The sequence below is a fragment of the Azospirillum rugosum genome (assembly GCF_017876155.1).
GTDB lineage: Bacteria > Pseudomonadota > Alphaproteobacteria > Azospirillales > Azospirillaceae > Azospirillum > Azospirillum rugosum.
Genome location: NZ_JAGINP010000007.1, coordinates 114,943 through 170,207 on the forward strand (window position 1 = coordinate 114,943; position 55,265 = coordinate 170,207).

The 55,265-nt window shown below is 69.8% G+C and carries 55 protein-coding genes (2 of these 55 only partly in view); 32 read left to right on the forward strand and 23 right to left on the reverse strand.

Annotated features, from left to right (window positions below):
• The 5 genes from J2851_RS11665 to argH all read right to left on the reverse strand — a co-directional run.
• On the reverse strand, positions 1–2,404 hold the 5' portion of the coding sequence (locus tag J2851_RS11665) for a TIGR02302 family protein (protein WP_209766445.1). The gene continues 224 nt to the left of window position 1, outside the view; 2,404 of the gene's 2,628 nt are visible here — the first part of the coding sequence; it begins with the start codon at positions 2,402–2,404; its stop codon lies beyond the left edge, outside the window.
• A gap of 73 nt (positions 2,405–2,477) precedes the next feature.
• Entirely contained in the window at positions 2,478–2,897 is a 420-nt protein-coding gene (locus J2851_RS11670) for a bacteriohemerythrin (protein WP_209766446.1), read from the reverse strand.
• Positions 2,898–3,022: 125 nt separating this feature from the next.
• Entirely contained in the window at positions 3,023–4,288 is a 1,266-nt protein-coding gene (lysA, locus tag J2851_RS11675) for a diaminopimelate decarboxylase (RefSeq protein ID WP_209766447.1), read from the reverse strand.
• The gene (locus J2851_RS11680; RefSeq protein WP_209766448.1) at positions 4,285–4,470 is read right to left on the reverse strand and encodes a hypothetical protein; all 186 of its coding nucleotides are present in this window, start codon (positions 4,468–4,470) and stop codon (positions 4,285–4,287) included. Before J2851_RS11680 ends, lysA begins: the two co-directional genes overlap by 4 nt.
• Positions 4,467–5,903 (reverse strand): argininosuccinate lyase, encoded by a 1,437-nt coding sequence (gene argH / locus J2851_RS11685; protein WP_209766449.1) that lies wholly within the window; start codon positions 5,901–5,903, stop codon positions 4,467–4,469. Before argH ends, J2851_RS11680 begins: the two co-directional genes overlap by 4 nt.
• A gap of 72 nt (positions 5,904–5,975) precedes the next feature.
• On the opposite strand from argH, the gene J2851_RS11690 reads away from it, so the two are divergent.
• Positions 5,976–6,590: a TlpA family protein disulfide reductase gene (locus tag J2851_RS11690; RefSeq protein ID WP_307419498.1), complete on the forward strand. Its 615-nt coding sequence runs from the start codon at positions 5,976–5,978 to the stop codon at positions 6,588–6,590.
• 97 nt (positions 6,591–6,687) lie between these two features.
• Here the strand turns inward: J2851_RS11690 and J2851_RS11695 are convergent, their stop codons facing one another.
• The 6 genes from J2851_RS11695 to J2851_RS11720 form a co-directional block, all read right to left on the reverse strand.
• Positions 6,688–7,248: a DUF4142 domain-containing protein gene (locus J2851_RS11695; RefSeq protein WP_209766451.1), complete on the reverse strand. Its 561-nt coding sequence runs from the start codon at positions 7,246–7,248 to the stop codon at positions 6,688–6,690.
• Positions 7,249–7,378: 130 nt separating this feature from the next.
• A complete protein-coding gene (locus J2851_RS11700; RefSeq protein WP_209766452.1) occupies positions 7,379–8,257 on the reverse strand; it encodes a 3-hydroxybutyryl-CoA dehydrogenase in 879 nt (292 codons plus the stop codon).
• Positions 8,258–8,298: 41 nt separating this feature from the next.
• Positions 8,299–9,234, reverse strand: a complete 936-nt coding sequence (locus tag J2851_RS11705) for an electron transfer flavoprotein subunit alpha/FixB family protein (RefSeq protein WP_209766453.1) — start codon at positions 9,232–9,234, stop codon at positions 8,299–8,301.
• Position 9,235: 1 nt separating this feature from the next.
• The gene (locus J2851_RS11710) at positions 9,236–9,985 is read right to left on the reverse strand and encodes an electron transfer flavoprotein subunit beta/FixA family protein (RefSeq protein ID WP_209766454.1); all 750 of its coding nucleotides are present in this window, start codon (positions 9,983–9,985) and stop codon (positions 9,236–9,238) included.
• A 157-nt stretch (positions 9,986–10,142) separates the two neighbouring features.
• The gene (locus J2851_RS11715; protein WP_209766455.1) at positions 10,143–10,712 is read right to left on the reverse strand and encodes a cob(I)yrinic acid a,c-diamide adenosyltransferase; all 570 of its coding nucleotides are present in this window, start codon (positions 10,710–10,712) and stop codon (positions 10,143–10,145) included.
• A 20-nt stretch (positions 10,713–10,732) separates the two neighbouring features.
• The gene (locus J2851_RS11720; RefSeq protein WP_209766456.1) at positions 10,733–10,927 is read right to left on the reverse strand and encodes a twin transmembrane helix small protein; all 195 of its coding nucleotides are present in this window, start codon (positions 10,925–10,927) and stop codon (positions 10,733–10,735) included.
• Between the two features lie 159 nt (positions 10,928–11,086).
• On the opposite strand from J2851_RS11720, the gene J2851_RS11725 reads away from it, so the two are divergent.
• Together J2851_RS11725 and J2851_RS11730 are read left to right on the forward strand one after the other, a co-directional pair.
• Positions 11,087–12,520: a GH1 family beta-glucosidase gene (locus J2851_RS11725; protein WP_209766457.1), complete on the forward strand. Its 1,434-nt coding sequence runs from the start codon at positions 11,087–11,089 to the stop codon at positions 12,518–12,520.
• A gap of 7 nt (positions 12,521–12,527) precedes the next feature.
• Positions 12,528–12,938, forward strand: coding sequence for a hypothetical protein (locus J2851_RS11730; protein WP_209766458.1), 411 nt, complete (start codon positions 12,528–12,530; stop codon positions 12,936–12,938).
• A 4-nt stretch (positions 12,939–12,942) separates the two neighbouring features.
• Here the strand turns inward: J2851_RS11730 and J2851_RS11735 are convergent, their stop codons facing one another.
• Positions 12,943–13,203 carry a hypothetical protein gene (locus J2851_RS11735; protein ID WP_209766459.1) on the reverse strand — a complete coding sequence of 87 codons (261 nt, stop codon included), beginning with the start codon at positions 13,201–13,203 and terminating at the stop codon, positions 12,943–12,945.
• A gap of 294 nt (positions 13,204–13,497) precedes the next feature.
• Here J2851_RS11735 and J2851_RS11740 point away from each other — a divergent pair, with 294 nt between their 5' ends.
• On the forward strand, positions 13,498–14,367 hold the full coding sequence (locus J2851_RS11740) for a peptidoglycan-binding domain-containing protein (protein ID WP_307419493.1): 870 nt from the start codon (positions 13,498–13,500) through the stop codon (positions 14,365–14,367).
• Positions 14,368–14,377: 10 nt separating this feature from the next.
• Here J2851_RS11740 and J2851_RS11745 read toward each other — a convergent pair whose 3' ends face one another.
• Complete coding sequence (locus J2851_RS11745) at positions 14,378–14,620, reverse strand: DUF1178 family protein (RefSeq protein ID WP_209766461.1); 243 nt, start codon at positions 14,618–14,620, stop codon at positions 14,378–14,380.
• A 91-nt stretch (positions 14,621–14,711) separates the two neighbouring features.
• Positions 14,712–15,434 (reverse strand): endonuclease III domain-containing protein, encoded by a 723-nt coding sequence (locus J2851_RS11750; RefSeq protein ID WP_209766462.1) that lies wholly within the window; start codon positions 15,432–15,434, stop codon positions 14,712–14,714.
• Positions 15,435–15,563: 129 nt separating this feature from the next.
• On the opposite strand from J2851_RS11750, the gene J2851_RS11755 reads away from it, so the two are divergent.
• Positions 15,564–15,917: a carboxymuconolactone decarboxylase family protein gene (locus tag J2851_RS11755; protein WP_209766463.1), complete on the forward strand. Its 354-nt coding sequence runs from the start codon at positions 15,564–15,566 to the stop codon at positions 15,915–15,917.
• Positions 15,918–15,920: 3 nt separating this feature from the next.
• On the opposite strand, the gene J2851_RS11760 is transcribed toward J2851_RS11755, so the two are convergent.
• Positions 15,921–17,327, reverse strand: a complete 1,407-nt coding sequence (locus J2851_RS11760; protein ID WP_209766464.1) for a galactosyltransferase-related protein — start codon at positions 17,325–17,327, stop codon at positions 15,921–15,923.
• A 123-nt stretch (positions 17,328–17,450) separates the two neighbouring features.
• On the opposite strand from J2851_RS11760, the gene J2851_RS11765 reads away from it, so the two are divergent.
• Entirely contained in the window at positions 17,451–18,713 is a 1,263-nt protein-coding gene (locus tag J2851_RS11765) for an ABC transporter substrate-binding protein (protein ID WP_209766465.1), read from the forward strand.
• Positions 18,714–18,831: 118 nt separating this feature from the next.
• On the opposite strand, the gene J2851_RS11770 is transcribed toward J2851_RS11765, so the two are convergent.
• Complete coding sequence (locus tag J2851_RS11770) at positions 18,832–20,625, reverse strand: tetratricopeptide repeat protein (protein ID WP_209766466.1); 1,794 nt, start codon at positions 20,623–20,625, stop codon at positions 18,832–18,834.
• Between the two features lie 173 nt (positions 20,626–20,798).
• Between J2851_RS11770 and J2851_RS11775 the strand changes: the two genes are divergently transcribed.
• From J2851_RS11775 to J2851_RS11800, 6 genes are all read left to right on the forward strand, one after another.
• On the forward strand, positions 20,799–21,749 hold the full coding sequence (locus tag J2851_RS11775; RefSeq protein WP_246500590.1) for a L,D-transpeptidase: 951 nt from the start codon (positions 20,799–20,801) through the stop codon (positions 21,747–21,749).
• Between the two features lie 73 nt (positions 21,750–21,822).
• A complete protein-coding gene (locus tag J2851_RS11780; protein ID WP_209766468.1) occupies positions 21,823–22,692 on the forward strand; it encodes a branched-chain amino acid ABC transporter permease in 870 nt (289 codons plus the stop codon).
• Positions 22,689–23,678 carry a branched-chain amino acid ABC transporter permease gene (locus tag J2851_RS11785; RefSeq protein ID WP_307419489.1) on the forward strand — a complete coding sequence of 330 codons (990 nt, stop codon included), beginning with the start codon at positions 22,689–22,691 and terminating at the stop codon, positions 23,676–23,678. Before J2851_RS11780 ends, J2851_RS11785 begins: the two co-directional genes overlap by 4 nt.
• Positions 23,678–24,403 (forward strand): ABC transporter ATP-binding protein, encoded by a 726-nt coding sequence (locus tag J2851_RS11790; RefSeq protein WP_209766469.1) that lies wholly within the window; start codon positions 23,678–23,680, stop codon positions 24,401–24,403. Before J2851_RS11785 ends, J2851_RS11790 begins: the two co-directional genes overlap by 1 nt.
• 133 nt (positions 24,404–24,536) lie before the next feature.
• Complete coding sequence (locus tag J2851_RS11795; RefSeq protein ID WP_209766470.1) at positions 24,537–26,267, forward strand: methyl-accepting chemotaxis protein; 1,731 nt, start codon at positions 24,537–24,539, stop codon at positions 26,265–26,267.
• Positions 26,268–26,577: 310 nt separating this feature from the next.
• Positions 26,578–26,901, forward strand: coding sequence for a hypothetical protein (locus tag J2851_RS11800; protein WP_209766471.1), 324 nt, complete (start codon positions 26,578–26,580; stop codon positions 26,899–26,901).
• Between the two features lie 36 nt (positions 26,902–26,937).
• On the opposite strand, the gene J2851_RS11805 is transcribed toward J2851_RS11800, so the two are convergent.
• On the reverse strand, positions 26,938–27,462 hold the full coding sequence (locus tag J2851_RS11805; RefSeq protein ID WP_209766472.1) for an RT0821/Lpp0805 family surface protein: 525 nt from the start codon (positions 27,460–27,462) through the stop codon (positions 26,938–26,940).
• 176 nt (positions 27,463–27,638) lie between these two features.
• Between J2851_RS11805 and J2851_RS11810 the strand changes: the two genes are divergently transcribed.
• Together J2851_RS11810 and J2851_RS11815 are read left to right on the forward strand one after the other, a co-directional pair.
• Positions 27,639–29,267, forward strand: a complete 1,629-nt coding sequence (locus J2851_RS11810) for an acyl-CoA synthetase (RefSeq protein WP_209766473.1) — start codon at positions 27,639–27,641, stop codon at positions 29,265–29,267.
• A gap of 72 nt (positions 29,268–29,339) precedes the next feature.
• Positions 29,340–30,044: an ABC transporter ATP-binding protein gene (locus J2851_RS11815; protein WP_209766474.1), complete on the forward strand. Its 705-nt coding sequence runs from the start codon at positions 29,340–29,342 to the stop codon at positions 30,042–30,044.
• A 100-nt stretch (positions 30,045–30,144) separates the two neighbouring features.
• Here J2851_RS11815 and J2851_RS11820 read toward each other — a convergent pair whose 3' ends face one another.
• Both J2851_RS11820 and J2851_RS11825 read right to left on the reverse strand, forming a co-directional pair.
• Positions 30,145–30,423, reverse strand: a complete 279-nt coding sequence (locus J2851_RS11820; protein WP_209766475.1) for a GNAT family N-acetyltransferase — start codon at positions 30,421–30,423, stop codon at positions 30,145–30,147.
• 32 nt (positions 30,424–30,455) lie between these two features.
• Complete coding sequence (locus J2851_RS11825) at positions 30,456–31,076, reverse strand: trimeric intracellular cation channel family protein (RefSeq protein ID WP_246500591.1); 621 nt, start codon at positions 31,074–31,076, stop codon at positions 30,456–30,458.
• Positions 31,077–31,246: 170 nt separating this feature from the next.
• Here J2851_RS11825 and J2851_RS11830 point away from each other — a divergent pair, with 170 nt between their 5' ends.
• The gene (locus J2851_RS11830; protein WP_209766476.1) at positions 31,247–31,945 is read left to right on the forward strand and encodes a pirin family protein; all 699 of its coding nucleotides are present in this window, start codon (positions 31,247–31,249) and stop codon (positions 31,943–31,945) included.
• A gap of 88 nt (positions 31,946–32,033) precedes the next feature.
• Here the strand turns inward: J2851_RS11830 and J2851_RS11835 are convergent, their stop codons facing one another.
• On the reverse strand, positions 32,034–32,585 hold the full coding sequence (locus tag J2851_RS11835; RefSeq protein WP_209766477.1) for a hypothetical protein: 552 nt from the start codon (positions 32,583–32,585) through the stop codon (positions 32,034–32,036).
• Positions 32,586–32,737: 152 nt separating this feature from the next.
• Here J2851_RS11835 and J2851_RS11840 point away from each other — a divergent pair, with 152 nt between their 5' ends.
• The 5 genes from J2851_RS11840 (at position 32,738) to J2851_RS11860 (ending at position 38,793) form a co-directional block, all read left to right on the forward strand.
• Positions 32,738–32,944, forward strand: coding sequence for a heavy-metal-associated domain-containing protein (locus J2851_RS11840; protein WP_209766478.1), 207 nt, complete (start codon positions 32,738–32,740; stop codon positions 32,942–32,944).
• A gap of 44 nt (positions 32,945–32,988) precedes the next feature.
• The gene (locus J2851_RS11845; protein ID WP_209766479.1) at positions 32,989–35,439 is read left to right on the forward strand and encodes a heavy metal translocating P-type ATPase; all 2,451 of its coding nucleotides are present in this window, start codon (positions 32,989–32,991) and stop codon (positions 35,437–35,439) included.
• Positions 35,436–35,879, forward strand: a complete 444-nt coding sequence (cueR, locus tag J2851_RS11850) for a Cu(I)-responsive transcriptional regulator (protein WP_209766480.1) — start codon at positions 35,436–35,438, stop codon at positions 35,877–35,879. Before J2851_RS11845 ends, cueR begins: the two co-directional genes overlap by 4 nt.
• 138 nt (positions 35,880–36,017) lie before the next feature.
• Entirely contained in the window at positions 36,018–37,949 is a 1,932-nt protein-coding gene (gene shc, locus J2851_RS11855) for a squalene--hopene cyclase (RefSeq protein ID WP_209766481.1), read from the forward strand.
• Positions 37,950–38,136: 187 nt separating this feature from the next.
• Positions 38,137–38,793, forward strand: coding sequence for a phosphorylase family protein (locus tag J2851_RS11860; RefSeq protein ID WP_209766482.1), 657 nt, complete (start codon positions 38,137–38,139; stop codon positions 38,791–38,793).
• Here J2851_RS11860 and hpnH read toward each other — a convergent pair.
• Positions 38,716–39,861, reverse strand: a complete 1,146-nt coding sequence (gene hpnH, locus J2851_RS11865) for an adenosyl-hopene transferase HpnH (protein WP_209766483.1) — start codon at positions 39,859–39,861, stop codon at positions 38,716–38,718. The two genes, J2851_RS11860 and hpnH, sit on opposite strands and share 78 nt — an antisense overlap.
• Positions 39,862–39,865: 4 nt before the next feature.
• Positions 39,866–40,840, reverse strand: coding sequence for a 4-hydroxy-3-methylbut-2-enyl diphosphate reductase (gene ispH / locus J2851_RS11870; RefSeq protein WP_209766484.1), 975 nt, complete (start codon positions 40,838–40,840; stop codon positions 39,866–39,868).
• Positions 40,841–41,338: 498 nt separating this feature from the next.
• Here ispH and J2851_RS11875 point away from each other — a divergent pair, with 498 nt between their 5' ends.
• Both J2851_RS11875 and J2851_RS11880 read left to right on the forward strand, forming a co-directional pair.
• Positions 41,339–43,159, forward strand: a complete 1,821-nt coding sequence (locus J2851_RS11875) for an ABC transporter ATP-binding protein (RefSeq protein WP_209766485.1) — start codon at positions 41,339–41,341, stop codon at positions 43,157–43,159.
• A gap of 101 nt (positions 43,160–43,260) precedes the next feature.
• A complete protein-coding gene (locus J2851_RS11880; RefSeq protein ID WP_209766486.1) occupies positions 43,261–44,520 on the forward strand; it encodes a M16 family metallopeptidase in 1,260 nt (419 codons plus the stop codon).
• Between the two features lie 164 nt (positions 44,521–44,684).
• Here the strand turns inward: J2851_RS11880 and J2851_RS11885 are convergent, their stop codons facing one another.
• Positions 44,685–45,038 carry a hypothetical protein gene (locus J2851_RS11885; protein WP_209766487.1) on the reverse strand — a complete coding sequence of 118 codons (354 nt, stop codon included), beginning with the start codon at positions 45,036–45,038 and terminating at the stop codon, positions 44,685–44,687.
• A 161-nt stretch (positions 45,039–45,199) separates the two neighbouring features.
• Between J2851_RS11885 and J2851_RS11890 the strand changes: the two genes are divergently transcribed.
• The 10 genes in view from J2851_RS11890 to J2851_RS11935 are tightly spaced (at most 6 nt apart) and all read left to right on the forward strand, a layout consistent with a single transcriptional unit that may run on beyond the window.
• Positions 45,200–45,853, forward strand: coding sequence for a cytochrome c3 family protein (locus J2851_RS11890; protein WP_209766488.1), 654 nt, complete (start codon positions 45,200–45,202; stop codon positions 45,851–45,853).
• A complete protein-coding gene (locus J2851_RS11895; protein ID WP_246500593.1) occupies positions 45,850–48,840 on the forward strand; it encodes a TAT-variant-translocated molybdopterin oxidoreductase in 2,991 nt (996 codons plus the stop codon). The genes J2851_RS11890 and J2851_RS11895 overlap by 4 nt, the downstream gene beginning before the upstream one ends.
• A gap of 5 nt (positions 48,841–48,845) precedes the next feature.
• Positions 48,846–50,216, forward strand: a complete 1,371-nt coding sequence (nrfD, locus tag J2851_RS11900) for an NrfD/PsrC family molybdoenzyme membrane anchor subunit (protein WP_307419480.1) — start codon at positions 48,846–48,848, stop codon at positions 50,214–50,216.
• The gene (locus J2851_RS11905; protein WP_209766489.1) at positions 50,213–50,734 is read left to right on the forward strand and encodes a DUF3341 domain-containing protein; all 522 of its coding nucleotides are present in this window, start codon (positions 50,213–50,215) and stop codon (positions 50,732–50,734) included. Before nrfD ends, J2851_RS11905 begins: the two co-directional genes overlap by 4 nt.
• The gene (locus tag J2851_RS11910) at positions 50,731–51,246 is read left to right on the forward strand and encodes a c-type cytochrome (RefSeq protein WP_209766490.1); all 516 of its coding nucleotides are present in this window, start codon (positions 50,731–50,733) and stop codon (positions 51,244–51,246) included. Before J2851_RS11905 ends, J2851_RS11910 begins: the two co-directional genes overlap by 4 nt.
• Positions 51,243–52,319 (forward strand): hypothetical protein, encoded by a 1,077-nt coding sequence (locus J2851_RS11915; protein ID WP_209766491.1) that lies wholly within the window; start codon positions 51,243–51,245, stop codon positions 52,317–52,319. Before J2851_RS11910 ends, J2851_RS11915 begins: the two co-directional genes overlap by 4 nt.
• Positions 52,312–52,755 carry a hypothetical protein gene (locus J2851_RS11920; protein ID WP_209766492.1) on the forward strand — a complete coding sequence of 148 codons (444 nt, stop codon included), beginning with the start codon at positions 52,312–52,314 and terminating at the stop codon, positions 52,753–52,755. Before J2851_RS11915 ends, J2851_RS11920 begins: the two co-directional genes overlap by 8 nt.
• Entirely contained in the window at positions 52,752–53,546 is a 795-nt protein-coding gene (locus J2851_RS11925; RefSeq protein WP_209766493.1) for an SCO family protein, read from the forward strand. The genes J2851_RS11920 and J2851_RS11925 overlap by 4 nt, the downstream gene beginning before the upstream one ends.
• Positions 53,547–53,552: 6 nt before the next feature.
• Positions 53,553–54,500, forward strand: a complete 948-nt coding sequence (gene coxB, locus J2851_RS11930) for a cytochrome c oxidase subunit II (protein WP_209766494.1) — start codon at positions 53,553–53,555, stop codon at positions 54,498–54,500.
• Positions 54,497–55,265, forward strand: partial view of a cytochrome c oxidase subunit I gene (locus J2851_RS11935; protein WP_209766495.1) — the 5' end (the start) only. Its footprint extends 878 nt past the window's final position; 769 of the gene's 1,647 nt are visible here — the first part of the coding sequence; the start codon lies at positions 54,497–54,499; the stop codon falls past the right edge of the window. The genes coxB and J2851_RS11935 overlap by 4 nt, the downstream gene beginning before the upstream one ends.

Sequence of the window (55,265 nt, forward strand, 5' to 3'; positions counted from 1 at the left end):
CCATCATGGCCGTGCCGCCCTGCTGGCCCATCATCTGCTGCATCAACTGCTCGGCGTAGGCCTGCATGCCCTGCTGAAGCTCGTCCATGGCCTGGGTCTGGGAGGGCACGGCGGAGCCCGGCTGACCTTGCTGGAGCGACTGGCCGGCGTCGCGCATGGCGCGCTCGGCGCGGCCCAGCGGGCGGGGGATGTCGCCCTGCTGCTCGCCCATGCGGCGCATCAGCTCGCCCAGCTGGCGGCGCAGGGCCTCCTGCCGCTCGGCCTGCTGCTGCGACAGGGGGCTGCCGTTCCCTTGCTGGTTCTGGCCCTGCTGCCCCTGCTGGCCGGGCTGCTGGCGCTGCTGGCGGCCGCGCGGGCCCTGCTGGCCCATCTGGGGCTGGCCCTGCTGCTGCCCCATCTGGTCCTGCGACTGGCGGAAGGTCTGGTCGAGCAGTTGCTGCTGCTGCTGGGCCAGGTCCTGAAGCTCTTTCATCATCTGCCAGGCTTCGTTCTGGCCGTTTTGCTGCTGCTGCATCTGGGCCATGGCGCCGGAGCGCATGTTCTCCAGCATCTGCTGAAGCTGCGACAGCATCTGGCGCGCGGCGTCGCGCGACCCGGTCTCCGCCATCTGCCGCATCTGGTCCATCATCTGCTGAAGGTCCTGGCGGTCCATCATGCGGTCGGCCATCTCCGGCGGCACCATGGGGATTTGCTCGCCGCGGGCCAGCGCCTCGCGCATCTGCTGCTCCATGGCCTCCATGAACTTGTCCATGGCCTGCTGAAGCTCGTCCATCAGCTGCTTCAGCTCCTGGTCGGTGGCGCCCTTCTCCAGCGCCTCGGCCAGCTTGCGCTCGGCGTCGCGCAGGTCGCGCTCGGCCAGCGACAGGCCGCCGTCCTCGATGCGCAGCGCGGTCTCCCACAAGACCTGCTGGACCGCCTGGACTTGGCCTCCCTCCTCGTCCAGCAGCAGCCGGCCGACCGAGGTGCGCAGCGCCAGGAAGGCGACGATGTCGCCGCTGAACTGGCCGGGGCGCGACGACAGCTCCGCCAGGGCGCGGGCAACCTCCACGCGCGACTCCTTGGGGCGCAGGGTCAGCTTCTTGCGCTGTTCGATGATCGCGCGGGCGACGGGGTGGTTGAACACCCGCTCCGGCAGGACCATCGCCACGTCTTCCGTGCTGCCGGTCTGGCCGGCGCCGTCCACGGCGGTCATCCGGACGGTGACGTTCAGGCCCGCCCAGGGGTGCGCCGTCAGGTCGTGGAAGCCGGCGTTGTGCGCGTCCTTCGGCCGGACGCCGGGCAGGGCCAGCGGCAGCTCGATGGGCGTGCGGTCGAGGGTCGGGGCTTCGCCCTCCTGCAAGGCCAGCTTGATGATGCCCTTGACCTCGGCGAGGCCATAGTCGTCGTGCGCGGTGTAGTCGAGGCGCAGCGCGCCGCGCTCGCCCTTCGTCGGCGGGCTGTTGTAGGCGATGATCGGCGGCTGGTCCGGGATGACCTGCACCGCCCAGGAGCCCAGCGTGCGGGAGCCCTGGCTGACGGCGATCTTCGTGCCGGCCTGGATCGGCTGCTGGATTTGGAAGGTCGAGGAGTCCACCGTCTCGAAGCTGGCGGACTTGTCGCCGGCCTCCAGCGTCGGGGCGCCGCTGCCGCCGGTGACGCGGGCGAGCACGAGGCTGCCCTTCGGCACCGGGACGGGGTTGGGCAGGGTCGGGGTGTGGGCCGCGTTGGCCGATTTCAGGAAGATCGGCGGCAGGCCCGTGTATTCCGGCGGCGTCACCCAGAGGTCCAACGCCGCGGTGGCCGTCCCGGACTCGCCCGTCAGGCGCGGGCTGACGGCGGCGACCAGCCGCGGGGTCCAGTCGCCCCAGGTGGCGCCCCCCGCCACGATCAGCACCAGGACCACCAGGGCGCGCAGCGCGTAGCGGTCGTGGGAGGCGATGTCGGACATCGGCCAGGCGACGCGCAGCCGCCGCATGGCGGCGCGCACCCGCTCCTGGTGCAGGCGCCACAGCTCCGCCGCGACGGGGTCGTTGCCGGCGGGCTGGTCGCGCAGGGTCTGAAGGGGGCGGTGGGGCAGGCCGCTGTCACGCTCCAGCCGCCGCCGCGCCGCCGGTTCGTCGGGCGCGCGGAAGCGGCGCAGGCCGCGCCACAGGCTCCAGCCGAAGGCGGCGGCGAACAGCAGCAGCGCCAGCAGGTGCAGCCAGCCCGGCAGCAGCGGGAGGAGGTTCAGGAGGGCCAGCGCCAGGAAGGTCCCGGCGATGGCCGCGGGGATCCAGACGGCCGGCCAGAGGGATTCCCACAGCAGGGCCGCTCGCGCCTGCCACAGGCGGAAACGCGGTTCCGGCCCACTGGAATCCGGCGGCTGCGGCTTCCGCAGGGGGAACCGGAAACCCTCGTTATGGGGCCGCTCTTCGCTGTCGCTCATCCCGCACTCCCGTTCCGCCGCCGTCCCGTGGCCCTTGCACCGGCCGTAAGGGAGAGCGGCGGCCGGGGCGTCGTCAGGATATAGGCTCGGCCGCGGCGTTTTTCCCGGCCCGACCGTCAAGCCATTCACCGAACCACTTGTCCATGACCAAAATATGGCCGCACAGCCACATCTCGACATAGTTCTGGAGGAATTGCACCTCCTCCAGGTCGTGGTCTCCGGTGGTGGACTGCTTGCGCACGAAGGAAGCGAAGCCGGCGTGCATGGAGGCGTGCCGGGCCGCGTCGGGATAGCCCGTCGCGCGCATCAGGCCTTCCTCGCGGCGGAAATGGTATTCGGAGTAGTCGGCGAGTTCGCGCAGGAAGCGGTTCGCCGACTCCCGGGTTTCCCCGGCGGCGATCGCCGCGGTGAACTGGTTGAAGAGTTGGAACAGCCGCTGGTGGTCGGCGTCGATCGCCTCCGGGCCGATGGCGTAGGCCGGGTTCCAGTCCATGGCAGTCCCCGTTCGGGTTGTGAACGGGGCATTATACGCCGGAATTCCGGGAAAAGGCAGATGCCAATGCGCGTCACGGTGCCATCCCCCGTCCTCCGCCGCGGGGCGGAAGACGGGGGTTTCGCTTACGCCTTCAGCCAGTCCGGCACGCGCTCGGCGGCCAGCATTTCCTCGACCGTCGGGCGGGGGCGGATGACGGCGAAGTCGCTGCCGTTCACCAGAACCTCCGGGATTAGCGGCCGGGTGTTGTAGGTGGAGGACATCACCGCGCCGTAGGCGCCAGCCGACAGGAAGGCGACGAGATCGTCCGCGCCCAGCGGCGGCAGCAGGCGCTGGAGCGCGAAGGTGTCGCCGCTCTCGCAGACCGGCCCGACCACGTCGAAGGGCTCCTTCAGGGCGGCCGGGTCCGGCTCCGTCACCGGGACGATGCCGTGGTAGGCCTCGTAGAGGGCCGGGCGGATCAGGTCGTTCATCGCCGCGTCGACGATGACGAAGCGGCGGTGCAGGCCGGGCTTCACGAAGATGACGCTCGACACCAGGATGCCGGCGTTGCCGACCAGCGAGCGGCCGGGCTCCAGCGTGATGCGGCAGCCGAGGTTGCCGGTGATCGACCGCACCATGGCGGCGTAGTCGGCCAGATCCGGCGGAGTCTCGTTCTTGTAGGTGATGCCCAGCCCGCCGCCGAGGTCGAGGCGCTGGATGTCGTGCCCGTCCTCGCGCAGGACGTGGAGCAGAGCCGCCACCCGCTCGTAGGCGGCGCGGAAGGGGGCGAGGTCGGTCAGCTGCGACCCGATGTGCACGGCGATGGCCACCGGCTTGATGCCCGGCAGCTTGGCGGCCTGGGCGTAGACCTCCCGCGCGTGGTCGTAGTCGATGCCGAACTTGTTCTCCTTCTTGCCGGTCGCGATCTTGGCGTGGGTCTTGGCGTCCACGTCCGGGTTGACGCGGAAGGCGATGGGGGCGACCACGCCCAGGCTGCTCGCCACCTCCGACAGGGCCTCCACCTCGGGGATGGACTCCACGTTGATCTGGTGGATGCCGGCCTGGAGTGCCGCGCGCATCTCCTCGCGCGTCTTGCCGACGCCGGAGAAGACGATGCGGTCGGCCGGGATGCCGCCGGCCAGCGCGCGCTGCATCTCGCCGCCCGACACCACGTCGGCCCCGGCGCCCAGCCGCGCGAAGGTGCGGATGACCGCCAGGTTGGAGTTGGCCTTCACCGCGTAGCAGACGCCGGCGTCCTGGCCCGCGAAGGCTCCGGCGTAGGCGCTGTAGTGCGCCTCCAGCGCCGCGGTGGAGTAGCAGTAGAAGGGCGTGCCGACGGCCGCCGCGATCGCCGGCAGCGGCACGGATTCGGCGTGCAGCACACCGTTGCGGTAGGCGAAGGCGCTCATGGGAAACGGACTCCGGGGGACGGCTGGCCAGGTTTCGGATCGGTCTTCGGATTCGGGTAGGTCTGCGGGAAGCGGTCGTTCTCGCGGCCCTGGGGCGCGTCGACGAAGCCCGGCTTCTTGCCGCAGCCGGCGAGCGTCAGCGCGACCGCGGCGGTGGCGAGCACCAGCAGGGCGCGCCTCACAGGAAACGCTCCCGCGCGGCCTTCACGGCCTCCCGCACGCGGACGGGGGAGGCGCCGCCGAAGCTGCGCCGGCTGTCCAGCGAGGCCTCGATGCTCAGCGCCGGGAAGACGGCCTCGGTGATGCGCGGCTCGACGGACCGAAGCTCCTCCAACGTCAGGCCGGTCAGGCCGACGCGCTTGTCCTCCGCCAGCTTGACGGCCCGGCCGGTGACGTGATGCGCCTCGCGGAAGGGCATGTCCAGCTCCCGCACCAGCCAGTCGGCGAGGTCGGTGGCGTTCAGGAAGCCGCGGTCGGTCGCCTCCTTCAGGGCCGGCACGTTGGGCTCCATGTCGCGGACCATGCCTTCCATGGCGGCGATGCAGAGCGCCAGCGTGTCGTCGGCCTCGAACACCGGCTCCTTGTCCTCCTGCATGTCCTTGGAATAGGCCAGCGGCAGGCCCTTCATGGCCACCAGAAGGCTGTTCAGGCTGCCGATCACCCGGCCGGCCTTGGCGCGCACCAGCTCCGCCGCGTCCGGGTTCTTCTTCTGCGGCATGATGGAGGAGCCGGTGGTGAAGGCGTCCGTCAGCCGGATGAAGCGGAACTGGGCGGAGCACCACAGCACGATCTCCTCCGCGAAGCGGGAGAGGTGCATGCCGCAGATGCTGGCGGCGGCCAGATACTCCAGCGCGAAGTCGCGGTCCGACACGGCGTCCAGCGAGTTCGCCGTCGGCCGGTCGAAGCCGAGCGCCTCCGCCGTCATGAAGCGGTCGATGGGGTAGGGCGTGCCGGCCAGCGCGGCGGAGCCCAGCGGGCATTCGTTCAGCCGGGCGCGGGCGTCGCGCAGCCGGCCGCGGTCGCGCCCGAACATCTCCACATAGGCCAGCAGATGGTGGCCGAAGCTGACCGGCTGCGCGGCCTGCAGGTGGGTGAAGCCGGGCATCACCGTGTCGGTGTGCTTCTCCGCAAGGTCGATCAGCGCGGCCTGGAGCGCCTTCAGCCCCTGGTCGGCGCGGTCGAGCGCGTCGCGGACCCACAGCTTGAAGTCGGTCGCCACCTGGTCGTTGCGCGAGCGGCCGGTGTGCAGGCGCTTGGCCGGCTCGCCGATCAGCTCGGCCAGCCGCGCCTCCACATTCATGTGGATGTCCTCCAGCTCCACCTTGAAGGTGAAGGCCCCGGAGTCGATCTCTTCCTTCACGCGGTCGAGCCCGGCGCGGATCGCGTCGGCGTCGGCCTGGGTGATGATGCCCTGCTTCGCCAGCATGGCGGCGTGCGCCTTGGAGCCGGCGATGTCCTGGTCGGCAAGACGCTTGTCGAAACCGATGGAGGCGTTGATCTTCTCCATGATGGCGGCGGGGCCGCGCGCGAAGCGGCCACCCCACATCTGGCTGGCGGCAGGGTGCGCGGCAGTGGCTGCGGAATGGGCTGGCGGCTTTGGCTGTTCGGCGCTCATGATGGACAAGATCACGGTGGGAGGGCTTGGAGCGTGAGTATGCGGACTTTGGCGGCCACCGCAATCCTTTGTGTGAGTCTGGCGGGCGGCGGCCTGTGGGCAGCACTTGCCGGACCCTCGGCGCCGCCGGTCACGGTGCTCGGCAAGCCCGGCGGTGCGGAGCCTGGGGTCGCCATGGTCGGGCTGGACAAGTACCGCTCCGCCGAAGCGCCGAAGCCGATGCCGCCGCTGTCCTTCCTGGACGGGGAGGGGCGCCGGGTGGATGTGTCGGAGTTCAAGGACAAGCTGGTCCTGCTGAACCTGTGGGCGACCTGGTGCGCGCCCTGCGTCAAGGAAATGCCGGCACTCGACCGCCTCCAGGCGCAATTGGGCGGCGAGGGCTTCCAGGTGGTCGCCCTGTCGGTGGACCGCGGCGGCAAGGACCAGGTGCAGCCCTTCTACCAGAAGATCGGCGTGAGCAACCTGGGGCTCTACCTCGACCCGTCGAGCAGCAGCATGCAGGCGCTGTCCCTGCGCGGCCTGCCGACCACCCTGCTGGTCGATCAGGAGGGCCGCGAACTCGGCCGCATCGAAGGCGCGGTGGAATGGGACTCGCCGGAGGTCGTCGCCTTCCTGCGCAAGCACATGGGCCGCGGCAGTGGTCCGGCGCGGGACACGCGGGGCGGAGTGCTGAAGACGGGGGGATGAGGATTCACCACCAAGACACCAAGGCACCAAGAGTCCACGCCGTGCCGGGTGCGAGGATCCTTGGTGCCTTGGTGTCTTGGTGGTGAAAATTCATGGATCACTCCGACGACCCCGACACCCCCGGCGGTGCTTGGCTCTGCGGTGGGGCCGGGCGGCGGGACAGGTCGCGGGCGATGGCGCGGGCGTCCTCGAAATGGGCGTGCAGCATGGGCAGGGTCTCGCGGGCGAAGGCGGCGGTTTCGCCGTCGCGCTCGGCCTGGGCTTCGAACAGCTTGATGGCGCGGGCGTGGGTTTCCTCCTCCGCGGCGATGTAGCGGCGGTCGAAGGACTCCTCGGGCGTGTCGCGCAGGCTCGCCAGATGGGCGCGGGCGGCCGGGTTCAGTTCCCGCGGGATCGGGATGTCGTGGCGCTGGGCCATGTCGACGAGACGGTCGGCCACCGGGCCATGCTCATCGACCACGCGGCGGGCGAAGCGGCGGACGGATTCGGTTTCCGCACGGTCCTGCGCCAGCTTGCCGAGCGCCCGCTCCGCCATGCTGTCGGCCAGCGCCTCGCTGATGAAGTTCCGTTCCTGGCGGGAGAGCGGCAGCGGTTGCTGGGCCAGCGCCACAGGACCCAGGGACATCAGAAGCACCGCCGAGATGAGGGCACGCCGCATCGTCCATTCCCCCGCCTGAAGAAAGGTCTTGTCGGGACGAACAGAGCGGGGGCTCGGCGGTTCCGCAAAGAAAAACCCGCCGCGGTGTCCCGGGGCGGGTTTTTCGTTTTCAGCCCTCGCGGACCGACCGTTAGCGGGTCGGAACCGGCGGGTTCTTGGAGTAGTCGTAGAAGCCGCGGCCGACCTTGCGGCCGACCCAGCCGGCCTCGACGTACTTCACCAGCAGCGGGCAGGGGCGGTACTTGCTGTCGGCCAGACCCTCGTAGAGGACCTGCATGACCGCCAGGCAGGTGTCCAGGCCGATGAAGTCGGCCAGCTCCAGCGGGCCCATCGGGTGGTTGGCGCCCAGCTTCAGCGCGGTGTCGATGGCCGACACGCCGCCCACGCCCTCATAAAGGGTGTAGACCGCCTCGTTGATCATCGGCAGCAGGATGCGGTTGACGATGAAGGCCGGGAAGTCCTCGGCCACCGCCGCGGTCTTGCCGATGTTGGCGGTCAGCTCGGCGACGGCGGCGAAGGTCGCCTCGTCGGTCGCGATGCCGCGGATCAGCTCGACCAGCTGCATCACCGGCACCGGGTTCATGAAGTGCATGCCCATGAACTTCGACGGCCGGTCGGTCGAGGCCGCGAGGCGAGTGATCGAGATCGACGAGGTGTTCGTCGCGATCAGCGCCTCGGGCTTCAGGTTGGGGACCAGCTTCTTGAAGATCTCGCGCTTCAGCGCCTCGTTCTCCGTCGCCGCCTCGACGACGAGGTCGGCGTCGCCGAAGACCGACAGGTCGGAGCCGGTGGAAATGCGGGCCAGCGCGGCATCCTTGTCGGCCTCCGTCAGCTTCCCCTTCTGGACCTGACGGTCCATGTTCTTGGAGATGCCGGCGACCGACTTCTGCAGGATCTCCGGGCTGATGTCGGAGATGATGACCTCGTAACCCGCCTGGGCGCAGACGTGGGCAATGCCACTGCCCATCTGGCCGGCACCGATCACGCCAATCTTCTTGATCGTGGACATGTGAGCTTCCCCGCGCGTGGTTGGTGGGACGTGGGACCGACTTACGCCTTGCCGAGCGCGTCGGTCAGCTCCGGCACCGCCTTGAAGAGGTCGGCGACCAGACCGTAGTCCGCCACTTGGAAGATGGGCGCTTCCTCATCCTTGTTGATCGCGACGATGACCTTGCTGTCCTTCATGCCGGCGAGGTGCTGGATGGCACCCGAGATGCCGACGGCGATGTACAGCTCCGGCGCCACGATCTTGCCGGTTTGCCCGACCTGGTAGTCGTTGGGAACGAAGCCCGCGTCGACCGCCGCGCGGCTGGCGCCGACCGCGGCGCCGAGCTTGTCGGCCAGCGCTTCCAGAAGCTTGAAGTTCTCACCCGACTGCATGCCGCGGCCGCCGGACACGACGATCTTGGCCTGGGTCAGCTCCGGACGCTCCGACTTCGTCAGCTCCTGGCCGACGAACTTGGCGCTGCCCGCGTCGCCCGTGCCGGCGACGTTCTCAACCGCCGCGGAGCCGCCGGTGGCGGCGGCCTCAAAGGCGGTGGTGCGCACGGTGATCACCTTGATGGCGTCCGAGGACTGCACCGTGGCGATGGCGTTGCCGGCGTAGATCGGCCGCTCGAAGGTGTCGGCGGAAACGACGCCGGTGATGTCGGAGATCGCCGCGACGTCCAGCAGGGCGGCCACGCGCGGCAGCAGGTTCTTGCCCTCCGACGTCGCCGCGGCCAGCACGTGGCCGTAGCTCTTGGCGAGGCCGACGACCAGCGGGGCGAGGTTCTCCGGCAGGGCGTGGGCATAGGCCGCGTCGTCGGCCAGCAGCACCTTGGACACGCCGGCCACCTTGGACGCGGCGTCGGCGACGGCCTGGGCCCCCTGGCCGGCGACCAGCAGGTGGATGTCGCCCCCGATCTTGGCGGCGGCGGTGACCGCGTTCAGCGTGGCGGGCTTCAGCGCGGCGTTGTCGTGTTCGGCAATGACGAGAATGGCCATGTCAGATCACCCGCGCATCGTTTTTCAGCTTGTCGACCAGGGCGGCGACGTCGGCCACCTTCACGCCGGCCTTGCGCTTGGCCGGCTCGGCGACCTTCAGCGTCTTCAGCCGCGGCGCCACGTCGACGCCCAGGCTGTCGGGCGTGACGGTGTCGATCGGCTTCTTCTTGGCCTTCATGATGTTGGGCAGCGAGGCGTAGCGCGGCTCGTTCAGGCGGAGATCCGCGGTGACCACGGCCGGCAGCTTCAGCTCCACCGTCTCCAGGCCGCCGTCGATCTCGCGGGTGACGGTCACCGCACCCTCGCCGGGCACGACCTTGGAGGCGAAGGTGCCCTGCGGCCAGCCCAGCAGTGCTGCGAGCATCTGGCCGGTCTGGTTGCAGTCGTCGTCGATCGCCTGCTTGCCGAGGATGACCAGCGTCGGGCCTTCCTTCTCGACCAGCGCCTTCAGCACCTTGGCGACGGCCAGCGGCTGGGTCTCCGCGTCGGTCTGCACCAGGATGCCGCGGTCGGCGCCCATGGCGAGCGCGGTGCGCAGCGTCTCCTGCGCGGCGGTCGGGCCGACGGAGACCACGATGACCTCGGTCGCCTTGCCGGCTTCCTTCAGGCGTACCGCCTCTTCGACGGCGATCTCGTCGAAGGGGTTCATGCTCATCTTCACGTTGGCGGTCTCAACGCCCGAGCCGTCCGCCTTGACGCGGATCTTGACGTTGTAATCGACCACCCGCTTGACCGGGACGAGGACCTTCATATCCCACCCTTTTCTTCAATTTTCCTGGCGCGCCTTCAGGCCGAGCGCCGAATCGGGCAGCTGTGACAGCGCTGCGACCATAGGATTTGTGCTATTGGCTGTCAACGCCGCCCGTGCCGCAGGTGCGAAGGCCCCAGGGTAACGCCACCATTTAGGATCAACGGTTTGCGCCCGGCACCCACAGCACGTCGCCGGCCCCGTTGCCGTTGACCGCACGGCTCAGCACGAACAGGTGGTCGGACAGGCGGTTGACGTATTTCACCGCGGCCGGGTTCACCGGCTCCAGCCCCGCCAGCTCCGTGATGTGCCGTTCGGCGCGGCGCACGACCGTGCGGGCCAGATGCAGGTGCGCCGCCGCCGGCGAGCCGCCGGGCAGGATGAAGGAGGTGAGGGGGCTGAGATCTGCGTTCAGCGCGTCGATCTCCGCCTCCAGCCGGTCCACCTGCGACTCCAGGACGCGGAGCGGCGGGTATTTTGGGTCCGGCTCCTCCGGCGTGCAGAGGTCGGCGCCCAGGTCGAACAGGTCGTTCTGGATGCGCGCCAGCATGGCGTCGACGTCCGGCAGATCGGCCGTGTGCAGCCGGGCCAGCCCGACCGCCGCGTTGGCCTCGTCCACCGTGCCGTAGGCGGCGACGCGCAGGTCGTGCTTGGGCACGCGGGAACCGTCGCCCAGCGACGTCTCCCCCTTGTCGCCGCCGCGGGTGTAGATTCGGGTCAGTTTCACCATGGAGCGGTCCGGCGGAATCCCTAGGCTTGGGTCAGGATGGCGATCAGGAACAGGACCAGCGCCACGCCCTGGAGCGCGACGCGAAGCCGCATCGCCTTGTTCGACTTGCGCGAATCGCCCTGGCCGCCCCGCGCCATGAAGAACAGCCCGACGAACAGGGAGGCGACGACGGCGCCGAGCGCGAGGATCAGGAGGATGGCGACGATTCCGTTCATCCCACCAATATAGCGCGGCGGGGGGCTGCCGCCTATCCCGGCAACGCGAGCCCCGGCGACACGAGCGCCTCCATCACATGGTTGCGTCTTCCCGCGTCCTCCTTACATTGACGCGGATTGGGTGACGCCGGCAGGCGTGAGCGAGGAAGGAATCGGCGGATGCGGCGGCGGAGTTTCCTGAAGGCGGCAGCGGCGGCCGGACTGGCGTCCGTCGCCGGCGCGCGGCCGGTGCCGGCGCTGGCCCAGGCGGGGACGGTGACGGAATTCCCGAAGGGGTTCCTGTGGGGCTGCTCCACCTCCTCCTACCAGATCGAGGGGGCGGTGACCGCTGATGGACGCGGCCCCAGCGTGTGGGACACATTCAGCCACGCCTACGGCAAGGTGGCGAACGGCGACACCGGGGACGTCGCCTGCGACCATTACAACCGCTACGCCGAGGATGTGGATCTGATGGCCCGCGCGGGCATGCGGGCCTACCGATTCTCCGTCGCGTGGCCGCGCGTCCAGCCGGCGGGCGCGGGGGCGCCGAACGACAAGGGGCTGGACTTCTACGACCGGCTGACCGACGCGTTGCTGGCCAAGGGGATCGAGCCCTGGCCCTGCCTGTTCCATTGGGACCTGCCGCAGGCGCTCCAGGACAAGGGGGGCTGGACCAACCGCGACATCGCGGGATGGTTCGCCGACTACGCGCAGATCGTCGCCGGGCGCATCGGCGACCGCGCCAAGCACTGGTGCATGCTGAACGAGCCCTCCGTCGTCGCGATCTTCGGGCACGGGCTGGGCGTGCACGCGCCGGGGATGACCGGCAAGGCCAACTACTTCAAGGCGATCCACCACCAGAACCTGGCGCAGGGCACGGCGCTGAAAGCGCTGCGTGCCATGGGTGGCGGTAAGGGCTGGCAACTGGGCACGGTGCTGTCGCTCCAGCCGGTCTGGCCGGTCGGCGGGCTGGACGCCAACTATGAGTCCTCGCTGATGTGGGACGCGGCGTGGAACCGCGCCTGCCTCGACCCGCTGATGCGGGGCGAATACCCGGAACTGCTGCGCGACGGCTTCGCCCCGCTGGTCAAGGCCGGCGATCTGGAGACGATCCACCAGCCCATCGACTTCCTGGGACTCAACTACTACAGCCGCATGCACCAGCAGCCCGATCCCGGCGGGCTGTTCGGCACCGGCTACGGCTCCGCGCCCGAGGGCACCCGCCGCACCGGCATGGAATGGCCGGTGGAGCCCGACGGGCTGGCCGAGATCCTGAGCGAGCTTCAGCAAGAATACGGCAACCCGCCCGTCTATGTGGCGGAAAACGGCGCCGACTATCCCGACAGCGTCGGGCCGCAGGGCAAGGTGGAGGACGGCGACCGCATCCGCTTCATCCGCGACCACCTGCTGTTCGCCCGCAAGGCCATCGACGAGGGGGCGAACCTGAAGGGCTGGTTCGTCTGGACCCTGCTCGACAACTTCGAATGGGCGGAGGGCTACCGGCGGCACTTCGGCCTCGTCCAGGTGGACCGCCAGACCATGACGCGCACGCCCAAGGCCAGCTATCACTGGTACGCCGACGTGATCCGCAAGAACGGCGTGCCGTCGGTGTAGAGGCCGGATGGCGCCGCACCCGCACCCTCAACCCACCCGTTTCGCCATCCAGAAGGCGCGCGGCAGGGGCTGGAAGACGCTGGAAGTTGGCGAGGATCTGGACCACGCCCGCGCCCGCTTCGAGCTGATGGTGCGGGTCAACCCGCGGGCCTATTTCCGCCTGATCCAGCTCGACCACAACGCCGGGGCGGATTTCGAAGGGCTGGAGTTCAACTGGACGCTCATCGAACTGTACGACCCCACCCGGAAAGGCGGGCAAGGCGGCCGGGTCAAGCCGGCGCCGAAGCCGGCGCGCAGCACGGCGAAGCGGGCGGGGGAGAAAGTGCCACTGCCGCTGCGATTCTACGTCACGGTGATCCTGATCGGGTCGCTGATCGGGGTGCTGCTGTACCTGCGCTTCGGGGCACCGGCCCACTGAGCGGTCAATCGTCGGCGGAATAGCCCTTGCGGCGCATGCATTGGGCGAAGATTTCCTTGCGGTACTTGAACTGCGGCGTTTCCGGCAGGGGGCGGTAGGGATAGCCGCGCAGCCGCATGGTGGTGTCCACCTGGTCGGTGCATTCGTCGAAGGCGACGGTCGCCGTGCCCTCCGTCGCCGTCCATTCCCGGTAGGTCGGGGTGCTCCCGCAGGCGGTCAGCGTCAGGGCGCCGCCCAGCAGAACTGCAAACCTCAGCGTCGCCATGGCCCGGCCTCCTGTCCCAACGGCACCAAATTACCACGATTTTGTCCGCGCGAAGGTTAACGGAAGAGGAATATGCGCAATCCCACGGGATGATTCGGATGCGGTATTCTGGAGCGGACGCAACGCAGGCGCACAAAAATCGCGCCCGGAAATCCGCCGCAATCTGGTAACACTAATTCGCATCGGCGATTTGGTTCGGTCTGTCGGACGGAGGAAGGCATGTCGGGTGGTTCGCATCGCGCGCGCCGCGCGTTCTGGAGTCGCGCGCGTCGCGCGGCCGCGCTGGCGGTTGTGGTGCCGGTTCTCGCGGGTGGGGTGCTGGGAGTGGCGCCGGCGCTGGCGCAGTCGGCCGCCGACATCCAGTGGGCGCAGACCATCCTGAAGGAGAAGGGCTACGACATCGGCGGCCGCGCCAACGGCACGATGCACCCGCAGACCAAAGCGGCGCTGTCCAAGTACCAGGCCGCCCACGGGCTGCCGGCGACCGGCCAGCTCGACAAGGCGACCATCGACAAGATGATGGGCGAACGGCAGAACAAGGCGGCGCCGACCGTCGGCAACCTCGCCCAGCAGAAGATCGGCGGCGGCGGGCCGGGCCAAGCCCCGCGGGAGCCGCAGCGCGAGGTCGTGCCGCGCGCCGCCCCGACGCAGCGAATCGACAGCGGCAACGGCGAGTTCGCCGGCGGCGCCCAGTTCAGCGCCGGCCCGCCCGCCACCAGCAGCCATTCCAGCGGCGCCGCGTCCTCCGGCACCCCGTCCAGCGCCACGGCGTCCAACAGCGCGCCGTCCAGCAGCGCATCGTCCGGCAGTGCCTCGCAGGGGCCGGTGCCGCAGGCAGCGCCGCGGGCCAGCGTGTCGGCCACGACTCCGTCCGGCCAGCCGGTCCCGGTGGTCGAGCCGCCGGCCGACAGCGGATCGCTGCTGCCGGCCTGGGCGACCAACAGCCTGCGCTACATCGTGATGGGCGTGCTCGCCCTGACCGTGGGCGGCATCGGCTTCGGCTGGTGGCGCAGCGGCCGGGCCTCCTCGGCCCCGAGGAACGCCCCACGCGACGAGGCGCCGCGGGACGTCCGCCGCGAGCCGAGCTTCGGCGGCAAGCGCCGCGAGGAGCTGACCACCGGATCCCTGCCGCCCCTGACCAGCGGCGGGCGCGGGCGGCGTTAGGCCGCCCCTCTCACGCCATCTGCGACATCGGGCACATGGCGTTGCCGCAGCCGGCCGGGTTGCAGGCCGGCATCGGGGCGGGCACCGACGGGGCCTTGCCGACTCGTGGGGCCATGATGGCCTTCGACACCTCGGCCCCGCCGCAGGACGGGCAGGCGAGGCCGGAGGCCTTCTTGGCGTCATAGTCGGCCATGTTCTCGAACCACTGGTCGAACTCGTGGCCGCAGGAGCAACGCAGGGCGTAGACGATCATCGCGAAGGTTTCCTGACCGGTGAGGACCGTCGGATAAAGACCGCGCCGCGGCCCCCGTTGCGATGATTTGAGTCAAATCACCGGTGCGCCATCATCGGTGTGTGGTCACGCCGACCTGCCGGCACATGGACAGCAGGACGCAGGTCGAGCAGCGCGGGCGTTCGCCCGTGCAGATCCACTTGCCGAAGGGCACCAGCCGCTCGTTGATTTCCACCCAATAGGGATGGGGCAGTGCCTCCATCAGCGCCACCATGGTGCGCTCCGGCGTCGGGGCCGCGACATAGCCCCAGCGGTTGGTGATCCGGTGCACGTGCACGTCCACCGCCACAGCCGGGATGCCGAACCCGACGGCCAGGGTCAGGGCGGCGATCTTCGGGCCGACTCCGCGGAAGGCCATCAGGCGGTCCGGCGTGTCGGGCACCTCCCCGCCATGCTCCACGACGATGCGGCGGGACAGCGCCAGGATGTCGCGCGCCTTCGGCTCCGGAAAGGTGGCGCCGTTCAGCAGGCGCACCAGTTCCGCCTCGCTCAGCACAGCCATATCCTGCGGCGTCCGGGCGACGGCGAACAGGCGTTCGCACACGACGATCGTCGTCTCGTCCCGCGTGCGGGCGGAGATCAGGCTTCCCACCAGCTGCTCGAACGGGCTGCCGTAGCCGCGGTCGCGCAGGGCGAACATCGCCGCCTTCGGCAGGTCGGCGACGGCGAGGCGCAGGCGGCGGAACGCCTCGTCGATGTCGAATGGCTCCTTGTCGGTAGTCACCTTGTCGGCGGTGACGATGATCGGGCGCGGAGGCACGGGGCGCGGGGGCATGGTCGGGCCGGACTGCAATGAAATCCTGACCTTCGAAACACCGCGGCGGGGCTCGTTGCTCCAAGCCTCTTTCCAACGGGCAGCGGGTGCTGTATATTAGAGAAGACTAATTAAGAGGCGGAGGAGTCTATGGTCCAGGATTGGCCGCAGATGACGGTCGACATGTCGGCCGCGGTGCGCACCCTGCGTGGCGGGGCGCCGGACGTGATGAAGGGGTTTTCGGCCATCGCCAAGGCGGCGCTGGAGGCGAAGGCGCTCGACACCAAGACGAAGGAGCTGATCGCGCTCGCCATCGGCGTGGCCGCCCGCTGCGACGCCTGCGTCGCCTTCCACGCCCAGGCGGCGGTGCAGAACGGCGCCACCCGGGAGGAGGTGATGGAGACGCTGGGCATGGCGATCTACATGGGCGCCGGCCCGTCGGTGATGTACGCCGCCATGGCGGCGGAGGCGTTTGACCAGTTCGCCGAGCAGAAGGTGGGGTAGGGGCTACCCGGCGCTGGAGAACAGCGGGCGGCGCAGGCGCCCGGCGGCGATGTCGGCGCGCAGGCTGTCCGCGTCCAGCGCGCGGATGCGCTCCAGCTCCGCCTTGTTGGCCGCGATGAAGGGGTTCTGGTCGGTGGAGTTCTCCGGCCGGGCATGTTCCAGGTGGTAGAGCGGGCCGGGCACCCGCTCCACCCCCAGGCCGAGGCGGCGCAGCCGCTCCACGATCTCGTCGTCTTCAAACCCCCAGGACACGAAATTCTCGTTGTAGCCGCCGGATTCCAGCAGGGTCGCGCGGTCGAAGAAGGCTCCGCCGCCCGGGGAGTTGCGGTGCATCAGGGGAAAGCGCGGGCACAGCGCGTTCAGCGGGGCCGCCGACAGCGTGTGGCCGAAGCGGTGCACCTCCCGCCCCAGCACCCAGAAGAACAGGCCGTTGTAGGGGAAGGCCATGGCGGCCCCGCCCCTCACCGCGTCGCGGGCCAGCGCGTACTGCACCGGGTCGACGACGATGTCCGTGTCGTGCAGGGCGACGATGGGCGTCTGCGCCGCCTCCGCCATGCGGTTGACCAGGTGGGCCTTGTGGGTGAAGGGGGTGTCGTTGCCGGTCAGATGCAGGTGGCGCACGCGCGCGGCGAGGTCCGGCCCCAGCGCGTCGCCCAGGTCGCTCGGCCCCGCCTTGTCCTCGCCCACCAGGATGGTGGTGTCGGCGTGCTTCCGGATGAAGGAGACGATCCAGCGCAGGTTGCGCTTGCGGTCCTCGCTGTCGGCGCGGAAGGGGATCAGGAAGGTCACGTCGCGCAGGTCCAGGCGGCCGTCCATCCCGCGCCCGTCGAGGACTCCGCGGCGCGCGGCGAAGGCCGCGGCCTGCGCGACCTGCCGGTCCCGCGCGGCGCGGTCGTCCGGATCGAGCGCCAGGGCCATCTCGTAGAAATCCACCGCGGCGCCGGGGCGCCCGAGGTCGGCCTCAATGTCGCCCTTTTGCCGCCAGCCGGGGGCGAAATGCGGGTGGCGGGCCAGCAGGGGGCCCAGCACGTCCAGCGCCTCCCCGATGCGGCCGATGGCCTGGAGCGCCTCGCTGAGGTGGTATTCGGCGTCGGGAAAGTCCGCTCTACGCTCCAGCGCGCGGCGGTAGCTGGCGATCGCCTCCTCCGTCCGCAGCTCGACATGCAGCAGCGCGCCGAGGTTGAAGTGTGCGTCGGCGTCGGTGTCGTCCAGGGCGACGGAGCGGGCGATCAGCTCCAGCCCCGTGGCCGCGTCGCCCTCCAGCGCGGTCAGCAGGCCCAGCCGGTGCAGAGCCTCCGCGTTGTCGGGGTCGGCATCCCGGATGCGGCCGTAGAGGATGCGCGCCTCGACCCGCCGGCCGGCCTTGAGATGATCGAGCGCGGCGTCGAGCGCTTCCTGGATGGTCGCCATGCGGTCCGGTCCGTACGCGGGTATGCCCTGAAGGGAGGCAAGAGGGGTGATTCCACTTTGACACGACACCCCCGGAGGGGAAATCATCCGCTCCACGATAACGCCCTAGGGAAACGTCCGACAATGAACGACGACATCAACAGCAAGAATGGTTCCACGGGAGGACTCACCCGCCGCCAGTTCGGCACCGCCGCTGCGGCTGTCGGCGCGCTGGCCGCTTTCGGCCGGGCGCCTGCCTTTGCGCAGGGCACGACTCTGAAGGTCGGCGTTCTGCTGCCGCGCTCCGGCCTGCTGGCGCAAGCCGGCCAAGCCTGCCAGCGCGGCGCGGAGATCGCGCCGGCCATCCTGGGCGAGCTGGGCTACAAGGTCGAGATCCTGTCGGCCGACACCGAATCGAACGTGGACGTCGCCCGCTCCCGCGCGGAGAAGCTGATCAACGACGGGGCCAACGTCATCATCGGCGCCTTCGACAGCGGCCAGACCGCCGCCGCCGCCCAGGTGTGCGAGCAGCGCGGCATCCCGCTGGTGATGAACATCGCCGCCGCCGACCGTCTGACGGAGCAGGGCTACAAGACCGTCTTCCGCAATTTCCCGACCTCCACCATGCTCATCACCAATGGGCTGGCGCTGATGAAGGACCTGTTCGCGGCCACCGGCACCACGCCGAAGACGGCGGTGTTCCTGCACGCCAACGACACCTTCGGCATGGCGAACCGCCAGGCGATGGACGCCTTCTTCCCGAAGCTGGACATGCCCTTCACCATCGTCGATTCGATCTCCTACGACCCGAAGGCGCAGGATCTGTCGGTGGAGGTCGCCAAGGCCAAGGGCACCGGCGCCGAGCTTGCCATCGTCACCACCCGCGCCAACGACGCCATCATGATGGTGCGCGAGATGGTCAAGCAGCGGTGGGAGCCCAAGGGCATCGTCTCCCCCGGCTCGCCCGGCCTGTATGACGAGCAGTTCTACAAGGTGCTGGGCAAGTACGCCGACTACGCCATCACCAACCTGCCCTGGTACGACCCCAAGGCCGAGCTGACCAAGCGCGTCGAGGCGGCCTTCAAGAAGCAGTACCCGAACGACCGCTTCGAGGGCTACGCCTTCAACGTCGCCTTCACGCTGGAGGCCATCCTGGTCGCCGCCGACGCCTTCAAGCGCGCCGGGACGGCGGAGCCGGCCGCCATGCTGGCCGCGCTGCGCCAGACCAACCTGAAGGACAAGATGATGGTCGGCCCGGCGATCACCTTCGACGAGAAGGGCCAGAACACGCAGCTGATCTCCGCCTGCGTGCAAAACCGCAACCTGCGCCCGACCGTCGTGCTTCCGAAGGAGTCGGCCGAGATGGAGCCGGTCTTCCCGGCGCCGGGCTGGGGCAAGCGGGGGTAAGCACGCTCCAGATTCCCTCTCCCCTCTGGGGCTCGAAGCCGGCGGCCGAAGGCCGGTTGAGCGCCTTCGGCGCTCATCCCGCTTCGCGGTCGGCGGCGAGCACCAGGGGGGAAGGGCTTTACGCCGTCTGCGCCTCCAGCGCGTAGGCGAGCAACCTCTCCACCGACGCGCGGCGGTCGCCGACGGCGGCGAAGCGGGCGCGGGCCTCGGCCGCTTGGCTCGCGCGCAGCGCTTCGTCGGTGGCGAGCGCCGCGGCGCGGTCCAGGAACGCCGCGTCGTCGGCCAGCTGGAAGGCGGTGCCGGCCACCTTGGCCACGTCGCCGGCCGGGTGGGTGACCACCGGAAGCCCCTCGGCCAGGGCGAAGGCCGCGCTGCCGCCGCCGCCCTGGCGGCGCGGGTTCAGGTAGGCGGTGGCGAGGCGGTACAGCGCCCGCACGTCGGCCACGTCGCCGAGCGACCGGGCGCGGTCGGCGTTGCGCAGGGCGGAGAGGCGGCCCGGCAGCGAATCGACCTTTCCGGCGAAGGCGACCTGCGCGTCGGGCAGGCGGTCGAGCAGCGCGTCGACCAGGGCCAGGAAATCGTCCCCGACCTCCTGGTCCAGGCGGTTGCCGACGGCGACGAACAGCGGCCCACCCTCGACAAGTCCGAAATCGGCCCGGGTCAGGGCGGCGGCGCCCGGCGGCAGGGTCCAGCCGAAGGAGTAGGGGCGGAAGCGCGCCGCAAGGTCGGCGGGCCAGCCGTCCGTACCGTCGCCCTCGTCATAGCCGAGGATCAGGCGGCCGAGCGTCAGGGGCAGGCCGGAGGAGGTCGGCAGGCAGACCACCGGCCGCGAGACCGCAAACAGGTCGGCGATCACGTTGGAACCGCCGAAGGCGACGATCACGTCCGGATCCCAGGCGTCGACGCGGTCGATGATGGCCTGCAGCTTCTCCTCGTCGAAGCGCTTCTGCGGGAAGGAGATCATCGGGACCCGCGCGCCGAAGGCGGCGATGGTCTGCTCCCCCTGGTAATCCTCGGTGACGTTGTAGGAATATTCGGGGACGAAGCCATTCTCGCCGGTGATCGCCATGGCGTTGGGGTTGATGATGACGACCTCGCGCCCGAACTCGTCCTGCAGGCGGCGGGCGTAGTCGAAGGCGTCCGCGGTCGGCTGGTGCCCTTCGCCCAGCATCTGGTTGGTGATCAGCGCGACTCGCTTGATCTCGCCGCGCGGCTGCGCGCGCCGCATACGGCCGGCGAGGCGGAAGCGGCGGATCGTCTCCTCCACCATCAGGCGGTAGAATCGCCTCAGGTCGCCGGCGTTGAAGCGGCCGACGTCACCCGTGCGCACCGCGCCCTGGAAGATCTGCATCGCCATGCCCCAGAACGCGTAGTGGATCGAGGGGATGGAGAAGTGCATCGGCTCCGCCAGCACGGCGCGGGTCAGCGCTTCGTAATGGGCCAGGTCGCCGGACAGCAGGAACAGCAGGGACTGGCGCCGCATCACGTCGCCCATGGCGTAGCCGGCGTCCACCTCCGCCGCGGCGGCGCGGCGGGTCTCGTCGTCGTAGCGGCGGATCAGGCCGGCCAGCGAGTTGACGTTGCTCCAGCCCTCGCCCTGGTTGGTCAGCAGGGTCAGCGCGCGGGCGAAGCTCAGCGCCGCCTCGCGGGTGCGGCCGGCGGCGTGCAGCGCATGGCCCAGGTTGGCGTGCAGCAGGGGGGACGTCTGGTCGCCGGCCACGGCCTGCCCGATCAAATCCGCCGCCTCCGCCGGGCGCCCGCCCTGAAGCGCGATCACGCCCAGCAGGTGCAGCGCGTCCGGATGGCCGGGCGACGACGCCAGCACCTCGCGGTAGAGGCGCTCCGCCTCCGCGGTGCGGCCGGCGCGGTGGTGTTCGGTCGCGACGGTCAGCGTCTGTTCGATGGTGTCCATAGCTGGGCGTTCCTGCTTCTTATCCCTGACGTCATATTTACGCGGTTTTAGGAGAGTTGCGCTCAACTTTTCCCATGCGGCGCATCGCGACATTCTTGAGGCATCCGGCGCGGACGGCAACCCTGGCGATTGCGCTCGCGATTCTTTTGCCCTGCCGGCTTTCGGCGCAGCTGTTGGACCGGACGGACGCGGAGGGCTCGGGCGCGGCGAAGCACCGCATCGTCATCAGCCTGAAGGAGCGGCGCCTGCATCTGCTGGAGGACGGACGGGAGGCGCGCTCCTTTCCCGTCGCCATCGGCCGCCCGGGCGTGGCGATCCCGCTGGGCGACACCGTCGTGATGCGCAAGCGGCGCAACCCGACCTGGCACCCCACCGCCAACCAGCGCCGCGCCAAGCCGTCCCTGCCGCCGGCGGTGCCGCCGGGGCCGGCCAACCCGCTGGGCCGCCACGCGCTCGACCTCGGCTGGACCGCCATCGCCATCCACGGCACGAACGAGCCGGGCTCCATCGGCCGGCGGGTCAGCAGCGGCTGCTTCCGGATGCTGCCGGCCGACGTGGAGGCGCTGTTCGCCGCGGTGGAGGTGGGCACGCCGGTCCGAGTCGTGGCCGGGGAGGCCCCTGCGCCCGTCGCTGTGGCGAAGCGGACGGAGCCGCCGCCAACGCCAGTGAGGCCGGCGGTGGCCGCCGTGCCGGCATCGGTGCCAGTGGTGGTGCCAGTGGTGGTGCCAGTGGTGGTGCCTGTGTCGATGCCCGCCCCGGCACCGGTGCCCATCATCCCCGACCCGCGCTGCGGCACGGCGACCGCGCCGTTGCGCCGGATGATCTGCACCGTGCCGGAACTGACGGCGTTGGACGGGCGGGCGCGCGGCCTCCAGGAGCGATTCCTGGCCGGCCTGCCGGCGGAGCGCCGCGACGCGGCCTCCTACGCGCTGGTCCAGGAAGAGCGCCGCTTCGACGACCGCATCACCGCGCTCTGCTGGGTCCGCAAGGGAACGGAGGACGACCCGGCGGTCGCCGCCGCCGCGCGCAACTGCCTGCGCAATGCGCTGGACGGCCGCGTGGAGGATGTGACGAGGCGGGTGGCGGAGTTGGGCGGCGTCACGGCCGTGACCTCACGGCGGTGATTCGCACACGGAACTTGCCACGAATACGAAGGGCTGCTACGCCGCTCAGGCTCAGCCACCGGTCGTACCCCGCATGCCGTTCGATTATTACCTGAACATCGCCGTGTCCGGCGTCCTGACCGGCCTGGTCTACGGGCTGGCGGCGCTTGGGCTGTCGGTCATCTTCGGCGTCGTGCGCGTCGTCAATTTCGCGCATGGCGAGATGATGGTGGCGGGCATGTACGGCGCGGTGCTGCTGTCCGGTTTCATCGGGCTCGACCCCATCCTGGCCGCGCCCATCGTCGCGGCGGTGCTGTTCGGTTTCGGCTGGCTGCTCCAGCGCGGGCTGGTCAACCGCTTCGTCGAAAGGCCGGAGCACATGCAGTTCATCCTGCTGCTGGGCATCGCCACGATTATCCTGAACGCCATGCTGATGCTGTTCGGGCCGGATTCGCGCAACGTCCAGGTGCCCTACGGCTTCGACACGGTGGAGCTTGGGCCGCTGCTGCTGGACGCCGTGCGGCTGCGCGCCGGGGCCGGGGCGATCGTGGTGGCCGCGGCGCTGTTCGCCTTCTTCCGCTTCAGCCGCACCGGCAAGGCCATCCGCGCCTGCGCCGACAACCCGCTGGGCGCCCGCGTCGTCGGGCTGAACATCGACGGGCTCTACGCGCTGACCTTCGGCATCGGGGCGGGGGTGGTCGGCATCGCCGGGGCGCTGATGACCCTGCTGGTCGACGCCCGGCCGCAGCTGGCGCCGGAATACACGCTGCTGAGCTTCATCATCGTCATCGTCGGCGGCCTCGGCAGCCTGCCGGGCGCGCTGCTGGGCGGCGTGCTGATCGGCCTGTCGGAGGCGATGGCCGGCTTCCTGCTGGCGCCGTCGCTCAAGTCCCTCTTCAGCTATGTGGTGCTGATCGTGGTGTTGCTGCTGCGCCCGCAGGGCCTGTTGGGGAAGCGGTCGTGACGCGCCGCGGGATGGTCCTGCTGGCGTTGCTGGCCGTGGTGCTGCTGGCCGCACCGCTGTTCGCCGACCGCTACGTGGTGTCGGTGCTGACCACGGTGCTGTGGTTCGCCTATGTCGGGCAGGCCTGGAACGTCATGATGGGCTTCTCCGGCCTGCTGTCGCTGGGCCATGCGCTCTATGTGGGCTTGGGCGCCTACGCGAGCGCGGCGCTGTTCGTGCATTTCGGCATCGGGCCGTGGCTTGGGATCTGGGTCGCCATGCTGGCGGCGACGCTGGCCGGGTGCTTCATCGGGTTCCTCGGCTTCCGCTTCGGCGTGCGCGGCGTGCATTTCGCGCTGCTGACCATCGCCTTCGCCGAGGTGGCGCGCATCGGCTTCGACCATCTGCAATGGTTCGGCGGGTCGGGCGGTTTCTTCATCCCGGTGGCGGGTGACGCGGGCAACGACCTGTTGAACCTGCGCGGCTCGCCGACGCTGTTCTACTACGTCATCCTGGCGCTGGTCGTGGGCGCGCTGGCCCTGTCGCGGCGGCTTCTGCACAGCCGGCTCGGCTACCAGTGGCTGGCCGTGCGCGAGGAGCCGGAGGCGGCGGAGGCCGTGGGCGTGGACCTGTTCCGCGCGCGCATCACGGCGGTGGCCGTGTCGTCGGCCCTGACGGCGCTGGGCGGCGTGTTCCAGGCCTTCTACTTCAACAACCTGTTCCCGGAGCAGGTCTTCTCCATGGGCCGCTCCATAGAGATCATCCTGCCGGCCATCGTCGGCGGCATCGGCACGCTGATCGGCCCGATCCTGGGCGCCTTCATCCTGACGCCGCTGGGCGAGCTGCTGACCTTCCTGATCGAGGTGTCGGGCCTGGACCTGCCGGGGCTGAAGCAGCTGTTCTACGGCGTGGCGCTGGTGGTCATCGTGGTGTACCGGCCGGACGGCGTCTGGCCGTGGCTGGCCCGCCGCCTCGGCCTCGTGCGCCAGCCGGGGGAGGACGCGTGATGGCGGCTCTTCTCGAGGTCGACAACCTCTCCAAGCGCTTCCGGGGCCTGAAGGCCGTCTCCAACGTCAGCTTCGCCGTGCCGGAGGGGAAGATCGTCGCGCTGATCGGGCCGAACGGCGCCGGCAAGACGACCACCTTCAACCTGATCGCCGGCGTCTTCCCGCCCGACGAGGGGCGGGTGCGGCTGAAGGGGGAGGCGATCACCGGCTTGAAGCCCAACCGCGTCTGCGCCGCCGGCATCGGCCGCACCTTCCAGATCGTCAAGCCCTTCGGCCAGCTGTCGGTGGAGGAGAACGTCATCGTCGGCGCGCTCGCCCGCGACCCCTCGGTCGAGGCCGCCCGGCGGCACGCGCGGGCGGTGCTGGAGCGGCTGGGCCTTGCCGACCAGGCGGCCCGCCCGGCGCGCAGCCTGACCCTGCCCGACCGCAAGCGGCTGGAGGTCGCGCGCGCGCTGGCCACCCGGCCGACGCTGCTTCTGCTGGACGAGGTGCTGGCCGGCCTCCGCCCGACGGAGGTGGACCGCATGGTGGAGGTGCTGCGCGACCTGAACCGGCGCGAGGGCCTGACCATCCTGATGATCGAGCATGTGATGCGCGCGGTCATGGCGCTGTCCGATCAGGTCGTTGTGCTTGATCATGGCGAGAAGATCGCCGACGGCTCGCCCGCGGAAGTCGTGGCGGACCCGCGCGTGGTCGAGTCCTACCTGGGTGCCGAAGATTTGTAGGCCCATTATCCCCCGGGGCAACGCTCCATTAATGTTTGCTGGGCCATCATTCATTCCTACATACGAATAGCGTCCGGCACTTCAACGCCCGGGCGAACAAGGGGCCGGAAAGGCTCCGTTCGTGGAGGAACGCATGAAGGCACTCTCGGGGTTCTTCGGCCGTCTCAGGATCGGGCAGAGACTGACCATCGGCTTCGCCGCGGTGATCGCTGTTCTGGTGGTCACCGTCGGCATCGGGCTGACGATGACCAGCAACGGCAAGACGATCAGCCGCTTCGTCGCCGACGTGCGCATGCCGACGGCGCTGGCCGGGCAGGGGATCGTCGCGGCGGTCACCGCGACCAACGGCGCCATGCAGGGCTACCTGCTGACCAACCGCGAGGATCTGAAGCAGGAACGCAACCAAGCCTGGGACCGCATCGACGCCCTGCGGCAGGAGCTTGACGCGCTGTCCACCCACTGGACCGACGCGCTGGTGATCAAGGCCTGGGCCGAGGTGAAGCCCCTGCTCGACGCCCTGCGCCGCGACCAGGACATGGCCGAATCGCTGGGCACCATCGGCGACCAGATGGGCGCGCTGAACTCGCTCAACGACGACGCCATCCCGCGCGCCAACCAGGTGATGCGGCTGCTGGTCGGCGACGCGAAAGCCGGTGCCGCGGCGATGGACGCCATGATCCCGCGCCAGCGCGCCCTGCTTCAGGCCGACACGGACGGCATGATCGAGGCGGCGAACCGGCTGGTCGTCGTCCAGGGGGTGCTGCTGACGTTCGGGCTGCTGATCGCCGTCGCGGCGGTGCTGCTGACCTCCCGCTCCATCGTGCGGCCGCTGTCCGCCATGACGGAGGCGATGCGCCGGCTCGCTGGGGGCGACGACGGGGTGACGATTCCGGCGACCGGGCGCGGCGACGAGCTGGGGTCGATGGCCAAGGCCGTGCTGGTCTTCCGGGACAACATGATCGCCGCCCGCGAAGCCGCGGCGCGCGAGGAGGCGGAGCGGGAAACCCGCGCCCGCCGCGCCCGGACCATCGAGGAACTGACCGGCCGCTTCGACCGCGAGGCCGGGGCGGCGCTGGGCTCCGTCTCCTCCGCGGCGGTGCAGATGCGGGCGACGGCCAGCCAGCTCGCCGCGACGGCGGAGCAGACCTCCCGCCAGTCGGTCACCGTCGCCAGCGCGTCGGAACAGGCCAGTGCCAACGTGCAGACCGTCGCCACCGCCACCGACGAGTTGGCCGCCTCCGTCCAGGAGATCGGGCGCCAGGTCGCCACCAGCACCGCCATCGCCGGGGAGGCGGTGGAGAAGGCCGAGCGCGCCGACCACGCCATGCGTGGCCTTGCCAACGCCTCGACGGAGATCGTCGCGGTCATCGACCTGATCACCCAGGTGGCCTCGCAAACCCGCCTGCTGGCGCTCAACGCGACCATCGAGGCAGCGAGAGCGGGCGAGATGGGCAAGGGTTTCGCCGTGGTGGCCGCGGAGGTGAAGGCGCTGGCCGACCAGACGACCCGCGCCACCGACGAGATTGCCGCCAAGATCGCCTCGGTCCGGTCCGAGACGGACGGGGCCGTCGCCTGCATCGGCGACGTCATGGGCACCATCGACCGCATCAACGAGGTGGCCGGCGCCATCGCCGCGGCGGTGGAGCAGCAGCAGGCCGCAACGCGGGAGATCGCCCGCAACATCCAGCAGGCCGCGACCGGAACGCAGGAGGTCTCCGACACCATCGCCGACGTCAACCGTGCGGCCAGCGAGACGGGCACGGCGGCGCGCGACGTGCTGGGCGCCGCCGGCACCCTGTCCGATCAGGCGGACGCCCTGCGCAGCAAGGTGGAGGTGTTCCTGTCGGCCGTGCGCGCGGCGTAGGGTCGCTTCGCCACGGGATGCCGCTTGCGGTTCCCAGACCTCATTCGCCGGTCTCTCGCGGGAACGGTGTTCCCGCGAGTCTGCGAAAACATTCGCGCACGAATTCTAAATGGGATGTTGGTGATATTGCCTAGAGAAAAGGCGAAGGCCCGATTTGCCTATGACGGAATCGCGGCCTGGCCTTTCCAAGCGCAAGGACTAGTAAGACCGGGTGGTTCCTTGAATTTGAAGGAGGATCCGTAAGCGCAATTCGCCACAGGCCGTCGTCCCGATAAATTTGACTCGATCGATTGTTTTGAAGGAATGGGCTATGGTTGATTTTCCTGCTGGGATTGCTCTCGATGGCTGCAAGAACGCGTATTTCTGTTTTCGTCTTGCGCGGGTGACCAGCGACAGCTGCGAAAGCCGGATGGAAAGACTGACGCTCTTTGCCGTAATGGCGAGGGATTACGACCGGATGGTCAGGCGCCGTGGGAACCTGCTCCAGAAATGGCGATCCCGGATCATCGTGTGGAAGATGATGCGCGCCTGCCGGGACGAGGGCGTGGAGATCCTCTGGTCGGACGAGAGCGTGACGCCTGCGGGCGGTGGCGTGCGCTATGGACTGGCCGGCAAGGCGACCGTGTCATATTGAGCGCAGCCTGACCGCCCGCTTCTCGCGCCGATACGCTCAGCTCACCACGCGCCAGCTGCCGTCGGCCTGCCGGCAAGCCGTGCCGAAGCCCTGCTGCAGTTGGCCACCGACGGAGATGGTGGTCTGGAACTCCCGGCACAGCTCGCCGTAGGGGCCGGTGCCGTCGCGGGTCGGGGTGTAGCTGCCCCAGTTGCCGTTCTGCGGGTTGTTCCAGCGGATCGTGCTGCCGGTCGGCGCCGTGTAGGCCTGGCCCGCCGCCTGCTGGGCGTAGGCCGCGTCGGCGCGGTCGAGCGACTGGCCGGCGGCGTTGCCGATGGCGGCCCCCAGCAGCGTGCCGACGCCGACCGCCACCAGCTTGCCGGTGCCGCCGCCGAAGCGGGAGCCGGCGAGGCCGCCGACCACGCCGCCCAGCAGCGTCCCGGCGGTCGCCTTGCCGCCGCCGAAGGTGCTCTCGCCACCATAGCCGGCCCCATAACCGGCGTTGCCGTAACCGGAGGGGCTGGCGCAGCCGGCCAGCAGGCCCATGGACAACACCACCGCAACCAACGGCTTCGCTTTCATGACTGGTTTCTCCGGCAGGGTGGCGGCGTCACACCGCCCAGGTTTCGCTTCGTGTGGATGAACATGGCTGCCCCGCGAACTATTCCGTCCGCGTGACGGGTTGGGGCGTTACCCCTTATCATGGAAGAAATGGCCGCGCCGAAGGCGGCTGACAAGAACATGTTGGGAGGAGTGCCATGCTGCCGAAGGCGGACAGCTACGACGCGTTGCGCGACCGTTTCGTATGGGCGGTTCCGGACCGTTACAACATCGGCGTCGACGTGTGCGACAAGTGGGCGCACCGCGATCCGGACCGCCTCGCCCTGATCCACAAGCGCCGCGACGGCGGGGTGGAGAATTACAGCTTCGCCGACCTGCGCCGCCTGTCGAATCGGCTCGCCAACGCGCTGGCCGCACAAGGGGTGGTGCGCGGCGACCGGGTGGGCATCCTGCTGCCCCAGGCGCCGGAAACGGCGGTCACCCACATCGCCGCCTACAAGATGGGCTGCATCGCGGTGCCGCTGTTCTCCCTGTTCGGGGTGGAGGCGCTGGAATACCGGCTCGGCAACTGCGGGGCGAAGGTGGTCGTGACCGACGCGGTCGGGGCGGCCAAGATCGCCCAGATCCGCGACCGGCTGCCGGAGTTGCAACTCGTCCTGCGCATTGATGTTGCGGCCGGGGGCGCGGGCGATGGTGAGCAAGACTGGCACAGGCTGGTCGACGCGGCGCCGGAGGACTTCACGCCGGTCGACACGGCGGCGGACGCCCCGGCGGTGATCATCTACACCTCCGGCACCACCGGGCAGCCGAAGGGGGCTCTGCACGCGCACCGCGTGCTGCTCGGCCACCTGCCGGGGGTGGAGATCTCCCACGACCTGTTCCCGCAGGACGGCGACCGCATCTGGACGCCGGCCGACTGGGCCTGGATCGGCGGGCTGCTCGACGTGCTGCTGCCGGCGCTCCACCATGGCGTGACCGTGGTGTCCCACCGCTTTGAGAAGTTCGACGGGGAGGAGGCCTTCCGCCTGATCGCCGAGTTCGGCGTGCGCAACGCCTTCCTGCCGCCGACCGCGCTGAAGATGATGCGCGCGGTGAAGGACCCGCAGGCGCGCTGGAGCTACAGCATGCGCTCCGTCGCCAGCGGCGGCGAGACGCTGGGGGCGGAACTGCTGGACTGGGGCCGCCAGACCTTCGGCGTGACCATCAACGAGTTCTACGGCCAGACCGAGTGCAACATGATCGTGTCGTCCTGCGCCGCGGTCATGCCGCCCAAGCCCGGCATCATGGGCCGCCCGGTGCCCGGTCACGACGTCGCGGTGATCGACGAGTCCGGAAAGCGGCTCGGCCCCGGGCAGCTCGGCCTGATCGCCGTCCACCGGCCGGACCCGGTGATGTTCCTGCAATATTGGAACAACCCGCAGGCGACGGCCGCCAAGTTCATCGCCGACTGGCTGGTCACCGGCGACCAGGGCGAACTGGACGCGGACGGCTACATCCGCTTCGTCGGGCGGGACGACGACGTCATCACCTCGGCCGGCTACCGCATCGGCCCCGGCGAGATCGAGGACTGTCTGATCGGCCATCCCGCCGTCCGCATGGCCGCCGTGGTCGGCGTGCCCGACCCGCTGCGCACGGAGATCGTGAAGGCCTTCATCGTGCTCCAGGACGGCGTGCGGCCGAGCGACGAACTGGCCGCGGAGATCCAGGCGCATGTGAAGACCCGTCTCGCCGCCCACGAATACCCGCGCGCCGTGGAGTTCGTGGACAGCCTGCCCATGACCACGACCGGCAAGATCATCCGCCGCGAGCTGCGGTCACGCGGCTGATCAAAACCCGTTCGGTTCCGGCGGCGCCTGCGCTAAGGTGCCGCTCCTTTCCACCGGCCGCCGTGCGTTCCCATGCTGACTGTCACCGACCTCGACCTCTTCTACGGCGACGCCCAGGCGCTCGACGGCGTGTCCATCACGGTGGCGGCGGGCACGACCACCGCCATCGTCGGCGCCAACGGGGCCGGCAAGACCTCGCTGATCCGCACCATCTCCGGCATCCTGAAGCCGGCGCGGGGGCGCATCACCTTCAAGGGCAAGGACATCGCCGGCCTGCCCAGCCACGTGGTCTGCGACCTGGGGCTGGGGCAGGTGGCGGAGGGGCGGCAGATCTTCCCGACGCTGAGCATCCGGGAGAATCTGGAGATGGGCGCCGTCATCCCGCGCGCCCGCGCCGGGGCGAAGGACACGTTCGAGCGCGTGCTGGCCCTGTTCCCGCGCCTGAAGGAACGGCTGGAGCAGGCGGCGGGCACCCTGTCGGGCGGCGAGCAGCAGATGCTGGCCATCGGCCGCTGCCTGATGGGCAAGCCCGAGCTGATCATGTTCGACGAACCGTCGCTCGGCCTCTCCCCCGCCATGGTGCACGAGCTGTTCCGCACCATCCGCAACCTGGCGGCCGACGGCATGACGATCATCCTGGTCGAGCAGAACGTGGCCGCGTCCCTGAAGCTCGCCCAGCAGGCCTACGTGCTGGAGAACGGCCGCGTCGTGCTGTCCGGCACGGGCGAGCAGCTGCTGGCCGATCCCGCAGTGAAGCAGGCGTATCTGGGGCTGTAGTGTCGGGGATTGTCGGGTTGCGCTTCGCTTCACCCGACCTACGGTGTTTCCGGGTTGGAACCGTAGGTTGGGTGGAGCACAGCGCAACCCAACATCCCCACTACCGCCCGAGCAAATCGTGGTGCTCGCGGTGGCGGTGGACCCAGTTGGCGGCGTAGCTGCAAATCGGGACCACGGTCAGCCCCTCCGCGCGGGCGATCGCCATGACGCCTTCCATCAGGCGCCCGGCGGCGCCCGTGCCGCGCAGCGACGGCGGCGCCTCGACGTAGGGGATGTAGAGGGTCGACCCGTTGCGCCGGTAGTTGGCGAACACGGTCAGGCCATTCACATCCAGCTCAAAGCGGCTCTTGGCCGGATTGTCCTTCACGGGTGTGCTCATGGTCTTTCCAACAGGCGAGGGGCGCGGAAGGTTCACGAGCCGGGCGCCCGCGGCGCGCTCCAGCCGCGCCAAACGCTGACGACCCGCAGCAGGAAGCCGGCCAGCGCTGCGGCGATGGCGACCGGCGTGCGCGGCAGGCCCAGCTCCGCGCCGGCGATGACGATCACGGCGGCGAGCAGGGCGGCCATGGCGTAGATCTCCTCCCGCAGGACGCGCGGCACCTCCGCCACCAGCACGTCGCGCACCACGCCGCCGCCGCAGGCGGTCAGCACCCCCAGCAGGACCGCCGGCACCGGCGTCAGCCCATAGGTCAGCGCCTTGCCGCAGCCAGCCACGGCGAAGAGGCCCAGCCCCGCCGCGTCCAGCACCATCACCGGTTTGACCAGGCGGTTGATCTGCGGGTGGAAGAAGAAGGCGACCAAGCCCGACAGCAGCGCCGCGATCAGGTAGCGGTCGTCACGCAGCGACGCCGGCGGGACGGCGCCGATCATCAGGTCGCGCAGCAGGCCGCCGGCCAGCGCGGTCACGATGGACAGGACGATCACGCCGAAAATGTCCAGCTGGCGCCGCACCGCCACCGTTCCCCCCGTCAGGCCGAAGATGAAGACGCCCGTCAGGTCCATGGCGAGCAGGAGGGGGGAGATGTCGGTCATGATCCGGGGCGGAATGGCGGGTGGCGTCGGAGCGCCATCATAGGCATTTGTTGCGGAAATTGGAACAGACATGCCGCGCCAGCGGTGATTGTTGTTTGGTCCCGACAGGAGCACATTGGACTTCAGAAACGAGGGCGCAGTGCCCTGCACGGTTACCAAGGAGGACGGACATGATCACGGTTCGCAATCGCGACGAACGGGGTGCGGTCAACATCGGCTGGCTGAACAGCAAGCACACCTTCTCGTTCGGGCATTACTTCGACCCGGCGAACATGGGGTTCCGTGCGCTGCGGGTCATCAACGAGGACCGCGTGATCCCCGGCGCCGGCTTCCCGACGCACGGCCACGCCGACATGGAGATCATCTCCTACGTCCTGGACGGCGCGCTGGAGCATAAGGACACGCTGGGCACCAGCTCGGTCATCCGGCCGGGCGAAGTGCAGCGGATGAGCGCCGGCTCCGGCATCCGCCACAGCGAGTACAACGCCTCCAAGAAGGACCCGGTGCACTTCCTGCAGATCTGGATCCTGCCGGGCGAGGAGGGCATGAAGCCCGGCTATGAGCAGAAGGCCTTCCCGGCCGAGGAGAAGCAGGGCCGCCTGCGCCTCGTCGGCTCCCAGGATGGGCGCGACGGCAGCGTGACGATCCACCAGGACGTGGACCTCTACGCCACGCTGCTGAAGGACGGCGACGAGGTGACGCATGAGCTGCGCGCCGGCCGCTACGCCTGGGTCCAGGTCGCCCGCGGTCAGGTGAGCCTGAACGGCCAGCTGCTGAAGGAAGGCGACGGCGCCGCGGTCCGCGACGAGAGCGCGCTGACCCTGGTGGGCCAGACCGACGCCGAGGTGCTGGTGTTCGATCTCGCCTAGCACCTGTTGGGTTCCGCTTCGCTGCACCCAACCTACAATGGAACCGTAGGTTGGGTGCAGGCGCAGCCGGAACCCAACACCCGGCGCCTCACTCCGCCGCCAGCCGGATCCCCATGCGCCGGGCCTCCAGCATGAAGGCGCGGGTCATCTGCACGAGGTCCGTGCGCCAGTAGAGCTGCTCCAGCGGGTTGTCGAGGAAATCCTCCGGCAGCATGGCGTAGCAGTAGGTCTCGACCGTCCGGCGGTCGGCCTGCCACGGGTCGGTGCCGTCACGCCAGCCGATCATCCAGCCGGCGTGGCCGGCGCCGATGGACCAGCGTTCGAAATGCGGGGCGATGGTGCTGCTGCCCACGGGGTCCGCCACCGGCACCTGGTAGATCGCGACGAAGCGCCGCACGTTCAGCTGCAGGCGCATTAGCAGCGATTCGTTGTAGGCGTCCACGCGGTAGATGCAGTCGGACGCCCCTTCCACATGGCTGAAGCTGACCGCCGCCCGCCGGGCGCGCTCCATGGTCAGGCCGCTCGGCGTGTCGGCGAGCGGCGGCGCCTCGTAATCCACCGCGCGCAAGGCCTCCACCATATCCTGGGTGAGGAACAGGCGGACGCGCTGTTGGGCTTCCTCAATGGTCAGGCGGGTCATCGCTGGGGCAAGTCCTGCTGTGCGTTGGATCGGCTGTGCCCCAGCACAACAGCGCGGGTGCCGGTTTGTTCAGGCGGCGAAAAAACCCCTTGACCTTCCAATCGCTGGAAGGCGCAGGTTGTCCCCATCATCATCGATGGAGGATCACGGTCATGCTGTCGTTCAAGGTTCCGGACATGAGCTGCGGCGGTTGCGCCGCGTCGGTGCGCAAGGCGCTGGGCACGGTCGAGGGCGTGCAGGAAGTCGAGGTGGACCTCGCCACCAAGGACGTCCGCGTCGCCGGGTCGGCCAAGCCGGACGCGGTGCGCGCGGCCATCCAGAAGGCGGGGTTTGAGGTCGAGGGGCTTCCCGCCACCTGATCCCGCCTCCCGACCGATCCATTCGCCTTTCAGGAAGGACGATCATGTCCACCGCCGCTGTTCACACCGACTCCACCCACGACGGTACAACCCATGATGGGGCCACGCTGGACATCGGCGTGGCGGGGTTGACCTGCGCCTCCTGTGTCGGGCGGGTGGAGAAGGCGCTGAAGCGCGTGCCCGGAGTCGCGGACGTCGCGGTGAACCTGGCGACGGAGCGGGCGCGGGTCACCTTCGCCGACCAGCCTGACGTGAAGGCCGTGGCCGAGGCCATCGAAGCCGCCGGCTACGAGCCGCAGAAGGCGGAGTTCGACCTGACGGTCGGCGGCATGACCTGCGCCTCCTGCGTCGGGCGGGTGGAAAAGGCGCTGAAGCGCGTACCGGGCGTGGAGAGCGCGTCGGTCAACCTCGCCACCGAGCGCGCCCACGTCACGGCCTACGCCGGGACGGTGGACGCCGCACGGCTGGCCGAAGCGGTCGAGGCGACCGGCTTCACCGCCGCCCCGGTAACCGAGGAGGCCGCGGCGACGGAGGAGGACCAGGCCCAGGACCGCAGCCGGCGGGAGCTTCACCACCTGCTGATCGCGGCGGCCCTGTCGGCGCCGCTGGTCGTCGGCATGGTGGGGGACCTGCTCGGGTTCAACTTGATGCTGCCCGCCTGGGCGCAGGCGCTGCTGGCCACGCCGGTTCAGTTCTGGTTGGGAGGACGCTTCTACCGCGCCGGCTGGAAGGCGGTGCGCGCCGGTGCCGGCAACATGGACCTGCTGGTGGCGCTGGGCACCTCGGCCGCCTGGGGCCTCAGCGTCTATCTGATGCTCACCGCGCACGCGGGGCACCAGCCGCATCTGTATTTCGAAGGCTCGGCGGTGCTGATCACCTTCGTGCTGCTGGGCAAGTGGCTGGAGTCGCGGGCCAAGGGGCAGACGGCGGCGGCCATCCGCGCGCTGATGAAGCTGCGCCCCGACACCGCGCGGGTGCGCCGCGGCGGCACTGAGACGGAACTGCCGATCGGGCAGGTGCGCGTCGGCGACGTCGTCGTGGTCCGCCCCGGCGAGCGCATCCCGGTGGACGGCCGGGTTGCGGAGGGCACGGGCAGCGTCGACGAATCCATGCTGACCGGCGAGAGCCTGCCGGTGGAGAAGGGTCCGGAGGCGCGCGTCACCGGCGGGTCGATCAACCTGGACGGCCTGCTGGTCGTGGAGACGGTGGCCGTCGGCGCGGAGACGATGCTCGCCAAGATCGTCCGCATGGTAGAGGGCGCGCAGGCGTCCAAGGCGCCGATCCAGCGGCTGGTCGACAAGGTCAGCGCCGTCTTCGTGCCCGTCGTTCTGGTCATCGCGGCGGTGACCCTGGTCGCCTGGTGGGCGACCACCGGCGATGCGGAGGCCGCCATCGTCACGGCCGTGTCGGTCCTGGTCATCGCCTGCCCCTGCGCGCTTGGCCTCGCCACGCCGACCGCCATCATGGTGGGAACGGGGGCCGCCGCCCGGCACGGCATCCTCATCAAAGACGCGGAGGCGCTGGAACACGCCCACGCCATAACCGCGGTCGCCTTCGACAAGACCGGCACCCTGACGGAGGGCAAGCCGCGCGTCACCGACCTCGTCCCCGCGGCCGGGCTGGCGGAGGCGGAGCTGCTGCGGCTGGCCGCGGCGCTCCAGGCCGGCAGCGAGCATCCGCTGGCCCGCGCCGTCCGCGACCGTGCGGCGGGGCAGGGCGCAACGACCAGCGTTACGGCCAGCGCGGCGGACGGTTTCAAGGCGCTGGCCGGGCGCGGGGTGTCGGGAACGGTGGACGGGCGCGCGGTGCTGCTGGGCAGCCGGCGCCTGATGGCGGAGAGCGGGCTGGCCGACCCGGCACTGGAGGCGCGTGCCGCGGAACTGGAGTCCACCGGCCATACCCTGTCCTGGCTGGCGGAGACGGCGCCGGGGCGCCGCGTGCTGGGGCTCGTCGCCTTCGGCGACACGGTGAAGGAAAGCGCGCGGGCCGCCGTCCGGTCGCTGAAGGCGCAGGGCGTGGAGCCGGTGATGGTCACCGGCGACGGCAAGGGAGCGGCCCAGGCGGTCGCCCGCGACCTGGGCATCGACCGGGTGTTCGCCGAGGTCCTGCCCGCCGACAAGGCGGGGGTCGTGGCGACCCTGAAGCGCGAGGGGAAGGTGGTCGGCATGGTCGGGGACGGCATCAACGACGCCCCGGCGCTGGCGGCGGCCGACGTCGGCATCGCCATGGCGACCGGCACGGACGTCGCCATGCACACCGCCGGCGTGACGCTGATGCGCGGCGACCCGGCGCTGGTCGCCGGGGCCATCGATGTGTCGCGGCGCACCTACGCCAAGATCCGCCAGGGCCTGTTCTGGGCCTTCGCCTACAACGTGGTGGGCATCCCGCTGGCAGCACTCGGCTACCTCAGCCCGGTGCTGGCCGGGGCGGCGATGGCGCTGAGTTCGGTCAGCGTGGTGACCAACGCCCTCACCCTGCGGAGCTGGAAGCCATGAACATTGGTGAAGCGTCCAAGGCGTCCGGAGTCGGGGCCAAGCTGATCCGCTACTACGAGTCGATCGGCCTGATTCCGGAGGCGGGACGCACCGCCGCCGGCTATCGGGTGTACAGCGGCAACGACGTGAACGTCCTGCGATTCATCAAGCGGGCGCGTACGCTGGGCTTCAGCATCGAGCGGATCCAGCGGCTGGTCGGACTGTGGCAGGATCGCAACCGTCCCAGTGCCGAAGTGAAACGGGTGGCGCTGGACCACGTGGCGGAGCTGGAGGCGAAGATCGCCGAATTGCGCGCAATGAGCGATACGCTGAAGGAGCTGGCGAACGCCTGCCATGGCGACGACCGGCCGGATTGTCCGATTCTCCGGGATCTTGCACATGAGGACGGTGGCGCGCACGCCCACCACAATGGCTGCCACAAGGCAACCCAAGGTCCATGAACCCGTACGTCTTCGATTAGTGCAATTCAGCCACACGTATGGTTGATTGGCGCGCGTACGCAACGGTATGTTACTTCCAACCTTCACGCGACGCGCGGCACCACGGTACCTCGGTGCTTTCGCAAACCGGGAACTTGGATGTTCAACGACAACGCAAGCATAACCTTGCGGGTTCGGCCATCGGGGCCGTCCGCCCGGACTGTCGATGACGCGGTGGCGGACGCCACGGACGCCCTGATCGGCCTGCAGAACCCCGACGGCCATTGGGTCTTCGAGCTGGAAGCCGACGCGACCATCCCCTCCGAATACCTGCTGCTGATGCACATCCTGGACGAGATCGATCCCGATCTCGAAGCGGAGATCGCCGCCTTCCTGCGCGCCGGGCAGGGACGGGACGGCGGCTGGCCGCTGTTCCAGGGCGGCGCCATGGACATCAGCTGCACCGTCAAGGCCTATTTCGCCCTGAAGGCGGCGGGCGATTCTCTTGACGCACCGCACATGGTCCGCGCGCGGGAGGCCATCCTGGCGCAGGGCGGGGCCGCCCGCGTCAACGTCTTCACCCGCATCCTGCTGGCGCAGTTCGGCGAGGTGCCCTGGCGGGCCGTGCCGGCCATGCCGGTGGAGATCATGAACCTGCCGGACTGGTCGCCCTTCCACATCGGGCGGATTTCCTACTGGTCGCGCACGGTGGTCGTGCCGCTGCTGGTGGTGATGGCGCACCGGCTGCGCGCCCGCAACCCGCGGGGCGTGACCATCCGCGAGCTGTTCCTGGTCCCGCCGGAGCAGGTGCGCGATTGGAACAGCAACCTGTCGCGCAGCGCCTGGGGCACCTTCTTCCGCGCCATGGACACGGCCCTGCACGCGGTCCAGTCGCGCTTTCCCGCCAAGGCGCGCCGGCAGGCGATCGAGCGCGCCGTCGCCTTCGTGACGGAGCGGCTGAACGGTGAGGACGGGCTGGGCGCCATCTTCCCGGCGATGGTCAACGCCACGCTGATGTACCATTGCCTGGGCTATTCCCCCGATCACCCCGCGGCGGTCACGGCGCGCGAGTCCCTGAAGAAGCTGCTGGTGCGCAAGCCCGGCCGCACCTACGCCCAGCCCTGCCTGTCGCCGGTGTGGGACACCGCGATCATCTGCAACGCCCTGCTGGAGGCCGGCGGCCCGGCCGCCATCGACGCGGCGCGGCGCGGGGCCGACTGGCTGGTCGACCGGCAGATCCTGGACGTCGAGGGCGACTGGATCTGGAAGCGCCCGGGGCTGGAACCCGGCGGCTGGGCCTTCCAGTACAACAACGCCCATTACCCGGACACCGACGACACCGCGATGGTCGTCATCGCGATGCAGCGGCTGGACGCGGTCCGCTACGCGGAGCCGATCCGCCGCGCCCGCAACTGGATCGTCGGGATGCAGAGCCGCAACGGCGGCTGGGGCGCCTTCGACGTCGACAACCAGCACGAGTTCCTGAACCACATCCCCTTCGCCGACCACGGCGCTCTGCTCGATCCGCCGACCTCCGACGTCACGGCGCGCTGCGTGTGGATGCTGACCCGGCTGGGCGAGGGGCGCGACACCGTGCCGACCCGCCGTGGCCTGACCTTCCTGGAGCGCGAGCAGGAGAAGGACGGCTCCTGGTTCGGGCGCTGGGGCACCAACTACATCTACGGCAGCTGGTCGGTGCTGGAGGCGTTGAGCGCCGCCGGCTATTCCCGCTCCGCGCCGGAAATGGCGCGCGCCGCCAACTGGCTGCTCGCCCACCAGCGCGCCGACGGCGGCTGGGGCGAGGACGGCGCCTCCTACTGGCCCGGACAGCCGCACGGCGAGGGGCCGGTCTCCACGGCCTCGCAGACCGCCTGGGCGCTTCTGGGGCTGATGGCGGCCGGGCGCGTCGACGACCCGGCGGTCGAGCGCGGCATCGAGTTCCTGATCGGGAACCGCAACTCCGACGGCCTGTGGACCGAGGAGCCCTTCACCGCCGTGGGCTTCCCGCGCGTGTTCTATCTGAAGTACCATGGCTACGCCGCCAGCTTCCCCCTGTGGGCGCTCGCCCGGTACCGGTCGCTGAAGGGGTGAGGCCCGATAGGGTGTGAGAGTGCGGGAGTTGGGCCCCCACCCTAACCCTCCCCCACTTCGCGGGGGAGGGAACTGACTCCTCCCCCCGTCGAAGATGGGGGGAGGCCGGGAGGGGGGCCCAACGCGGGAACTTTGCACACCCCACCCACGCCGGAGACACACGCTGACCCCCGCCATCCTCACCGGCATGACCACCGAAGCGCGGATCGCCCGCCGCACCGGGCTTCCCGTCGCCTGTTCGGGAGCGGACCCCTATGCGGTGGCGCAGCGGCTTCTGGACGAGGGGGCGGCGGGGCTGATCAGCTTCGGCATCGCCGGGGGGCTCGCCCCGCTGGCCCCGCCGGGAACGCTGGTGGTGGCGACGGCGGTCGCCGGCGACGACATGACCATCCTGGCAAGCGCCGCTTGGCGCCGGGCGCTGCTGAACGCCCTCCCGCAGGCGCGCGCGGGCGCGATCGCGGGCGCTTCGCGGCCCGCGGTCACCATCGAGGACAAGGCCGACCTGTACGCCCGCACAGGCGCCCTGGCGGTCGATCTGGAAAGCTACGCCGTGGCCCGCGCCTGCCGGGAGCGGGGGCGGCCCTTCGCCGTCCTGCGCGCGGTGGCGGACCCCGCCGGGCGCGCGCTGCCTCCGGCGGCCCTGACGGGGCTGGATGGTGATGGGAAGATGGCGCCCGGGGCGGTTCTGGCGCAGGTGCTGCGCGACCCCGGGCAACTCATCGGGCTGTGCCGGCTCGGGCTTGACCTCGCCCGGGCCATGTCCGCCTTAAACGCGGCTGCCCGCGCGTTTCCGCGGGGGTTCCTCGGCCTCGATCCGCTCCAAAGCGTCGGCGACGTGGCGTGAGAAGACGTCCTGCGCCGGGCGCTGGCGGTCGAGATTGATCTCCGGCGCCATCGGCCCTGTGGTCCGCGGGCCGCGCAGGCTGGTGACCAGGGCCTTCAACGGGTTGCTGATGGTGTCTTCCACGGCGGTCGGCTCATAGCCGCTGTGCACCATGCAGTCGGCGCACTTCTCGTAATTGCCGGTGCCGTAGGCGTCCCAGTCCGTCTCCTCCATCAGCGCCTTGAAGGACGGGGCGTAGCCCTCGCCCAGCAGGTAGCAGGGGCGCTGCCAGCCGAAGACGTTGCGCGTCGGGTTGCCCCAGGGCGAGCAGCGGTAGGTCTGGTTCCCGGCCAGGAAGTCGAGGAACAGGGAGGACTGCGAGAAGCGCCACTTCTTCCCCTTGCCGCGCTGGAAGACGGCGCGGAACAGCTCCTTCGTCTTGCGGCGGTTCAGGAAATGCGCCTGGTCCGGCGCGCGCTCGTAGGCGTAGCCGGGCGAAACGGTCATGGCATCGACGCCGATCGCCATCACCTCGTCGAAGAAGGCGGCGACGCGGTCCGGGTCGGCGCCGTCGAACAGCGTGGTGTTGATGTTGACGCGGAAGCCGCGCTCCTTCGCCTTGCGGATCGCCGCGACGGCGCGGTCGTACACGCCGTCCTGGCAGACCGCGTGGTCATGCTCCTCCCGGCTGCCGTCCAGGTGGACCGACCAGGTGAAGAAGGGGCTGGGCTTGAAGCGGTCGAGCCGCTTTTCCAGCAGCAGGGCGTTGGTGCAGAGGTAGACGAACTTGCGCCGCGCGATGATGCCCTCGGTGATCTTGTCGATCTCCGGGTGCAGCAGCGGCTCGCCGCCGGCGATGGACACCACCGGGGCGCCGCACTCGTCCACGGACTGCAGGGCCTCTTCGACGGAGAGGCGCTTGCGCAGGATGGGCTCGGGATAGTCGATCTTGCCGCAGCCGGCGCAGGCAAGATTGCAGCGGAACAACGGTTCCATCATCAGCACCAGCGGAAACCGCCGGTTGCCGCTCAGGCGCTGGCGCACGACATAGGCGCCGACCAGTGCCGCCTGGATCAAAGGGACCGACATTCGTTCAAGCTCCCACCGGTGCCGGGGTGTCTGTCTGTTCGGCGGAGGATCCGCCGTGCGCCACTTCGGGCGGCAACCGGAAATGCACGTCTTCCTCGACGCCGTCAAGGATCGAAAGGTTTATCTTGAAAAGCGACCCGATGCGGTCCACCAGCCCCTGGACGAGGTCGTCGGGCGCCGACGCGCCGGCCGTGATGCCGACGGCGGAGGCCCCTTCCAGCCAAGCCGGGTCCATCCCGTCGGCGTCGTCGATGCGGTAGGCCTTCGTCCCGGCCGCCTGGGCGATCTCCCACAGCCGGTTGGAGTTGGAGCTGTTGGCCGAGCCCACCACCAGCAGCACGTCCACCTGGGCCGCAAGGTCGCGCACGGCGCGCTGGCGGTTCTGGGTGGCGTAGCAGATGTCCTTGGTGTCCGGGCCCTTGATGGCCGGGAAGCGCGCCGTCAGCGCGTCGATGATGGCGCGGGTGTCGTCCACGCTCAGCGTCGTCTGGGTGACGTAGGCGACCTTCTCCGGGTCCGACACGGACAGCGTCGCCACATCCTCCACCCCCGACACCAGATGCGCCCGCCCGCCTTCCAGGCGGCCAAGGGTGCCTTCCACCTCCGCGTGGCCGGCGTGGCCGATCAGCACCACCTCGTGCCCGGCGCGGGCGTAGCGGATCGCTTCAAGATGGACCCGGTTGACAAGCGGGCAGGTCGCGTCGATGACGCGCAGGCCGAGGTCCTTGGCGTCGCGCTCCACGGCCGAGGAGACGCCGTGCGCGCTGAAGATGGTCACGCTGCCGGTCGGGACGTCCGACAGGTCGTCGACGAAGTGTACGCCTTTGGCGCGAAGCCGGCCGACCACATGTGCGTTATGGACGATTTCGTGCCGAACATAAATCGGTGGGCCGAAAAGGGCCAAGGCACGTTCCACAATGTCCACGGCGCGTTGCACTCCGGCGCAGAAGCCGCGAGGTTGGGCAAGGATCACCTTCATGCGCGTGTCCCGGAAATGACGTCGCACGCCAATTTGGTGTGAGGCGGGGCGACCCACAGGTAGATTACTGTATGCTACTTGCCGGAAACTGGAACCCCCCATTTTCGGAGGTCCTGCAAGGCAATACGCCGTCGCAAGGGCTTCGCGCGGGGCGTGTGTGGGACGGGCGTGCACGCCCGCGGTCATGGGCGGGGCGCTTGGGGCGCACTGGGCGTACGCCTCGTATAACCGTCAGCTGGAGCGCATTGGCAAGACGTACGAGGTGTACGTACGGCCGCTTCGTCCGTCCTGCGTTGATCCGGCCGCGAGGCTGTTGCGTTTTCAGCCGATCGAGCGTGCCGCAAGAGTGATGTTGTAATGAGGTCTGAGAACGAGAGCGCCCCCGCACCGGGCCCCCACCCTAACCCTCCCCCATCTTCGACGGGGGAGGGGACTGCCGCCACCCAACCCTCAAAGCCCTCCCCCGCCGAAGGTGGGGGAGGGTTGGGTGGGGGCCCAGTGCAACCACTCCCCGGACCCTCTCCCGGCCCCCGCCATGGGCTGTTCCGCCTCTACGCCGCCCTGTGGCGCTTCGCGGAAGGCAGCCGGCACCTTGTCGTGCTGTTCGTGGCGCTGCTGGTCGGGGCGCAGCTGGCGCGGCTGGCGGTGCCCTATTTCTTCGGGCAGGCGGTCAACGCCTTGCAGGACACCCGCGCCCAGGACATCCGCGCGGCCGGGCTGGCGCTGCTGCTGATGCTGGCGGCGGGGGTGGCCGGCTGGCTGCTGCACGGGCCGGGCCGCGTGGTGGAGCGCTTCACCGCCCTGAAGATCCGCGAGCGCTTCTCCGACGCCGTCTACGCCAAGCTGATGCGCCTGCCCATGGGCTGGCACGAGACGCACCATTCCGGGGAGACCATCCAGCGTGTCGGCAAGGCGAACCTCGCCCTGTTCGGCTTCGCGCAGAACCAGTGGACCTACCTGCGCAACGCGGTCGGGCTGTTCGGCCCGCTGGTGGCGGTGTTCGCCATCTCGCCCCCGGTCGGGGCGGTCGCGGTCGCCGCCTACGCGCTGCTGGGCGCCGTGGTCCTGCGGCTCGACCGCACCATGGCGAAGCTGATCGACGACGAGAACGTGGCGGAGCGGCGCTACACAGCGGAGATGGTGGACAGCCTGGGCAACGTCGGCACCGTGCTGACCCTGCGGCTGGAGGAGGCGACGCGCAGCGCCATGATGGGGCGCCTGCGCGCGGTCTTCGCCCCCTTGCGCCGCAACATCGTGGTCAACGAGGCCAAGTGGCTGACCATCGAGCTGTTCGGGCAGATCCTGCGCGTCGGGCTGGTCGCGCTCTACGCCTGGCTGGAATGGCGGTCGGCCGGGGTGGTCATGGTCGGCACCGCGGTCATGGTGTACCAGTATTCCGAGCAGATCGGCGACGTCGTCGGCTCCTTCGCGACGCAGTGGCAGGACGTGGTGCGCAGCGCCACGGACCTGTCCGGCGCCGACGAAATCTTCGGAGCGCCGGAGCGGCGCGGCTTCGGCGGCCATGTGCCGGATGGCTGGCGGGAAATCGACGTGGAGGGCCTGCGCTTCCACCACCCGAACCGGCGCAGCGCCGCCCCGACGCTGGACGACCTGTCCATCACCCTGCGCCGCGGCGACCGCATCGCGCTGGTGGGGGAGAGCGGGTCGGGCAAAAGCTCCCTCATGCGGGTGCTGAGCGGGCTGTACGAGGCCGGGGCGGTGCGCTTCTGCATCGACGGCACGCACCATCCGGAGCTGGTGGATCTGCGCTCCGCCGCCACGCTGATCCCGCAGGACCCGGAGATTTTCGAGAACACCGTGCACCACAACGTCACCATGGGGGTGGAGCACAGCGACGAGGAGGTCCGCCGCGCCTGCGACCTCGCCCGGCTGACGCCCATTGTGGAGGCCATGCCACAGGGGTTGGAGACGCGCATCGTGGAGCGCGGCGGCAACCTGTCCGGCGGGCAGAAGCAGCGGCTGGCGCTCGCGCGCGGCATCCTCGCCGCCCGGTCAAGTTCCATCATCATGCTGGACGAGCCGACGAGCAGCCTCGACCCGGCGACGGAGGCGCAGGTCTACGGCAATCTGATGCGGGAGTTTCCGGACTCCTGCATCATCTCCTCCATCCACCGGCTGCATTTGCTGCCGCGCTTCGGGACGGTGGTCTTCATGATGGACGGCCGGATTCTGGACAGCGGGCCGTTGCCCGACCTGATCCGCCGCCAGCCGCGTTTCCGCCAACTGTGGGAGCAGGCGACCGCGGAGCGGGACGGAAAACAGGTGGATCAGCGCCCGGCCGGCGCCGCATCGGCTTGACGGCATGGATTGGGGCGTTGTTCATGCGGGCCCGGCATCCCACGTTTTGCTTTCGAACGATATCCGCGCCAATCAGGCCCGCGCCAATCAGGAGAGCCTTTGTGACGATCCAGTTGACCACCCTCGGCAACGGCTTCCGCGTTCTGACCGACCATCTGCCCCATCTCGGCACGATCACCAGCGGCGTCTGGGTCGGGGTGGGCGCGCGCAACGAGCGCCCGGAGGTGAACGGCATCGCGCACTTCCTGGAGCACATGATCTTCAAGGGCACGGAGAGCCGCGACGCGCTGGCCATCGCGCTGGAGATCGAGAACCGCGGCGGAGAGTTCAACGCCTACACCGACTACGACGTCACCGCCTACTACACGCAGATGGCGGCCAAGCACGTGGACGTCTCCTGCGACATCATCGGCGACATCGTGCTGAACTCCGTCTTCCCGCAGGAGGAGGTGGAGAAGGAGCGCGGCGTCGTCATCCAGGAGATCGGCCGCTACGCCGACGAGCCGGAGGACGTGGTCTATGAGGCGCTGCGCCGCACCGCCTTCGAGGGGCAGGCGCTCGGCCGCCCGATCCTCGGCCCGCGCGAGAACGTCGCCGGCTTCGGGCGGGAGCATCTGCTGGACTACGTCGCCCACTACGACCCGCGGCGCATGGTCTACGTCGTCTCCGGCAACGTCGACCACGACACGGTGGTGCGCCGGGCGGAGGCGCTGTTCGGCCACCTGACGCCGAAGGACACGCCCTTCCATGAGGCGGTCGCCAACAAGGGCGGCGCCGCCCTGCTGCCGCGCGACGCGGAGCAGGTGCATTTCATGGCCGCCTTCCCCGGCGTCGGGTCGGAGGACAAGTCGAGCTACGCGTTGCGCCACCTCGCCAACATCCTGGGCGGCGGCATGACCTCCCGCCTGTTCCAGGAGATTCGGGAGAAGCGCGGGCTGGTCTATTCCGTCTACGCCACGCCGATCCAGTACGCGGACGGCGGCGCGCTGGGCTTCTACGCCGGCACGGGCGTGGAGGAGGTGGCAGAGCTGGTCCCCGTCTTCTACGAGGAACTGCGCAAGGTTCAGGACGGCGTCACCGCGGTGGAGCTGGAGCGGTCGAAGGAGCAGATGCGTTTCTCCGTCGGCAAGTCGCTGGAATCGACCATGCGCCGCGCCGACCGCTTCGCCCGCACCCTGCTGCGCACCGGGGAGATCCGGACCATCGAGCAGATCTTCGAGAGGATCGACGCGGTCACGGTGGAGGACGTCGTCAAGGAAGCCGCCCGCAGCTTCGCCGGCCCGATGGCCGTGTCGGCCGTCGGCGTGCTCGACAAGCTGCCGTCCTTCGACGACATGCAGGGCATGCTGAAGGCGGCGTGAGGCGCGGCAAAGCCCTTCTCCCCTTGTGGGAGAAGGGTTGGGATGAGGGGTGGTTACGCCCGGCAGGGCGGAATAATCACAGTTCTAACGCCAATATCCGCCGGCGTTTCACCCTCACCCCAACCCCTCTCCCATCAAGGGAGAGGGGCTTCTTTAATTAGTGATTACCTCACCCGCCGCAGCGTCATCAGGCCGCCGGTCAGCGGGTCCTTCAGGCGGGCGGAGCTGGCATCGATCATTTCGATTTCCAGCGTCGGGCCGAAGCTTTCCGGGATCACGGTGACCTCGTTGCCGGACACCGAATACTGCACCGGCGTGTCGATGCCCAGGCCGCGCATGCTGGAGCGGCGGAACTCGTAGGTCCCCAGCGCCATGCCGAGGCCGATGGGCGCGGTCAGGGTCCAGCGCCCGATCAGCGGATTGCCGGGGTCATAGGACTCGCAGCCGGCGGCGAGCAACAGCAGCCCGGCTGCCAGGGCGGCGCGGATGGGGCGTGTCGTCATGCGGGGAAAACGCATGGCGGGGCGTTCCGGGTCCCGGCGCTCCATCGCGGCATCCGACGTAAGTGATTGCCCCATCGGGGCTTTGAAAAACTTCGGCACGACCTTTCCTCCCGTGCGTTGAGGCTCTTGCATTCACGCCGTCGCATTCACGCCGTCAGCGGGGTCGGGAAGGGAGCATGCCGGCCGTCTTCGGTCCAACCGCCAACCTTGTGACAAAGCTGGTCCTGTGCACCGCCGTCGCCGGGCTGGTGGTGCTGGTGGGCGCCGGCTGGCTGGTCCCGATGACGGGATACGCCACGGAACAGGGCATTGTTCAGGAACAGCCGGTTCCCTTCAGCCACGAGCACCACGTCGGCGGCCTGGGGCTGGACTGCCGCTACTGCCACACGTCGGTGGAGGTGTCCGCCAACGCCGGCCTGCCGCCGACGCACGTCTGCATGACCTGCCATTCGCAGATCTGGACCAACGCCAAGGTGCTGGAGCCGGTGCGCCAAAGCCTCGCCGAAGGGCAGCCGATCCGCTGGAACCGGATCAACGCCCTGCCGGACTACGTCTTCTTCAATCACAGCATCCACGTCGCCAAGGGGGTGGGCTGCACCACCTGCCACGGGCCGATCGACTCCATGCCGCTGACTTGGAAGGGGGCGAGCTTGCGCATGAGCTGGTGCCTGGACTGCCACCGCGACCCCGCTCCGAACCTGCGCCCGCGCGAGGAGGTCTTCAACCCGGACTGGAAGCGCACGGCCGACACGCCGTCGGGCCAGCAGCTTCTCGCCCAGTACCACATCCACCCGGAAACCCTGTCCGACTGCTCGGTGTGCCATCGATGAGCGAGAAAGCGATCAACGACCGCGCGTCGATCGCCCGCCGGCTTGTGGGCAAGCGCGGGCGCTCCCTGTGGCGCAGCCTGGGTGAGCTGTCGCGCGATCCGGAGGTGATGGCCCTGCTCCAGCGGGAATTCCCCGGGCTGCCGTCGCTGACGGAGGCCAAGCTCGGCCGACGGCGCCTGATTGAACTGATGGGGGCGTCCTTCGCGCTGGGCGGCCTTGCCGCCTGCGGGCCGGCCACCGTGCCGGACGTGGCGATCCCCTACGTCGCGCTGCCGCCGGGCGTGATTCCCGGCGTGGCGCGGAACTACGCGACGGCGGTCACGCGCGGCGGCTACGCCGACGGCGTGCTGGTCGTCCACCAGATGGGCCGGCCGGTGCGGGTGGAGGGCAACCCGGAGCATTCCGCGAGCCTCGGCGCGCTCGACCCCGTCATCCAGGCGAGCATCCTCGACCTCTACGACCCGGACCGGTCGCAGACCGTGCTGAAGGCGGGGCGGATCGCCGGGGCGGATGCTTTCGTAACGGCGCTCACCGCGCGCGCGGACGCCCTGGCGGCCAAGCACGGGCGGGGGCTGCGCATCCTCAGCGGTGCCGTCACCTCCCCGACGCTGGCGGCGCAGATGGAAGCGTTGCGGCGGCGCTTTCCGGAGATGCGCTGGCATCGGTGGGAGGCGGACGGGCGGGACAACGTCCGGGCCGGTGCGGCGCTCGCCTTCGGGCGGCCGGTCGACACCGTCCTGCATGTGGACCGGGCGGATGTGATCCTTGCCATCGAGAGCGACTTTCTGGACGCGGCACCCGGCCACCTGCGCTACGCCCGCGACTTCGCCCGGCGGCGGCGCGCGCCGGAAGAGGGGCGGCCGGAGGCGATGAGCCGGCTCTATGCCGTCGAGAGCATGCCGACCCTGGCCGGCGGGCGTGCCGACCACCGCTTCGTCGCGCGGCCGGAGGAGATCGAGCGGGCGGTGCGCGCGCTGGCGGCCGAACTCGGCGCCGGGCCGCCAGACTGGAAAGCAGACTGGAAAGGGCAGGGGCCGGGCTGGGTCGCCGCGGTTGCCCGCGACCTGGGCGCGCATCTCGGGGCGGCGCTGGTCCATGCTGGCCCGGCCCAGCCGCCGGCCGTGCAGGCGTTGGTCCACGTCATCAACGACGCGCTCGGCGCGCCGGGGCGGACCGTCGAGTACATTGATCCGGTGGAGGTCGACCCGGTGGACCATGCGGATTCGCTGGCGGCCCTGGTGCGGGACATGCGCGGCGGGGTGGTGGACACGCTGCTGGTCCTGGACGCCAACCCGGCCTTCACCGCGCCGGCCGACCTGGGCTTCGCGGAGGCGCTGGGGCGGGTGCCGCTGTCGGTGCATCTGGGCACCCATGTGGACGAAACCGCCATGCTGTGCGGCTGGCACGTGCCGGAAGCGCACGTCTTCGAGCGGTGGAGCGACGCGCGCGCCTTCGACGGCACGGTGACGATCATCCAGCCGCAGTTGCAGCCGCTCTGGGCCGGTTGGTCCCCTCACGAGTTGCTGGCGGTGCTGGGCGGGGAGCCGCGGCCGAACGGCTACGGCATCGTCCGGGACCATTGGTTGCGGGCGGCGCGGGAGCGCGGGGAGGCGGACGCCGAGGCGTTCTGGATCGAGTCCGTCCGGGCCGGCGTCGTGGCGGACAGCGCGGCGCCACCGGTGACCGTGGCGGTGTCCGGCGACCTCGTGGCCGGCCTGCCGACACCGGCGGAAGCGCCGCGCGGCGACGCGCTGACCGCGCTGTTCCGGCCCGATCCGTGGCTGGGCGACGGGCGGCACGCCAACAACGGCTGGCTCCAGGAACTGCCGCGGCCCTTCACGACCCTGACCTGGGACAACGCCGCCCTGCTGGCCCCAGCGACGGCGGAGCGGCTGGACGTGAAGAACGGCGACGTAGTCGCACTGACCGTGGCCGGGGAGACGGTGCGGGCGCCGGTGTGGGTGTTGCCGGGGCACGCCGCGGACTGCGTTACGATCCCTTTCGGCTTCGGGCGGACGGTGGCGGGCCGGATCGGCAAGGGGGTGGGCTTCGACGCCTACCGGTTGCGCCGCGGGGATGGGCTTTGGCAGGCGGCGGTGCGGCTTAGCAAGACCGGCGGGACGTACCCGCTCGCCGCCACGCAGCACCACCAGATGATCGAATCTCCGGACCTCGTGCGCGCCGGGACGCTGGACGAGTTCCGGGAGAACCCGCGCTTCGCGCAGCGGCCGGTGTCGGATCAGTCGCTCTACCCGGCCTGGGAGTATCCGCGCAACGCCTGGGCCATGGCGATCAACCTCAACGCCTGCATCGGCTGCAACGCCTGCACCGCCGCCTGCCAGGCGGAGAACAACATCGCCATCGTCGGCAAGGAGGAGGTGCTGCGGAACCGGCAGATGCACTGGATCCGCGTCGACACCTGGTACGAGGGCGGGGCGGAGGCGCCGAACGAGACGCTGTTCCAGCCCATGACCTGCATGCATTGCGAGAAGGCGCCTTGCGAGGTGGTCTGCCCGGTCGGGGCGACGGTGCACGACACCGACGGGCTGAACGTGATGGTCTACAACCGCTGCGTCGGCACGCGCTTCTGCTCCAACAACTGCCCGTACAAGGTCCGGCGCTTCAACTACTTCAACTACGCCGAGGACGACCCGCGGCTGGCGATGTCCTGGAACCCCGACGTGTCGGTGCGGGCGCGCGGGGTGATGGAGAAGTGCACCTACTGCATCCAGCGCATTCGCGAGGCCCGCATAGCCGCCGACCGGGAGGGGCGGCCGATCCGCGATGGGGAGGTGAAGACCGCCTGCCAGCAAGCCTGCCCGGCGGAGGCCATCGTCTTCGGCGACGCCAAGGACCCGGACAGCGTGGTGTCGCGCCGTAGGGGCAGCCCGCTCGACTACGGAGTGCTGGAGGAACTGGGCACGCGCCCGCGCACCACCTACCAGGCCCGGCTGCGCAACCCGAACCCCGACATCCAGGAGGCGTGAGAGCCGTGACGATCGCCGCCGAACGGACGCAGGACGACACCAAACGAGTCGTGGAGCCGGGCGTGACGCCGATGGGCGTCACCGCCCATGTCAGCGACCTCGTGCTGGAGGCGCCGACGCCGCTCTGGTGGTGGGTCGGCTTCGGAATGTCGGCGGGGTTGCTGGGGCTGTTCGTCGTGGCGATCGGCTGGCTGTTCATCCGGGGGGTGGGCATCTGGGGGATCGACTGGCCGGTCGCCTGGGGCTTTGCGATTGCCAACTACGTCTGGTGGGTCGGCATGGCGAGCGGCGGGACGCTGATCTCCGCCCTGTTCTTCCTGACCCGGTCGGAATGGCGCAGCGCCACCAGCCGCATCGCGGAGTCCATGACGGTCTTCTGCGTCGCCTGCGCCGGGATCATGCCGATCATCCACCTGGGACGCTGGTGGTATTTCTACTGGCTGTTCCCGTACCCCAACACCATGGCGCTGTGGCCGCAGTTCCGCAGCCCGCTGCATTGGGACTTCGTCGCCATCCTGGTCTATGTGATCGGGTCGCTGGTCTTCTGGTACGTCGGGCTGATCCCCGATCTGGCGACGCTGCGCGACCGGGCGACGCGGCGCTGGCAGCGCGTGCTGTACGGCATCCTGGCGCTGGGCTGGCAGGGCTCGTCCCGGCACTGGCGGGAGTTCAAGACTCTTTATCTGGTCCTGGCGGCGCTGATGGCGCCGCTGGTCGTGTCCATCCACAGCGTCGTCGGGCTGGACTTCGCCGGCGGCCTGACGCCGGGCTGGCACGAGACGCAGTTCCCGCCCTATTTCGTCTTCGGCGCGGCGCTGTCCGGCTTCGCGGTCGTGCTGATGCTGGTCATCCCGCTGCGGCGCGCGCTGGAGCTTTCCGGCGTCATCACGCTGCGCCATGTGGACGTGCTGGCGCGGCTTCTGCTGACCGCAAGCCTGCTGCTGACCTACTGCTACCTGCTGGAGGTCTTCATGCCCTTTTACCGGGGGGAACGGCACGAGATCACGGTGGTGCTGGCGAACTTCACCGGCACCTATGCCCCCTGGTACTGGGCCAAGATCGTCCTGAACAGCGTGGTGCCGCAGCTGCTGTGGTTTCGCGCCGTGCGGCTGAACCGGCCGCTGCTGTTCGTGATCGCGGCCGGCGTGGTGGTCGGCATGTGGATCGAACGCTACGTCATCGTCGCTTCCAGCCTGCACCGCAACTACAGCGAATCGAGCTGGTTTCCCTTCCACCCGACCGTCTGGGACTGGGCGACGCTGGCCGGTTCGGTGGGGTTGTTCCTGACGGGATTCTTCCTGCTGCTGCGCGTCATCCCCATGGTCTCGATGTTCGAGATGCGGGAGCTGCTGCACAAGAAACGGGGGCCGGGATGAGCCGAGTCCTCGTCGTCTTCGACAGCCCCGACCGGATGCTCGACGCGCTGCGCCGGCTGCGCGAGGCCGGCTTCGCCCGGCTGGAGGTCTACAGTCCACAGGCGGTGGAAGGGGTGGATGAACTGCTGGGCCGGCGCAGCCGTGCGCTGCCGCTGGTCATCATCGCGGCCGGTGTCGCGGGGGCGGTTGGTGGTTTCCTGCTGCAATACATTGGGATGGCGGTCCATTACCCGCTGAACATCGGCGGGCGTCCGCTGAACAGTTGGCCGGCCTTCAGCACCTCCACGTTCGAACTGGCGGCCCTGGCGATGCTGCTGGTCGGGACGCTGGCCTTCTTCGCGCTGTGCCGTCTGCCGCGCCTTTACGACCCAGTGTTCGAGGTTCCGGGGATGGAGCGCGCCACGCAGGACCGCTTCCTGATCGGAGTGGACCTGCGCGAGGCGAGCATCGACCGGGAGCGGCTGGAGCGTGTCCTCGCCCGCTTCGACGGCGTCCGGATCGAGGAGGTGCCGGAATGACCGCGAGGATCCTGGCTGTGGCGGCCCTGGCGCTCCTGGCGCTTGGGGCGTGCGACAACATGGCGAGCCAGCCGCGCGACAAGACCTGGCGGCCGGCGAACGCGCTGCCCGACCGGAAGGTCTGGCCGCCGGTGCCGCCCGCCGAGGCCATCGCGCGGGAGGACGTGGCCCGGCCGGCGCCACCCCTCACGCCCGCGCTGCTGGCGCGCGGGCAGGAGCGGTTCGCGATCTATTGCACACCCTGCCACGGCTATCTGGGCGAGGGCGACGGGATGATCGTGCAACGCGGCTTCCCGGCGCCGCCATCCTTCCACATCGACCGGCTGAGGCAGGCGCCGACGCAGCATTTCTACGACGTCGTCACCCGGGGCTACGGCGCCATGTACAGCTACGCCGACCGCGTGGCGTCCGATGACCGCTGGGCCATCGCCGCCTATATCCGCGCGCTTCAGGACAGCCAGCGGGTCGCCGCGGCGTCGCTTCCGGACGAGGTCCGGCGGGGGCTGAAATGAGCGGGCGGGCGGCATCGCTCCTTGTGGGCGCCACGGGTTTGGTCCTGTGCGCGGTCGGGCTGGTGTTCGATCCCGGCGCGGTGCTGCGAGGCTGGCTCGCGGCCTTCGCCTTCTGGATCGGGCTGCCGCTCGGCGCGCTGATGCTGCTGCTGGCCCACGACCTGACGGGCGGGCGCTGGGGCCGCGCGGCGCGGGAGCCCCTGCGGGCCACCGCCGCGACGATGCCGCTGCTGGCGGTTTGCCTGCTGCCGATCCTGTTCGCCCTGCCGCAGCTCTATCCCTGGGCGCGGCCGGAGGAGGCGGCCAATCTCAAGAACCTGTTCTACCTGAACGCACCCTTCTTCGTCGGGCGAGCGCTGGTCTTCGTTGGGCTGTGGAGTCTGCTGTCGCTGGTCGCGGCGTGGCGGGCGGCGGCGGTGCCGGCACCGGTCGCGGTAACGGGGCTGATCCTGCTGGCGCTGACGGCGACGCTGGCGGCCTTCGACTGGACCATGTCGCTGGAGCCCGATTGGGGATCCAGCATTTACGGCATGATGGTCATCAGCGGACATTTGCTGGCCGCGCTCGCGTTGGCGACCTTGGTCGCGGTCGTTGCCGGGCCGGCGGGGGAGGGGGAGCGGATGGACCTCGGCAGCCTGCTGATCGCCGGGCTCCTGCTGTGGTTCTACCTGTCCTTCATGCAGTTCCTGATCATCTGGGAGGAGGACCTGCCAAAGGAAATCACCTGGTACGTGGCGCGGTTGGCCGGCGGGTGGGGCTGGGTGGCGGTGCTGGGGGCGCTGGGGCAGGGGGCTCTTCCGTTTTTCGCGCTGATCTGGTGGCCGGTGAAGCGCAGCCGGGTTGGGCTCGGCACCGTCTGCGCCCTGCTGCTGGCGTCGCATCTGCTGGAGTGCTGGTGGCTCGTGCTGCCGGGCACGCCGGGCGGCTGGACGTGGTTCGCCCCGGCGGCGACGCTGGCCATCGGCGGGTTTTGGGCCGCGCTGTTCCTGGGGCGGTTGGAGGTGGCCCGGCGGCAAAGCGCCGTGGAGGCAGCGGACGCTGCCGGACTGTTGGGGGAGGCGCGTCATGGATGACATGGCGCGCGTGGCGGGAGCGCTTCTGTTCGGCTTGTCGAACCGGATGACGCGCCGCCGCCGGTTGCGGCCCCAGGACGAGGAGCCTCGCAACGCCGACACGCGGGTCGAAACGCGGGATGCGCCGTTGTGGCTGATCGGGTGCCTCGCCGGGATCGCCGTCTCGCTGATCGTCGTGGTCGTCGTGGCGCTGAGGCTGATCTTCCCGCACGCGGTGCAGGACCAGCCGAAGCAACTCGCCGCGCCGATGCCGGAGCCGCGGCTCCAGACCTCCCCCGTCATGGACATGCGGGCCTACCGGGCGGAGGCGGAACGAAAGCTTCACAGCTACGGCTGGGTGGACCGTGACCGGGGGATCGCCCGCGAGCCCATCGACGAAGCGATGAGGCGCCTTGCCGAGCGCGGCATTCCCGATTGGCCGGGGGCGAAACCATGACCGCGCTCCTTGCGATGTTCGCTGTTTTTGCAACGCTGCTGGCGGGGGTGGCCCAGGCGGCCGCCTCCACGCTGCCGCCGACTGCCTTCGCCGATCTGGCCTTCGCGCAGCATCCCGGCGCGCAACTGCCCAGGGACGTGACCCTGACGGACGAGCAGGGGCGGGCGGTGCGGACCGGCGACCTGTTCGCCGATGCCAAGCCGCTGGTGCTGGTGTTCGATTATTTCCGCTGCACGACGCTGTGCGGGGTGGTGCTGGGCGATCTGGCTGCGGCGCTCGCCAAGGTGCCACTGACGCCGGGCCGCGACTATGGCGTGCTGGCCGTCAGCATCGACCCGGCAGAGACGCCCGCCGACGCGGCGGCGCTGAAGGCCAGGCACTTCGACCGCGACCCGGCCTTTGCCGGGGCCGTGCGGTTCATGACGGGGGAGGAAGCGCCGGTGCGCCGCCTTGCCGACGCCGTGGGCTTCTCCTACCGGCCCGACCCGGCCATCGGGCAGTTCGCCCATCCGGCGGGGCTGGTGCTGTTGGCGCCGGGCGGGGTGGTGTCGCGCTACATCCTCGGCATCGGCTACGACCCCATGGACCTGCGGCTGGGGATCGTGGAGGCGTCGACGGGGACCGTGGCGTCGGTTGCCGACCATCTGCTGCTGCTCTGCTACGCCTACGACCCGGCGGCGGGGAAATACAGCCTGACCGTCGCGTACCTGTTGAAGGGCGTCGGAGTTCTATCGATCGCGGGACTCGGTCTCGTGATCGCGCGCGCGGCGCGCCCGTCGGGGAGGGCGTGACCGGCCATGGAGGGAAAAGTCTCGTTCCTGCCCGCCACCGCCTCGGCCTACGCCGGGGAGATGAACTGGCTCTTCGCCGGGCTGATCGCGACCAGCGTCTTCATCCTGCTTCTGGTCTTCGGGCTGATGATCGTCTTCTGCGTCCGCTACCGGAAGGGCAGCGGGGCCGACCGTGGCGACCGCATGAAAAAGACCTGGAGGGTGGAGGTCGCCTGGACGGCGGCGACCTTCGTGCTGTTCATGGGGCTCTACGCCTGGGGCGCCAACCTCTACATCGAGCTGCACCGCCCGCCGCTTGATGCCACGGACATCCACGTCGTCGGCAAGCAGTGGATGTGGAAGGTGGAGCATCCCGGCGGCCAGAAGGAGATCGACGCCCTGCACGTCCCGGTCGGGCGCCCGGTGCGGCTGGTCCTGTCGTCGGAGGATGTGATCCACGACTTCGCCATCCCCGCCTTCCGCATCCGCCAGGACGCCGTGCCCGGCCGGTACGAGACGCTGTGGTTCACCCCGACCGAGGTCGGGGACTACCGCCTGTTCTGCGCGGAGTTCTGCGGCACCGACCACGCGCGCATGGGCGGCACCGTCACGGTGATGGAGCCGGGGGATTTCCAGCGCTGGCTTGACGAGCAAGGCAGCACGGAATCGCTGGCGCAGGAAGGTGCGGCGCTGTTCCGCCAGTTCGGGTGCAGCGGCTGCCATGGCGCCGCGAGCACCGTGCACGCGCCACCGCTGGAAGGCCTGTTCGGCCGGCCGGTGCCGCTGGCGAGCGGCGAGACGGCGATGGCCGACGACCGCTACATCCGCGATTCCATCCTGATGCCCAGGGCGCAGGTGGCGGCGGGCTATCCGCCCATCATGCCGTCCTTCGCCGGCCAGATCGGGGAGGATGAGCTGCTGAAGATCGTCGCCTACATAAAATCGTTGGGAACCAAGGAAAGGCCTGCCCGATGACCACCGCGACCTTCACGGGCAAGGCGGAGCAGCCAACCCGCGGCGCCCAGGCCAGCTATTTGACGGCGGAGGGATTCACGCTGCGCTCCTGGCTGCTGACCAAGGACCACAAGCGGATCGCCATCCTCTACACCATTTCCATCACGCTGTTCTTCTTCGTGGGCGGGGCGGCGGCGACGCTGATCCGCTTCAACCTCGTGACTCCACCGGGGCTGTTCCAGCCGGACACCTACAACCGGCTGTTCACCATGCACGGCATCGTCATGGTGTGGTTCTTCCTGATTCCGTCCATCCCGACGACGATGGGCAACTTCCTGATCCCGCTGATGATCGGGGCCAAGGACCTGGCCTTCCCGCGCCTGAACCTGCTGAGCTGGTACCTGTTCGTGATCGCCGGCGTTCTGGGGCTGGTCGCCATCTTCGCCGGCGGGGTGGACACGGGCTGGACCTTCTACACGCCCTTTTCGACCATGTATTCCAACGGCTACGTCGTGCTGGCGCTGGCCGCGGTGTTCGTGTCGGGGTTCTCCTCCATCCTCACGGGGCTGAACTTCATCGTCAGCATTCACCGGCTGCGGGCGCCGGGGCTGACCTGGTACCGGCTGCCGGTCTTCTGCTGGTCGAACTACGCCACCGCGCTGATCCTGGTGCTGGCGACGCCGATCCTGGCGATCACGCTGGCGCTGGTGGCGGTGGAGCGGCTGCTGAAGGTCGGCATCTTCGACCCCGCGCTCGGCGGCGACCCGCTGCTGTTCCAGCACCTGT

Coding starts and splice junctions, on each gene's coding strand:
- J2851_RS11670 (WP_209766446.1), bottom strand. CDS start 2,897: ATGGACTGGAACCCGGCCTACGCCATCGGCCCGGAGGCGATCGACGCC.
- lysA (WP_209766447.1), bottom strand. CDS start 4,288: ATGAGCGCCTTCGCCTACCGCAACGGTGTGCTGCACGCCGAATCCGTG.
- argH (WP_209766449.1), bottom strand. CDS start 5,903: ATGAGCGCCGAACAGCCAAAGCCGCCAGCCCATTCCGCAGCCACTGCC.
- J2851_RS11695 (WP_209766451.1), bottom strand. CDS start 7,248: ATGCGGCGTGCCCTCATCTCGGCGGTGCTTCTGATGTCCCTGGGTCCT.
- J2851_RS11700 (WP_209766452.1), bottom strand. CDS start 8,257: ATGTCCACGATCAAGAAGATTGGCGTGATCGGTGCCGGCCAGATGGGC.
- J2851_RS11705 (WP_209766453.1), bottom strand. CDS start 9,234: ATGGCCATTCTCGTCATTGCCGAACACGACAACGCCGCGCTGAAGCCC.
- J2851_RS11710 (WP_209766454.1), bottom strand. CDS start 9,985: ATGAAGGTCCTCGTCCCGGTCAAGCGGGTGGTCGATTACAACGTCAAG.
- J2851_RS11715 (WP_209766455.1), bottom strand. CDS start 10,712: ATGGTGAAACTGACCCGAATCTACACCCGCGGCGGCGACAAGGGGGAG.
- J2851_RS11720 (WP_209766456.1), bottom strand. CDS start 10,927: ATGAACGGAATCGTCGCCATCCTCCTGATCCTCGCGCTCGGCGCCGTC.
- J2851_RS11725 (WP_209766457.1), top strand. CDS start 11,087: ATGCGGCGGCGGAGTTTCCTGAAGGCGGCAGCGGCGGCCGGACTGGCG.
- J2851_RS11730 (WP_209766458.1), top strand. CDS start 12,528: ATGGCGCCGCACCCGCACCCTCAACCCACCCGTTTCGCCATCCAGAAG.
- J2851_RS11735 (WP_209766459.1), bottom strand. CDS start 13,203: ATGGCGACGCTGAGGTTTGCAGTTCTGCTGGGCGGCGCCCTGACGCTG.
- J2851_RS11745 (WP_209766461.1), bottom strand. CDS start 14,620: ATGATCGTCTACGCCCTGCGTTGCTCCTGCGGCCACGAGTTCGACCAG.
- J2851_RS11750 (WP_209766462.1), bottom strand. CDS start 15,434: ATGCCCCCGCGCCCCGTGCCTCCGCGCCCGATCATCGTCACCGCCGAC.
- J2851_RS11755 (WP_209766463.1), top strand. CDS start 15,564: ATGGTCCAGGATTGGCCGCAGATGACGGTCGACATGTCGGCCGCGGTG.
- J2851_RS11760 (WP_209766464.1), bottom strand. CDS start 17,327: ATGGCGACCATCCAGGAAGCGCTCGACGCCGCGCTCGATCATCTCAAG.
- J2851_RS11765 (WP_209766465.1), top strand. CDS start 17,451: ATGAACGACGACATCAACAGCAAGAATGGTTCCACGGGAGGACTCACC.
- J2851_RS11770 (WP_209766466.1), bottom strand. CDS start 20,625: ATGGACACCATCGAACAGACGCTGACCGTCGCGACCGAACACCACCGC.
- J2851_RS11780 (WP_209766468.1), top strand. CDS start 21,823: ATGCCGTTCGATTATTACCTGAACATCGCCGTGTCCGGCGTCCTGACC.
- J2851_RS11790 (WP_209766469.1), top strand. CDS start 23,678: ATGGCGGCTCTTCTCGAGGTCGACAACCTCTCCAAGCGCTTCCGGGGC.
- J2851_RS11795 (WP_209766470.1), top strand. CDS start 24,537: ATGAAGGCACTCTCGGGGTTCTTCGGCCGTCTCAGGATCGGGCAGAGA.
- J2851_RS11800 (WP_209766471.1), top strand. CDS start 26,578: ATGGTTGATTTTCCTGCTGGGATTGCTCTCGATGGCTGCAAGAACGCG.
- J2851_RS11805 (WP_209766472.1), bottom strand. CDS start 27,462: ATGAAAGCGAAGCCGTTGGTTGCGGTGGTGTTGTCCATGGGCCTGCTG.
- J2851_RS11810 (WP_209766473.1), top strand. CDS start 27,639: ATGCTGCCGAAGGCGGACAGCTACGACGCGTTGCGCGACCGTTTCGTA.
- J2851_RS11815 (WP_209766474.1), top strand. CDS start 29,340: ATGCTGACTGTCACCGACCTCGACCTCTTCTACGGCGACGCCCAGGCG.
- J2851_RS11820 (WP_209766475.1), bottom strand. CDS start 30,423: ATGAGCACACCCGTGAAGGACAATCCGGCCAAGAGCCGCTTTGAGCTG.
- J2851_RS11825 (WP_246500591.1), bottom strand. CDS start 31,076: ATGACCGACATCTCCCCCCTCCTGCTCGCCATGGACCTGACGGGCGTC.
- J2851_RS11830 (WP_209766476.1), top strand. CDS start 31,247: ATGATCACGGTTCGCAATCGCGACGAACGGGGTGCGGTCAACATCGGC.
- J2851_RS11835 (WP_209766477.1), bottom strand. CDS start 32,585: ATGACCCGCCTGACCATTGAGGAAGCCCAACAGCGCGTCCGCCTGTTC.
- J2851_RS11840 (WP_209766478.1), top strand. CDS start 32,738: ATGCTGTCGTTCAAGGTTCCGGACATGAGCTGCGGCGGTTGCGCCGCG.
- J2851_RS11845 (WP_209766479.1), top strand. CDS start 32,989: ATGTCCACCGCCGCTGTTCACACCGACTCCACCCACGACGGTACAACC.
- cueR (WP_209766480.1), top strand. CDS start 35,436: ATGAACATTGGTGAAGCGTCCAAGGCGTCCGGAGTCGGGGCCAAGCTG.
- shc (WP_209766481.1), top strand. CDS start 36,018: ATGTTCAACGACAACGCAAGCATAACCTTGCGGGTTCGGCCATCGGGG.
- J2851_RS11860 (WP_209766482.1), top strand. CDS start 38,137: ATGACCACCGAAGCGCGGATCGCCCGCCGCACCGGGCTTCCCGTCGCC.
- hpnH (WP_209766483.1), bottom strand. CDS start 39,861: ATGTCGGTCCCTTTGATCCAGGCGGCACTGGTCGGCGCCTATGTCGTG.
- ispH (WP_209766484.1), bottom strand. CDS start 40,840: ATGAAGGTGATCCTTGCCCAACCTCGCGGCTTCTGCGCCGGAGTGCAA.
- J2851_RS11885 (WP_209766487.1), bottom strand. CDS start 45,038: ATGCGTTTTCCCCGCATGACGACACGCCCCATCCGCGCCGCCCTGGCA.
- J2851_RS11890 (WP_209766488.1), top strand. CDS start 45,200: ATGCCGGCCGTCTTCGGTCCAACCGCCAACCTTGTGACAAAGCTGGTC.
- J2851_RS11895 (WP_246500593.1), top strand. CDS start 45,850: ATGAGCGAGAAAGCGATCAACGACCGCGCGTCGATCGCCCGCCGGCTT.
- J2851_RS11905 (WP_209766489.1), top strand. CDS start 50,213: ATGAGCCGAGTCCTCGTCGTCTTCGACAGCCCCGACCGGATGCTCGAC.
- J2851_RS11910 (WP_209766490.1), top strand. CDS start 50,731: ATGACCGCGAGGATCCTGGCTGTGGCGGCCCTGGCGCTCCTGGCGCTT.
- J2851_RS11915 (WP_209766491.1), top strand. CDS start 51,243: ATGAGCGGGCGGGCGGCATCGCTCCTTGTGGGCGCCACGGGTTTGGTC.
- J2851_RS11920 (WP_209766492.1), top strand. CDS start 52,312: ATGGATGACATGGCGCGCGTGGCGGGAGCGCTTCTGTTCGGCTTGTCG.
- J2851_RS11925 (WP_209766493.1), top strand. CDS start 52,752: ATGACCGCGCTCCTTGCGATGTTCGCTGTTTTTGCAACGCTGCTGGCG.
- coxB (WP_209766494.1), top strand. CDS start 53,553: ATGGAGGGAAAAGTCTCGTTCCTGCCCGCCACCGCCTCGGCCTACGCC.